The sequence below is a fragment of the Streptomyces sp. NPDC031100 genome (assembly GCF_055570785.1).
This window is the reverse complement of record NZ_JBVIGN010000018.1, coordinates 111013-167379: the sequence shown is the minus strand read 5'-3', so window position 1 is coordinate 167379 and position 56367 is coordinate 111013. Positions and strand designations below refer to the sequence as shown.

At 70.8% G+C, this 56367-nt stretch carries 52 protein-coding genes and 4 pseudogenes (2 of these 56 cut by a window edge); 30 read left to right on the top strand and 26 right to left on the bottom strand.

Translation table 11 applies throughout. The annotated features are described in order from the left end of the window. Nucleotides 1-769, top strand: the 3' portion of a protein-coding gene (gene lpdA / locus ACZ5DS_RS38145; RefSeq protein WP_468247993.1) for a dihydrolipoyl dehydrogenase. Its footprint begins 644 nt before the window's first position; only the last 769 of its 1413 coding nucleotides appear in the window; the start codon falls outside the window, past its left edge; its stop codon occupies nt 767-769. Nucleotides 770-805: 36 nt separating this feature from the next. Further along, a complete protein-coding gene (locus ACZ5DS_RS38140) occupies nt 806-1588 on the top strand; it encodes an Fpg/Nei family DNA glycosylase (protein WP_468247942.1) in 783 nt (260 codons plus the stop codon). Nucleotides 1589-1696: 108 nt separating this feature from the next. Here the strand turns inward: ACZ5DS_RS38140 and ACZ5DS_RS38135 are convergent, their stop codons facing one another. Continuing rightward, nucleotides 1697-6079: a cation-translocating P-type ATPase gene (locus ACZ5DS_RS38135; protein ID WP_468247939.1), complete on the bottom strand. Its 4383-nt coding sequence runs from the start codon at nt 6077-6079 to the stop codon at nt 1697-1699. Nucleotides 6080-6234: 155 nt separating this feature from the next. Between ACZ5DS_RS38135 and ACZ5DS_RS38130 the strand changes: the two genes are divergently transcribed. Continuing rightward, entirely contained in the window at nt 6235-6570 is a 336-nt protein-coding gene (locus tag ACZ5DS_RS38130) for a hypothetical protein (protein ID WP_468247937.1), read from the top strand. A gap of 56 nt (nt 6571-6626) precedes the next feature. On the opposite strand, the gene ACZ5DS_RS38125 is transcribed toward ACZ5DS_RS38130, so the two are convergent. Next, the gene (locus ACZ5DS_RS38125) at nt 6627-6764 is read right to left on the bottom strand and encodes a hypothetical protein (protein ID WP_468247935.1); all 138 of its coding nucleotides are present in this window, start codon (nt 6762-6764) and stop codon (nt 6627-6629) included. Nucleotides 6765-6992: 228 nt separating this feature from the next. Here ACZ5DS_RS38125 and ACZ5DS_RS38120 point away from each other — a divergent pair, with 228 nt between their 5' ends. Both ACZ5DS_RS38120 and ACZ5DS_RS38115 read left to right on the top strand, forming a co-directional pair. Beyond that, entirely contained in the window at nt 6993-7469 is a 477-nt protein-coding gene (locus ACZ5DS_RS38120; protein ID WP_468247932.1) for an Hsp20/alpha crystallin family protein, read from the top strand. A gap of 137 nt (nt 7470-7606) precedes the next feature. Continuing rightward, the gene (locus ACZ5DS_RS38115; RefSeq protein ID WP_468247931.1) at nt 7607-8710 is read left to right on the top strand and encodes a baeRF2 domain-containing protein; all 1104 of its coding nucleotides are present in this window, start codon (nt 7607-7609) and stop codon (nt 8708-8710) included. Nucleotides 8711-9168: 458 nt separating this feature from the next. Here ACZ5DS_RS38115 and ACZ5DS_RS38110 read toward each other — a convergent pair whose 3' ends face one another. From ACZ5DS_RS38110 to ACZ5DS_RS38085, 6 genes are all read right to left on the bottom strand, one after another. Further along, a complete protein-coding gene (locus tag ACZ5DS_RS38110; protein WP_468247929.1) occupies nt 9169-9834 on the bottom strand; it encodes a hypothetical protein in 666 nt (221 codons plus the stop codon). A 280-nt stretch (nt 9835-10114) separates the two neighbouring features. Continuing rightward, nucleotides 10115-10480 (bottom strand): hypothetical protein, encoded by a 366-nt coding sequence (locus tag ACZ5DS_RS38105; RefSeq protein WP_468247926.1) that lies wholly within the window; start codon nt 10478-10480, stop codon nt 10115-10117. Nucleotides 10481-10691: 211 nt separating this feature from the next. Beyond that, a complete protein-coding gene (locus tag ACZ5DS_RS38100) occupies nt 10692-11117 on the bottom strand; it encodes a transposase family protein (RefSeq protein ID WP_468247924.1) in 426 nt (141 codons plus the stop codon). A gap of 498 nt (nt 11118-11615) precedes the next feature. After that, nucleotides 11616-12902 (bottom strand): serine/threonine-protein kinase, encoded by a 1287-nt coding sequence (locus tag ACZ5DS_RS38095; protein WP_468247922.1) that lies wholly within the window; start codon nt 12900-12902, stop codon nt 11616-11618. 365 nt (nt 12903-13267) lie between these two features. Further along, the gene (locus ACZ5DS_RS38090; protein ID WP_468247919.1) at nt 13268-14002 is read right to left on the bottom strand and encodes a dienelactone hydrolase family protein; all 735 of its coding nucleotides are present in this window, start codon (nt 14000-14002) and stop codon (nt 13268-13270) included. A 540-nt stretch (nt 14003-14542) separates the two neighbouring features. Then, on the bottom strand, nt 14543-14911 hold the full coding sequence (locus tag ACZ5DS_RS38085; protein WP_468247918.1) for a VOC family protein: 369 nt from the start codon (nt 14909-14911) through the stop codon (nt 14543-14545). 269 nt (nt 14912-15180) lie between these two features. Here ACZ5DS_RS38085 and ACZ5DS_RS38080 point away from each other — a divergent pair, with 269 nt between their 5' ends. From ACZ5DS_RS38080 to ACZ5DS_RS38065, 4 genes and pseudogenes are all read left to right on the top strand, one after another. Beyond that, nucleotides 15181-15843 (top strand): hypothetical protein, encoded by a 663-nt coding sequence (locus ACZ5DS_RS38080; RefSeq protein ID WP_468247915.1) that lies wholly within the window; start codon nt 15181-15183, stop codon nt 15841-15843. Nucleotides 15844-16108: 265 nt separating this feature from the next. Then, a pseudogene (locus tag ACZ5DS_RS38075) lies at nt 16109-16198 on the top strand (TerD family protein); the annotation flags it as partial. A gap of 943 nt (nt 16199-17141) precedes the next feature. Next, entirely contained in the window at nt 17142-18491 is a 1350-nt protein-coding gene (locus ACZ5DS_RS38070; protein ID WP_468247913.1) for a VanZ family protein, read from the top strand. Between the two features lie 354 nt (nt 18492-18845). Then, on the top strand, nt 18846-20171 hold the full coding sequence (locus tag ACZ5DS_RS38065; RefSeq protein ID WP_468247991.1) for a hypothetical protein: 1326 nt from the start codon (nt 18846-18848) through the stop codon (nt 20169-20171). A gap of 100 nt (nt 20172-20271) precedes the next feature. On the opposite strand, the pseudogene ACZ5DS_RS38060 reads toward ACZ5DS_RS38065, so the two are convergent. After that, a pseudogene (locus tag ACZ5DS_RS38060) lies at nt 20272-20439 on the bottom strand (DUF4291 family protein); the annotation flags it as partial. A 241-nt stretch (nt 20440-20680) separates the two neighbouring features. Between ACZ5DS_RS38060 and ACZ5DS_RS38055 the strand changes: the two are divergent. From ACZ5DS_RS38055 to ACZ5DS_RS38045, 3 genes are all read left to right on the top strand, one after another. Then, complete coding sequence (locus ACZ5DS_RS38055; RefSeq protein WP_468247911.1) at nt 20681-21034, top strand: hypothetical protein; 354 nt, start codon at nt 20681-20683, stop codon at nt 21032-21034. Between the two features lie 44 nt (nt 21035-21078). Continuing rightward, nucleotides 21079-21303 carry a hypothetical protein gene (locus ACZ5DS_RS38050; protein ID WP_468247908.1) on the top strand — a complete coding sequence of 75 codons (225 nt, stop codon included), beginning with the start codon at nt 21079-21081 and terminating at the stop codon, nt 21301-21303. A gap of 157 nt (nt 21304-21460) precedes the next feature. Continuing rightward, nucleotides 21461-21832, top strand: coding sequence for a BlaI/MecI/CopY family transcriptional regulator (locus tag ACZ5DS_RS38045; RefSeq protein WP_468247989.1), 372 nt, complete (start codon nt 21461-21463; stop codon nt 21830-21832). Between the two features lie 82 nt (nt 21833-21914). Here the strand turns inward: ACZ5DS_RS38045 and ACZ5DS_RS38040 are convergent, their stop codons facing one another. The 3 genes from ACZ5DS_RS38040 to ACZ5DS_RS38030 all read right to left on the bottom strand — a co-directional run bounded on the left by ACZ5DS_RS38040 (nt 21915) and on the right by ACZ5DS_RS38030 (nt 24854). Further along, nucleotides 21915-23519, bottom strand: coding sequence for a multicopper oxidase family protein (locus tag ACZ5DS_RS38040; RefSeq protein WP_468247906.1), 1605 nt, complete (start codon nt 23517-23519; stop codon nt 21915-21917). 99 nt (nt 23520-23618) lie between these two features. Next, entirely contained in the window at nt 23619-24056 is a 438-nt protein-coding gene (locus ACZ5DS_RS38035; protein ID WP_468247904.1) for a DUF6153 family protein, read from the bottom strand. An 87-nt stretch (nt 24057-24143) separates the two neighbouring features. Next, complete coding sequence (locus ACZ5DS_RS38030) at nt 24144-24854, bottom strand: histidine phosphatase family protein (protein ID WP_468247902.1); 711 nt, start codon at nt 24852-24854, stop codon at nt 24144-24146. Nucleotides 24855-25178: 324 nt separating this feature from the next. Here ACZ5DS_RS38030 and ACZ5DS_RS38025 point away from each other — a divergent pair, with 324 nt between their 5' ends. The 4 genes and pseudogenes from ACZ5DS_RS38025 to ACZ5DS_RS38010 all read left to right on the top strand — a co-directional run bounded on the left by ACZ5DS_RS38025 (nt 25179) and on the right by ACZ5DS_RS38010 (nt 29814). Further along, nucleotides 25179-25844: a response regulator gene (locus tag ACZ5DS_RS38025; protein WP_468247899.1), complete on the top strand. Its 666-nt coding sequence runs from the start codon at nt 25179-25181 to the stop codon at nt 25842-25844. Next, on the top strand, nt 25841-26947 hold the full coding sequence (locus ACZ5DS_RS38020; RefSeq protein WP_468247897.1) for a sensor histidine kinase: 1107 nt from the start codon (nt 25841-25843) through the stop codon (nt 26945-26947). Before ACZ5DS_RS38025 ends, ACZ5DS_RS38020 begins: the two co-directional genes overlap by 4 nt. A 145-nt stretch (nt 26948-27092) precedes the next feature. Further along, nucleotides 27093-27386 carry a heavy-metal-associated domain-containing protein gene (locus ACZ5DS_RS38015; protein WP_468247895.1) on the top strand — a complete coding sequence of 98 codons (294 nt, stop codon included), beginning with the start codon at nt 27093-27095 and terminating at the stop codon, nt 27384-27386. A 114-nt stretch (nt 27387-27500) separates the two neighbouring features. After that, a pseudogene (locus tag ACZ5DS_RS38010) lies at nt 27501-29814 on the top strand (heavy metal translocating P-type ATPase). A 116-nt stretch (nt 29815-29930) separates the two neighbouring features. Here ACZ5DS_RS38010 and ACZ5DS_RS38005 read toward each other — a convergent pair. Further along, on the bottom strand, nt 29931-30227 hold the full coding sequence (locus ACZ5DS_RS38005) for an SbtR family transcriptional regulator (protein ID WP_468247892.1): 297 nt from the start codon (nt 30225-30227) through the stop codon (nt 29931-29933). A gap of 287 nt (nt 30228-30514) precedes the next feature. On the opposite strand from ACZ5DS_RS38005, the gene ACZ5DS_RS38000 reads away from it, so the two are divergent. Further along, a complete protein-coding gene (locus tag ACZ5DS_RS38000; protein ID WP_468247890.1) occupies nt 30515-30700 on the top strand; it encodes a hypothetical protein in 186 nt (61 codons plus the stop codon). A gap of 25 nt (nt 30701-30725) precedes the next feature. On the opposite strand, the gene ACZ5DS_RS37995 is transcribed toward ACZ5DS_RS38000, so the two are convergent. Beyond that, the gene (locus tag ACZ5DS_RS37995) at nt 30726-31637 is read right to left on the bottom strand and encodes a M56 family metallopeptidase (RefSeq protein WP_468247888.1); all 912 of its coding nucleotides are present in this window, start codon (nt 31635-31637) and stop codon (nt 30726-30728) included. Nucleotides 31638-31741: 104 nt separating this feature from the next. Here ACZ5DS_RS37995 and ACZ5DS_RS37990 point away from each other — a divergent pair, with 104 nt between their 5' ends. The 3 genes from ACZ5DS_RS37990 to ACZ5DS_RS37980 all read left to right on the top strand — a co-directional run bounded on the left by ACZ5DS_RS37990 (nt 31742) and on the right by ACZ5DS_RS37980 (nt 34752). Beyond that, nucleotides 31742-32182, top strand: coding sequence for a hypothetical protein (locus ACZ5DS_RS37990; RefSeq protein WP_468247885.1), 441 nt, complete (start codon nt 31742-31744; stop codon nt 32180-32182). A 198-nt stretch (nt 32183-32380) separates the two neighbouring features. Further along, nucleotides 32381-33520, top strand: coding sequence for a PLP-dependent cysteine synthase family protein (locus ACZ5DS_RS37985; RefSeq protein ID WP_468247884.1), 1140 nt, complete (start codon nt 32381-32383; stop codon nt 33518-33520). After that, on the top strand, nt 33517-34752 hold the full coding sequence (locus ACZ5DS_RS37980) for an MFS transporter (protein ID WP_468247882.1): 1236 nt from the start codon (nt 33517-33519) through the stop codon (nt 34750-34752). The genes ACZ5DS_RS37985 and ACZ5DS_RS37980 overlap by 4 nt, the downstream gene beginning before the upstream one ends. 18 nt (nt 34753-34770) lie before the next feature. Here ACZ5DS_RS37980 and ACZ5DS_RS37975 read toward each other — a convergent pair whose 3' ends face one another. Genes ACZ5DS_RS37975 through ACZ5DS_RS37960 form a run of 4 tightly spaced genes read right to left on the bottom strand, consistent with a single transcriptional unit; the run spans nt 34771 to nt 38990 of the window. After that, on the bottom strand, nt 34771-35724 hold the full coding sequence (locus ACZ5DS_RS37975) for an alpha/beta fold hydrolase (protein WP_468247879.1): 954 nt from the start codon (nt 35722-35724) through the stop codon (nt 34771-34773). Continuing rightward, entirely contained in the window at nt 35721-36122 is a 402-nt protein-coding gene (locus tag ACZ5DS_RS37970; RefSeq protein ID WP_468247878.1) for a hypothetical protein, read from the bottom strand. Before ACZ5DS_RS37970 ends, ACZ5DS_RS37975 begins: the two co-directional genes overlap by 4 nt. Then, entirely contained in the window at nt 36119-36664 is a 546-nt protein-coding gene (locus tag ACZ5DS_RS37965) for an SRPBCC family protein (protein ID WP_468247876.1), read from the bottom strand. The genes ACZ5DS_RS37970 and ACZ5DS_RS37965 overlap by 4 nt, the downstream gene beginning before the upstream one ends. Nucleotides 36665-36722: 58 nt before the next feature. Continuing rightward, on the bottom strand, nt 36723-38990 hold the full coding sequence (locus tag ACZ5DS_RS37960; RefSeq protein WP_468247873.1) for an MMPL family transporter: 2268 nt from the start codon (nt 38988-38990) through the stop codon (nt 36723-36725). Nucleotides 38991-39245: 255 nt separating this feature from the next. Between ACZ5DS_RS37960 and ACZ5DS_RS37955 the strand changes: the two genes are divergently transcribed. The 9 genes from ACZ5DS_RS37955 to ACZ5DS_RS37915 all read left to right on the top strand — a co-directional run bounded on the left by ACZ5DS_RS37955 (nt 39246) and on the right by ACZ5DS_RS37915 (nt 47893). Continuing rightward, entirely contained in the window at nt 39246-39950 is a 705-nt protein-coding gene (locus ACZ5DS_RS37955) for a response regulator transcription factor (protein WP_468247871.1), read from the top strand. Between the two features lie 25 nt (nt 39951-39975). Then, on the top strand, nt 39976-41388 hold the full coding sequence (locus ACZ5DS_RS37950; protein WP_468247869.1) for a sensor histidine kinase: 1413 nt from the start codon (nt 39976-39978) through the stop codon (nt 41386-41388). Between the two features lie 157 nt (nt 41389-41545). Then, nucleotides 41546-42682: an acyl-CoA dehydrogenase gene (locus ACZ5DS_RS37945; protein ID WP_468247867.1), complete on the top strand. Its 1137-nt coding sequence runs from the start codon at nt 41546-41548 to the stop codon at nt 42680-42682. A gap of 187 nt (nt 42683-42869) precedes the next feature. Further along, nucleotides 42870-43925 (top strand): SDR family oxidoreductase, encoded by a 1056-nt coding sequence (locus tag ACZ5DS_RS37940; protein WP_468247866.1) that lies wholly within the window; start codon nt 42870-42872, stop codon nt 43923-43925. Further along, on the top strand, nt 43922-45250 hold the full coding sequence (locus tag ACZ5DS_RS37935) for an aspartate aminotransferase family protein (RefSeq protein WP_468247864.1): 1329 nt from the start codon (nt 43922-43924) through the stop codon (nt 45248-45250). Before ACZ5DS_RS37940 ends, ACZ5DS_RS37935 begins: the two co-directional genes overlap by 4 nt. Nucleotides 45251-45253: 3 nt before the next feature. Further along, a complete protein-coding gene (locus ACZ5DS_RS37930; protein WP_468247861.1) occupies nt 45254-45736 on the top strand; it encodes a type II toxin-antitoxin system RatA family toxin in 483 nt (160 codons plus the stop codon). Between the two features lies 1 nt (nt 45737). Beyond that, nucleotides 45738-46259, top strand: coding sequence for a flavin reductase family protein (locus ACZ5DS_RS37925; RefSeq protein WP_468247860.1), 522 nt, complete (start codon nt 45738-45740; stop codon nt 46257-46259). Between the two features lie 23 nt (nt 46260-46282). Next, complete coding sequence (locus tag ACZ5DS_RS37920) at nt 46283-47191, top strand: formyltransferase family protein (protein WP_468247858.1); 909 nt, start codon at nt 46283-46285, stop codon at nt 47189-47191. A gap of 123 nt (nt 47192-47314) precedes the next feature. Next, nucleotides 47315-47893, top strand: a complete 579-nt coding sequence (locus ACZ5DS_RS37915) for a TetR/AcrR family transcriptional regulator (RefSeq protein WP_468247986.1) — start codon at nt 47315-47317, stop codon at nt 47891-47893. Nucleotides 47894-47904: 11 nt separating this feature from the next. On the opposite strand, the gene ACZ5DS_RS37910 is transcribed toward ACZ5DS_RS37915, so the two are convergent. Together ACZ5DS_RS37910 and ACZ5DS_RS37905 are read right to left on the bottom strand one after the other, a co-directional pair. After that, nucleotides 47905-48690, bottom strand: a complete 786-nt coding sequence (locus tag ACZ5DS_RS37910; RefSeq protein WP_468247855.1) for an alpha/beta fold hydrolase — start codon at nt 48688-48690, stop codon at nt 47905-47907. A gap of 12 nt (nt 48691-48702) precedes the next feature. Continuing rightward, on the bottom strand, nt 48703-49737 hold the full coding sequence (locus ACZ5DS_RS37905; RefSeq protein WP_468247853.1) for a sulfotransferase family protein: 1035 nt from the start codon (nt 49735-49737) through the stop codon (nt 48703-48705). 553 nt (nt 49738-50290) lie between these two features. On the opposite strand from ACZ5DS_RS37905, the gene ACZ5DS_RS37900 reads away from it, so the two are divergent. After that, nucleotides 50291-52648, top strand: coding sequence for a discoidin domain-containing protein (locus ACZ5DS_RS37900; protein WP_468247851.1), 2358 nt, complete (start codon nt 50291-50293; stop codon nt 52646-52648). Nucleotides 52649-52676: 28 nt separating this feature from the next. Here ACZ5DS_RS37900 and ACZ5DS_RS37895 read toward each other — a convergent pair whose 3' ends face one another. The 6 genes and pseudogenes from ACZ5DS_RS37895 to ACZ5DS_RS37870 all read right to left on the bottom strand — a co-directional run. After that, nucleotides 52677-53522, bottom strand: a complete 846-nt coding sequence (locus ACZ5DS_RS37895) for a nuclease (RefSeq protein WP_468247848.1) — start codon at nt 53520-53522, stop codon at nt 52677-52679. Nucleotides 53523-53693: 171 nt separating this feature from the next. Further along, nucleotides 53694-53828, bottom strand: a pseudogene (locus tag ACZ5DS_RS37890) (AraC family transcriptional regulator); the annotation flags it as partial. A 215-nt stretch (nt 53829-54043) separates the two neighbouring features. Further along, nucleotides 54044-54226, bottom strand: a complete 183-nt coding sequence (locus ACZ5DS_RS37885; protein WP_468247846.1) for a S1 domain-containing protein — start codon at nt 54224-54226, stop codon at nt 54044-54046. 190 nt (nt 54227-54416) lie between these two features. Then, nucleotides 54417-55082, bottom strand: a complete 666-nt coding sequence (locus ACZ5DS_RS37880) for a hypothetical protein (protein ID WP_468247844.1) — start codon at nt 55080-55082, stop codon at nt 54417-54419. Between the two features lie 249 nt (nt 55083-55331). Then, complete coding sequence (locus ACZ5DS_RS37875; RefSeq protein ID WP_468247841.1) at nt 55332-56261, bottom strand: M48 family metalloprotease; 930 nt, start codon at nt 56259-56261, stop codon at nt 55332-55334. Between the two features lie 6 nt (nt 56262-56267). Further along, nucleotides 56268-56367: the final stretch of a BlaI/MecI/CopY family transcriptional regulator gene (locus tag ACZ5DS_RS37870; RefSeq protein ID WP_468247839.1), read on the bottom strand. 332 nt of this gene lie beyond the right edge of the window; the window shows 100 of its 432 coding nt (coding positions 333-432); its start codon lies off the right edge, out of view; its stop codon occupies nt 56268-56270.

Below are 56367 nucleotides of genomic sequence, written 5' to 3'. Positions count from 1 at the left end.
GGAAGACGCCGAAGTCTCCGCCGAACTCGCCAAGCAGTACCGCAGGCTGGGCATCGACGCACTCACCTCCACCCGAGTCGACGCCATCGACGAGTCGGGCCCCCGGGTCCGCGTCACGGTCACGGGCAACGACGGCGCCCCGCAGGTCCTGGAGGCCGACAAGGTCCTCCAGGCGATCGGCTTCGCCCCCAACGTGACCGGCTACGGTCTGGAGAACACCGGCGTACGGGTCACCGAGCGCGGTGCGATCGACGTGGACGGTCACTGCCGTACGAACGTCCCGCACCTCTTCGCCATCGGCGACGTCACCGCCAAGCTGATGCTCGCGCACGCGGCCGAGGCGATGGGCGTGATCGCCGCCGAGACACTCGCGGACGCGGAGACGATGGAGCTCGACTACGTGATGATCCCGCGGGCCACCTTCTGCCGGCCGCAGATCGCCAGCTTCGGCTACACCGAGGCGCAGGCACGCGAACTGGGCTACGACGTCGAGGTGGCGAAGTTCCCGTTCACCGCGAACGCCAAGGCGCACGGCCTGGGCGACGCCACCGGCTTCGTGAAGTTGATCAGCGATGCGCAGTACGGCGAGCTGATCGGCGGGCACCTCATCGGCCCGGACGTCACCGAACTGCTGCCAGAGCTGACCCTGGCACAGCAATGGGACCTCACCGTCCATGAGGTCGCCCGCAACGTCCACGCGCATCCCACGCTCGGCGAGGCGGTCCAGGAGGCGATTCACGGCCTGGCCGGACACATGATCAACATGTGACGCGCCATCCGAGTCGACGGACGCCGGGAGGAACGCATGCCGGAGTTGCCGGACGTCGAGGGCTTTCGGGACGTGCTGAACTCCTGCGGCCGAGGGCGACGCGTCCGGCACGTCGAAGTGCGGGATACCGGCGTACTACGCGGGGTCACCGCGAAACGCCTGCGGCGGCAGGTCGAGGGGCGGCGGCTCGGCCGGCCGCGCCGCCACGGCAAGTTGCTGGTCGTCCCCGTCGGCGACGGCCCGGTCCTCGTCTGGCACTTCGGCATGACCGGAGAGCTGCTGTGCGCTTCCGCGGACGACCCGTTGCACGCCCATGACCGGGTCGTCCTCACACTCGACGGCACACGGCAGCTGCGCTACCGCGACCAGCGCAAGCTCCAGGGCGTACGGCTGGTCGAAGGGCCGGCCGCAGTGGACCGCATCCTGGCCGGTCTGGGCCCCGACGCCCTCGCCATGGAGCGTCAGGATTTCCTGGCGTTGCTCGCCGGGCGGCGGGGCGCCGTCAAGGGCGTACTGATGGACCAGTCCGCCATCGCCGGCCTCGGGAACCTTCTCAGCGACGAGATCCTCTGGCGGGCGCGGGTGGTCCCCGGGCGACCGGCACGGGACCTCAGCGAGGGCGAGGCACGTGACGTGTTCACAGCGATGCGACGAGTGCTCGCCTCGTCCGTACGCGCCGCCTGCGTGCCGCCACGTCGTACGTGGCTCACCGGCCGTCGCGACGACGACGAACCGGCATGCCCGCGCTGCGGCAGCCACCTGCGCTCGCGCCGCATCTCCGGCCGCCGCACCGTGTGGTGCCCACAGTGCCAGCGTTGAAGCGCTGGAGCGACAGACCGAAGGGATGGCGTTTTTCCGGTCGGCGACGCGCAGGCGCGGGCGCGGGGTCTGCCACTGGTACTCACCTTCTTCGGGCATGTCCACCAGTCAGAAATCCGGGACGTGCGGGTGGACACGCGCGATCAGTGGTGGGAGGAACGGTGAGATCACCGTTGCCCCGGCCGCGGCGGTCAGGGCGATGGTCCAGGCGATCGGGCCGAGGGGCGTGCAGCCGAAGAACTGGCTCAGGACCGGGGTCTGGACGACGGCCGCCAGTGCGGCCAGAGAACCGAGGGAGGAGATGACGATCGCTCTGCTGCGGCCGCCGACCAGGAGGGTCTGGCCGAGCTGCGCGCCGACGAGCGCGACCAGGGCGACGGTGCGGGCGCGGGTGGCACGGCCGGTGAAGCGCGCGGCGAGCCAGCCGGCCGTGGCGCCCAGTGCCGTGGCCACCGCTCGGCACACCATCTCCTCGGTCAGAGCCGTGCCGAGCGAGACTTCGGGTCCCTCGCGGAGCATGCGCTCGGCGGCCTCCGGCCGCGGGGGGCGCAGGGCGACGGCCATGGCCGGGGCGAGGTCGGTGAAGAGGTTGACCAGCAGGAGCTGGCGGGCCGTCAGGGGCGAGGTCCCGGTGGCGGCCGCGCCGAGGAGGGTGAAGGCGATCTCGCCGAGATTGCCGCCGACCAGGATCGCCAGGGCCTGCCGTACGGAGGCCCACATCGCGCGGCCCTCCACGAGCGCGGCGAGCACCGTCTCCAGCCGGTCGTCCGTGACGACGAGGTCGGCCGCCGCACGCGCGGCGGGAGTGGCCCGCGTACCGAACGCGATCCCGATGTCGGCGAGCCGGATGGCGGGCGCGTCGTTGGCGCCGTCGCCGGTCATCGCGACCGTGCGGCCCAGGCGCTGGAACGCCTGCACCACGCGGACCTTGTGCACGGGGGTGCCGCGGGCGACGACACCGACGTCGGGCAGCAGCTTGTCGAGAGCGCGGTCGTCCAGGTCGTCGAGTTCGGCTCCGGTCACCACCCGTCTGCCGTCCAGGACGCCCAGTTCGCGGGCCATCGACTCGGCGGTGCCCGGGTGGTCTCCGGTGATCATGACGATGTGCACCCCGGCGTCCGCGAGCCGGCGCACCGCGTCGCGGGCCGTGCCGCGCACCCGGTCGGCGAACGCGAGGAAGCCGAGGAAGTCGAGGCCGTCCACCGTCTCGTCGGTGAGTTTGCCGCCGGGGGCGTCCCGGAGTTCGGCGACCGCGAGGATCCGGTGGCCCTTTGCGGCCAGCTTCTCGCCCGCCGCGAGGACGGCCTCCCTGCCCTTGCGGTCCAGGCGTCGGCCACCGCGGGTGGCACAGCGCTCCACGACCTCCTCCGGCGCCCCCTTCACCGACAGGACCCGGTGCCGGCCGCAGCGGCCTCGCGTCGCGTGGAAGCCACGGCTGGGTTCGAACGGCAGGCTGGAGGTGCGCCGCCAGCCCGATGCGGCCGTGGTACGGCTGACTCGCGTCTCCTCGGCGCCCTCGGCCACCGCGCCGTCGGTGGCGTGTTCCAGTTCCCCGCCGTTGTGCGGGCGCGGTGTCGCCCGCAGCGCCGCGGCGAGGACGGCCCGCTGCTCGTCCTCGAGCCGTTCGAGGGGGCGGCTGTGCCCGTCGGCGGCGACGGCCACGAGGGAGATCCTCCCCTGGGTGAGGGTTCCCGTCTTGTCGAAGCACAGGACGTCGGCGCGGCCGGCCGCCTCGATGGTACGGGGGTGTCTGAGCAGGGCCCCGCGTGCGGAAAGCCGTCTGGCGGAGGCGAGTTGGGCGGCCGAGACCAGGAACGGCAGTCCTTCGGGCACGCTGGCCACGGCCAGTCCGACACCCGCGCCGACCGTGTCCCGGGCGGGGCGCCCGCGCAGCATGCCCGCCGCCACCACGGCCGCGGCAGAACCGAGTGCCACCGGCAGCGTCGTACGGGTGATCCGGGCCAGTCGGCGTTCGACCCCGGCGGAGGGCGCCGCGCCCCGTCCGCCCGCTGCGGCGCGGCCCGCCTCGGTGGCCGTGCCGGTCGCGACGACGACCGCGCGGCCACGGCCGGCGGCCACGGTGGTGCCCTCGTAGACCATGGACGTACGGTCCCCGAGGTCCGAGGCCAGAACGGGCGCCACGCTCTTGGCCACCGGCAGCGACTCGCCGGTCAGCGCGGATTCGTCGACTTCGAGGTGGTGCGCCTCCAGCAGGCGTCCGTCGGCCGGCACCACGTCACCGGGGTTCAGGTTCACCACGTCGCCCACGGCCAGTTCCTCGGCGGGGGCGACGGTCTCCTCGCCGTCCCGCACCACGTTGGCCATCACGGCCGACTCCCGCCGCAGCTGGGCGACGGCGCGCTCGGTCCGGTAGCGCTGGAAGCCGCCGAAGAGCCCCGACACGGCGGTGACCGCCACGATGACGACGGCGTCGAGGACCGCGCCCACCGACGCCGACATGGCCGCGCCCGCGCCGAGGACGGGCGTCAGCGGGTTCGCCATCTCGGACAGGTAGGCCCGGCCGAGCGATGTCCTCGGTGCCGGTTCGCCGGTGGTCGTGGCCCGCGCCCTCGCCTCCTCGGCCGTGAGGCCCTCGTCGCGGCCACCGGCCCTGGCGAGCACGGTGGCCGGGTCCATGGCATGCCACGGGCGCCGCGGCGTGGGCAGGGGCGAAGGGCGCCGCAGCAGCCGTGCCGCCGCCCAGACACCTACCGCGATGCCCAGTGCGGCCGCCGCGTTGAACGCCGTCACGCCCCGGGCGGCCGGGCGCCGCGCCCGTCCCGCCAGCACCGCCGTCGCGCCGACCGCGGCCGCCGCCTGGGCGAGCCGTACGCCCCGGCGCGCGGTCTCCCGGGCGGTGCGGCAGGCCTCCACGATCACCACGGCCGAGGCGGGGTCGCCGTCCAGGTACAGGTCCGCGCCCCAGGGCGGTGTCCCCTGCGGGTCGGCGAGGCCCACACCGACGTCGGCGGCCAGGAGTGCGGGCCGGTCGTGCGAGAGCAGCAGCACGCCGTCGCCGTCGCGCTGCAGGGCCCGTACGGACGCGAGCAGCCGGTCGTCTCCCGCACTGACCGCGTCGGCCTCCCGCACGGACGCGTCGGAGGTGTGCGCACCCGCGGCCACGATCTTCAGCCCGGCCGCATGGGCTGCCGGGACGAAGGCGCTCGCGGCGTCGTGCATCTCGGGCAGCACGGAGATCACGGCGAGCAGCCGCTGTCCGTGCGCCAGGCCCAGCACGAGCCGCGCGCCCTCCTGCCGCAGCCGCTCCCGGGCCCGCTTGCCCGTACGTCCCTGCAGCGTCAGGTGCTCGACCGGCCCCAGCACCCACTCCCCGTCCCGCTGCACGCTCTCCGGGGCGGAGCCGTCGAAGAGCCGGTGGGCCGTCGCGGCGAATTCACCCGCGGGCGCGTCCTCGTCGAGGGCGACCAGATCGGCCGGCCGATGGGCGCCGGTGGCCAGCGCGTCCGTGTCCAGCAGCACGGTGCCGATCCGGTCCAGCCTCCGCAGCGCCCCAGGGTCGGCCACCACGATGCCTTGGCGGGCCAGACCCCGGCCGAAGGCGCAGGCGAAGCCCTCGCGCGCCAGCGGCGGCGCCTTCGGGATCGCCGCCAGCGCCGCACCGAGGGCCCGCCCGGGGCGCCTGGTGACCAGCAGCGATCCGACGAACGACGCCGCCGCCACGCCGAGTGCCTGATCGGCGTAGCGCTCGATCGGCCCCGGCTTGAGCGGCGCCTCGCGGGGAGGCGGCTCGGGCGCCGTGCGATGGGCCCCTGCATCGGCGCTGCCTGCGAGGCGCGGCTCGGCCGCGGCCCAGGCGGCGGCCTCCGCGTCGGCCTCCCGCACCCGCAGCGCATGCCGCAGCGCGTCCACGCCGACCCCGGAGAGACCGCCGGAGCCCGCCTGACCCAGCGCGGTGAGCGAGGCCAGGAGCAGTCCGGCGTTGTCGGTGCCGACGGCCTGCTCCACGTGACGCCGCAGCCGGGGGTGGGCCTCGACGAGCGGGGCGAGCGCGGCGATACCCGCGGGGATGGGGGTGCGGCGCGTCAGACCGGCCAACGCCGCCAGGGGTGCGGCGGCCACATGCAGGGCCATGGCCGCGCCGGAACGGCGGACCGTCCCGCCCGACACAGGATGCTCGGGCAGCGGATGGGCGACGCCGTGGGCCTCCTCCACCGCCTCGACCGCCTCGATCAGGGCGTCCGCGATCGTTTCGGTCTCGAACGGGCCCTCGGTGCCGACGACGGCGTGACCGAGGACGGTGTTCACCACCGCCCACTCCACCGACGGCAGGGCGGCGAGGCACCGCTCGACGTCCTCGGCCAGCTTCTTCGCCGCGGACTCCGGCAGGTCACCGGGGCGCAGACCCCGTACGGCGACGTGCGCGCGCCGTCCGAAGAACCGGACGCGCGCCCGGGCCTCGTCCTGCAGCGCCCCGGCCGCGCAGGACACCGCAGCCCGCAGCAGTCCGCGTCCCGGCAGTGCCACGCGCATCACCAGCTCCCTGCGGTCCGGCACTCACCCCGCGTGCACGGAAAGGCCGCCGTCCCCTGTTTTCCATGGCAACGCTTTCCCCGCGCACACGCCACCGGAAGCGCGCGAGAATTGAAGAGGCACACCACACCGACTCCGATGGAAGGAGGAGGGGGATGGCCAAGACAGCGGAGAAGACGCAACAGGAAACCCATGCGGGCGACGGCGCAGGTCTGCACCTGCACATGCGCACGCTGCATCCTCCGGTGCCGATTCCGTACCTCACCAAGGAAGAGCTGACGAGCACGGCCCGGGCGGCGACGGCAAGACTGCCCGGTACGCCTGCCGCCAAGGATCTCGCGTTCTACGGAGGCCTTGCGGCACTGGCCGTCGCGGATGTTCTGGAATGGCCCATCGCCCTGGCCGTCGGCGGAGCCACCTGGCTGCTGCGCAGCGGACGGAAGGAGAAGGAAGGGAAGGAGGAGAAGCAGGCCACAGGTGCCCGGACATAGGCGTCCAGACGTAGGTTCGGCGCGCGGTGGCGTGAGCGCTACCGGGCGCCGCAGTGTTACGCGGCGGCCGGTGCGAAGGCCGTGCGCAGAGAGCGTGCGTAAGTGGTCCACAGCTGCCACACGAGGCGCAGGATGATCGCCTCGACGAGCGCAACAGCGATCTTCATTGCCACGGCTGCCAGTATCTCGGCCATGTCGGCTGACTTTCTGTACGCGGATACGGGTGTCTGAAACCAGACAATGCAGCCTTTTCCTGCGCCTTGGGTGCCTCCGAGGAGTACTTTCGCCATCTCCCAGGTGAACAGATGGTGACGGCGTGGCGGTGGGGGCGCCCCGCGCTGATGACGACTCGACCCTTTTCGGTGTGGACGCGCACTATGGAAATAGACCCGAATGCCACACTTTCGCGGAGGTGAATCGCGATGACGCTGCCTGTACGACACCGGCCCGGCAGCCTGCTGGAGCGGTCGTTCCCCGCCTTCGGATGGGGTGAACCGGTCGCCGCGGAGTTCGACGAGCTGTTCGAACGCATGAAGGGACTGCTGGAAGGCGCCGCCACCACTCCTGCCGCGTTGGCCTGGTCTCCGGCGGCAGACATGCGGGAGACCGACAGCTCCTACGTGATCGAGGCGGAACTGCCCGGAGTCAAGCGCGACGACATCGACATCGAGATGAGCGAGCGGGAGCTGCGCATCACCGGCGACTACAAGGAGCGGGAGCGCGAGGGCATAGTGCGCCGCAGCACCCGCCGCACCGGTCACTTCGAGTACCAGGCCGTCCTGCCCACCGACGTCAAGTCGGACGAGGTGAGCGCGACCCTGCACGACGGCGTTCTGACCATCACCGTGCCCAAGACCCAGGCCACCAAGCCGCGGCACATCGAAATCACCGGGTCCTGAGCGGCCCGGTCCGTGCGTCGCGATGCCGTCGCACCGAGGCCAGGGGAGCCTTCCGATCGGCTCTCCTGGCCGCCGTGCAACGGCCGATCGGCCGGCGCCGGGAAGACGGGCTTCGAGAGTGCCCTCAGGAGCGGAGCATGAGACTTTCTTTCCTCGAACCCCTGTACAAGCAGCCGGGCCCGTTCGCCTCGGTCTATCTGGACACATCCCGCGACAGCGTCATCGAGGATCCCGACGCGGCCATAGAACTGCGCTGGCGGCACCTGCGGGACGCCCTGACGTCCGAGGGAGCCGATCAGGACTCCCTCGCCGCGGCAGCGGAGGCCGTGGGCAGCGACACCGACATCCCCGGCACCCACGGGCAGGCGGTGTTCACCGCGCACGGCCGACTGGCCCTGCTGGACGAGCTGCCCCTCCCGCCGGCACGGGACACCGCGCACTTCGGAACGCTGCCGGACACCCTGCCGCTGATCGTCCAGCACTCCCCCGAGATCCCTTACGTGGCGGCGTACGTCCACTACAGCGGCCGGCACTCCACGGAGGCCCCGGGCACGGTGCGGATCGAGGCCGAGATCGGCACATGGCCCCTGACCAGGGTCACGCCAGGGCACCGCCTCGACGAGGAGATCCCGGTGACCGACTGGCTGAACGCCGCCGAGGTGATGGGCCAGGAGCTGGAGGGCCATGCACGGCGCATCAACGCCGAGGCAGTGGTGGTGGCGGGAGACGTGTGGGCCCGCGGCATTCTCGTCCGCCGGCTTCCCACTCCCCTGCGCGGACGGGTCATCACGATCGAGGGCGCCGGCGAGTCCCGACCCCGACGGGCGCTGCTGGAACACCGCCTCGAAAGCCTCTTCGGCGGACGCATGGCCGAGCACGACCGGTCCCTGCTGGCGACCTTCCTCGCCCAGCGCGCACACGACGGAGCGTCGGCCGAAGGCCTCGCCCCCGCCGTGTCCGCCCTGCAACGCGGTCGGGTCAAAGCCCTCTTCCTCAACAACCACCCCGAGTCGCCGCTCCGCCTGTGGGCCGGCCCGGAACCGGGCCAACTCGCCCTCACCAAGCAGGAACTGCGCTCCTACGGCATCCAGGACGTCCGCGAGGAACGCGCCGACGCAGTCCTCACTCGCGCCCTGGTCGGCACCCGGGCCGAACTCGTCCTCGTGCCCGAGCAGCAGGTGAGGCTGCACGAGGGCGTGGGCGTACTGCTCCGCTACACGGAACCGGAACCGCGCGGGTGACCACGGCGCATCCGGGAGCCCGGTGAGCACGGGCGTTGGCGGCGCGAGGAGGCCGTACGGCCCGCGTGGAGCCCTCGTGGCGCGCGGCCGGACCGGGCTCGACGCGGTGGCCGACGAGGCAAGCGGCGGGCAAGATCCACGCCTTCGTCGAAGAGCGGGCGACCAATCGAGGAGCGGAAGCCGAACAGCGTCGCCGGCGCGGCCTGAATCGGCCGATACGGTGGCCGGCGGCCAGTGCCCATACATGGGACTCGGCACCTGCCCGTGCGCGAAACCCGATCGCCCGGCCCAAGCCATCTCCTCACACACGGCGAAACCCTCGACCCGCCGTCCGACGGCATACAGCGCGTACCGATACGCGGGCAGGGCATCGACAAGCAACTCACTTCTGTTGGGCTCGCCTGCATCGATACGCCGAGCCGTGGCAGCCGCCTCGGCGTGACGCGCCAGCCGCACCTTCAACTTCGGCAGCCTCCGAATCGGCTGCGGCTGTGGCCGGTCCCGCGAGTCCACAGGGACAGATCGCTGCTCGTCGCTACGGCAAGAGTCTGCCCGGAGGGCGAGAAACCAGCGGCACGGAACGTGGAGTAGTTGGAATGGAAGATGTGCCACCAACGCTCCCCGTGAGGACCGGAGTGGGGCAACCTGCCGTCGCGGGAGAGCAGTACACGCTCGTGGGGCCAGAGGGGGGTAACGACCTCCAGCGTCCAACTGTCTTCCGTGGTGGTGTGCAGTCCCCCTCCGAAGAGCCCGGCGATGCGCACCCTGCTTCCGGCGACCGGTCCCAACCCGGGACACGACAGATCGGGATCTGCGTCGGGGGTGCTGTCCTCGGGGTCAGGGTCACGATCCCGCGCGATCTTCTCGCCCGTAATGGCGTCGAAAAGACCGTGACCGTCCTGCGAGACGACCATCACCAAGTCCTGGCCGGTGCCGGGGTGCGAGGCGAAGCCGATCCCGAGCAGCCCGCCGACCGGGGCGTACGCGATGCGCTGCCAGGGGTCGGGCGCCGGTACTACGGGGGCCGCGAGGAGCCTTTGCCGCATCGCCTGCTGGTACGGGGAAAGCTCCGACTCAGGGCTTGGCCGCTCCACCGGAGGTTCGTTCTTCGTCCACTTCGTCATGCAGCCATGATCCAGACTGCGGCGGGTTCACCCAACAGAGTTGATACAGACCAGGGGCAGCACCATGTCACTGGAGTCTGTGAACGCGGCCTGATGACCCATGTCAAACCGCGCACGGCGATCCGCGCTCGCAGGTCGAGAAGCGCGTCGGCCCGCCACATCACGGCCCACGCCTTCCACGCCGGCTTCCCCGTGTGGTCCATGTGGCCCATGCATTCGCTGTGGGCGCGCGACCTCCCCCCAGAAGCCGACGAGGACCACGAACGCACCCCTCCGCTGCTCAGCCGGTGTGCCGGTCCGCGGAGAGCAGCCACTGCCAGCGTCGGCGTTCCGTGACGAGGGTGGCGGCCACGAGGAGAGACACGAGGACTGCCGCATAGATGGGCCATACCGACCATGCGGCGATCGCGGCAGCAGCGAGCTGGAGCAGCACGAGCAGGATCGTGACCGTACCCGAGACAGGGATGATCACCTGCGCCTTGTCTCCCGGAGTGGAGAAGACGGTCGGGAGGCCGATCAGTAGCATCACCGCCAAGACGGCGAGCAGCCATGAGTACGTGGACAAGGCCCAAGGGGTGGCCACCCAGGCGACGAGTTCCGCAGCGAAGCGCAGGACGGATGCGATGCGGTCGTCCGGTCTCTCCATGTTTGCCCCCCAAACTGTGTCGACCACCAGCAGGAGATATTACGACGAGTCACCCGACACCGAGGCCCAGCAAGCGAATCGGCTGAGCATACGACGTGCAGGGTCTCGGCCCTGGAGTAACTCGTTCAGGATCTCGGCATCAGGATGGGTAAATCCGCCTGGGTCCACATGCTGCCGATCATGGGCGGCTGTCTGCGCAGTAGATCGTCCGTCAGCGGTTGATCTCGAGGTTGGTCGGGACGAGCAGGGCGCGCAGGTGGGCCAGGACGTGGTCGTGGCGGGCGGCGGTGATGTCGTGGGTGCTGCCGGGCCGGGCGACGGATATCCAGATCAGACGGCTCCTTTCGTCGGTCAGAGCGGGGAAGTGCAGGCCGTGACGGCGGTGCTTGCCGGAATAGTTCCGACGGTTGGCCCTTCCCGTGCGGCGCTGGGTGGGAATGAAGGTGCCGTCGATCAGGACGACCTCCCCGCCCCGCACGGCAACCTTCTTCAAGGCGCGGTCCAGGCGCGGGGCCTGCGCGGCGAGCAGAGCAATCAGTTCGTCGCGCCAGCGGCGGACGGTGGACTCGGAGATGTTGTTGCCGCCGGCCAGGTCGGCCGGGCGCTGATCGTGGCGCAGCACGGCCAGGACGATCACCGCGATCTTCCCCGGGTGGCAGGATCCGCCACCGGGACCGGATCGCCTTGAGGTGGGGGCGCAGCAGGTCGGCGAGGTGGTTGACGGTGCGCGTGGACAGCAACATGCGGCACTGGTACACAAGCGGGCAGGTGTCCTCGGCGTGCTCTTCGGTTCTCTGCACACAGTGCCCAACGGCCGCCGGGAACACCCCGGTTACGCCCCCGTCCCGCCGCCGTCGGCGGCGCCCCCGTCACAGGCGGGTAGTGAACGAACCGTCCGTCGGGCAGTTTCCGCAGCCACTCGCGGTCGACCATCCTGATCAGCATTCCGCGCAGCGGCTCCGGCTTGGCCCGCACGCTGACGTCCACCCCCACCATCTCGCCGACCTGGCGGGCCATGACCGGCCGGGTGGCCTGCCGCACGGCCGCGAGGATCCGCTGGTAGTCCGCCGGGAGCGCGGTCTCCTCCACACCCGCCGCGCGGTGCGGGATCGTGCCAGGTGCCCCCGAACCGTTTTCACAGTGCTGTCCGTTGTTTCGGCGATTCAGGGAACCGGAAGACGCTGTAGATCAGCATCGCGCACCCGAAGGCGTAGGTATACACACCGGGACCGAGAATATCGGGGTCGGCCGTGACGGTCATCAGTACGACCAGCCCGGTGCTGAGGGTGGTGGTGAGAGCGTGCAGATACCGGGGCCAGCGCGGCACGGGAATGGCGCGGGTGCGGCGCGACATGAACAACGCTGTCGCGCAGGTGCCGGCGCTGAGCGCAGCGGCCATGGCGTATGGCCAGGAGCCATCGGACAGGCCGGTCAGGGCGGCGTGTCCGTTGACGGCGGGCAAGACCATGGCGAGTGCCAGGGCCGCGATGGCAATCCAGAAGGGGAGGGTGGTGCGGTGGTGTGCTGGGGGGAATGCGGTCGCGGTCGGTGCGGCGGAAGCAGCAGCCGGTGTGGCCGTCACGGTGACGGGCGCCGGAGGGGGAGCGGGCTGTGGCGGGCCGGTTGGGGTCATCGGGGCGGGCGCGGTGACGGTGATGGGTAGCGCGTGGGCGACCGGGGCGGGTAGCCAGGGGGCGGTCTGGGGGGCGACCTCGGTGGGCGGGTGGCTATCGGCCGGTACCAGGGCGAGTTCTTCGAGGAGTGCGGCGACCGCCGGGCGCCGGGCGGGGTCCTTGGCCAGGCAGCGGGCGATGATCTCCAGTCCCGGCGACGGCAGTTGGGAGAGCTCCGGCTCCTCATGGGCGATACGGAAGTTGAGCGACTGCGCCGAGCCGGTGCCGAACGGGCCGGTGCCGGTGGCCGTGTATGTCAGCACGGCGCCCAGGGCGAACACGTCGGTGGCCGGTGTGACAGGCTTCCCGGTGAGCTGTTCGGGAGCCACGAAACCGGGCGTGCCCACGATCATCCCGGTGCGGGTGAGGGCGGTGACCTCGTCCGCTACGGAGATCCCGAAGTCGACCACCCGGGGTCCGTCCGGGGCGATCAGGACGTTGGAGGGCTTGAGGTCCCGGTGGATCAGACCTGCCGCGTGGATGGCCTCCAGCGCCTCGGCCAGGCCGGCGCCCAGCGCCTGCACCGACTGCACCGGCCAGGGGCCGTATGACGCGACGGCCTCGTCCAGCGGCAGGCCGGGCACATAGGCGGTGGCCAGCCACGGGGACGAGCTGTCGGGGTCGGCGTCGACCAGGGCGGCCGTGAAGAAGCCGGTGACCTCCCGCGCCGCCGCCACCTCCCGGGCGAACCTGCGGCGGAAACCGGGATCCTCGGCCAGTTCCGGCCGCACCACTTCCAACGCACCCAACTGCGCAGCCCGGCACCCGACTTGGCCACGTGCGCCGCCGCGTTCTGCGGACGGTGACAGGACTACCGCCTCCGGCCAAGGCTGGCTCGGCCGCGCCAAACCTCCCCTGTCTCCCTCCGCTTGGTCGCCCCTTCCTGACTACGGAGAGCCGCGGTTCACGGAAGTTGAGCCAGAACCCGAGTTTGGGCAGCACTCGAAGCTCTGCAGACATCGAGCAGTTCATGGCTTCGGGCAGCGCGGGCCCCTGCCGGGGGTCTGGCAGGGGCCCGCGGTGTAGAGAGCCGAGGAGGGCCGGGACCTGTCCCTGATGGGCAGCATCCTGGCCGACACGGCTTACCGTCTGCTGGTGGCCTGACGGCCCGGCGTCACTTCAGGTGTCGGGTGAAGAACTGGGCCGCGGCGTCCCCCGCGAACTGCGGGACGCCGGTGTGCCCGCCCATGTTGGCGTGCAGGGTCTTCTCCTTGGAACCGAAGGCGTCGAACAGGTCCAGGGCCGCCTGCCGGTCGTTGCCTTCGTCGTCCCACTGCAGCAGGACATGCAGCGGAATGGTGACCTGGCGGGCCTCCTCGAACATGGCCCGGGGGACGAAACTCCCGGCGAACAGAACGGCGGCCGAGATGCGCGGCTCGACCACCGCCAGCCGGGTCCCGATGGAGATCACTCCCCCCGAGTACCCGACCGGGCCGCCGATCTCGGGCAGCGCGAGGAGGGCGTCCAGGGCTGCCTGCCATTCCGGGACCGACTGGTCGACCAGCGGGAGGACGAGGGCGTCGATGATCTCGTCGCTGACCGGCTCGCCGGCCTCTATCGCCCGGCGCAGATCGGCGCGAGCCTGCTCGGCGGCGGGCCAACGGGGCCGGTCGCCGCTTCCGGGGAGCTCGATGGTGGCCGTGGCGAAGCCGTCCGCAGCAGCGTGCCGGGCCCGGGCCACCAGCCGGGGGTACGTCTTGCGCAGCCCGAGAGGAGGGGGGCCGATCAGGATCAGCGGCGCCGGTGCGGACGCGGATGCGGGCGTCCACAGGATGCCGGGGATCTCACCGAGGGTGAATGCGCGCTCGAGGACAGCGTCGTCGAGACGCTGTTCAGAAGTGAATTGCATGGTCGTGCCTTTCAGGAGTGCCATTGAACGGCGCTCCCGGACGACCTACCGCCCGACCGTGACCCCGGAGGGGAGCACCCATGTCGATACTGCGTTCACGGATACCACCTCCTCGTTCTCTCGCACGGCCTCCGGAAACGTAGCAGTGGCCGCCGCGGTTGCGCCAACGGGTTTTCGCGGAGGCTCCGTGGCCGGACACCACGGCGTCGGAGTCACGCCTGCCACTGGTCGGGAAGCGCATGTCCGCCACCGCTTCGAGCACCGAAGAACCGCCAGTCAACCGCTGACGGAGGGTGCATATCCTGGCCCACCTGCGCGCTGCCGGTCTCGGCGCCCTGGCCGACCTGGGCTTCCTCGGCGTGGACGACGACGGGGACGACCCCCGTGGTCGTCACCGGCTTCAAGTCCACCCGTGCCCGCAAGCTCGCACCCGCCGAAAGGGAGGCCAACCGCATCCTGGCCGCCGGACGCACCCCTATCGAACGCGGCTAATCTCTACCGCAGGCAGCCCACGACCAGCACAAGCACCCCGGAACAGCGTCACTGAGCCGGGATCGGCTGGGTGAGGTTCAACGGGTTGCCGTCGGGGTCCTGGATGTGGGCGACGCGCTGTCCCCACGGCATGTCGTTGGGGCCGCTGCGGACCGAACCGCCCAGCGCCTCCACCCGGCCGAGCGTCTCGTCGACGTCGTCGACACCGATGCTGAGCAGGATCCGCGGTGCCGTCCCGGTCCCCGGGTTCGTCTTGGCCACCAGCCCGAGGTCGGTGTCGCCGATGCGCAAACCGAGGTAGAAGGCCGGGCCTTCCGCCGGTACCCGGAAAATCTCCTCAGCGCCGAACAATCGGGTATAGAAGCCGAGCAGAACGTCCTGGTCGGCAGTGATGATCACTGGCTGGATGGTGGACATGGCACTCCTGTCGAGAACGGTCGTGTCGCCGGGTAGACCGTTCGAGGACGGTGAACTCATCGGCAAAACCGCCTTGCCAGACGATCCACACCCCAGACTGCCGCCCGCGACCAGTACGAGCCCCACCCGTTGCTTGGGGTGGGGCAGACATGCTCGCTGGGATTCCCCACCCACCTGTCGCCGTCACGCACGCACACCTCCCTCATGCGGTCCCTGACCGGTGCGGCACAATCGCGGTCAACTGGGCAGGCAACGGTGGGGGTGGGAACGTGGGGCTTTTTGGCTCACGAAGCCGACGCAAGGGCATACCGAACGAGCCGGCACTGCTGGCTGCGGCTGCTGAGAATCCGGGTGGCAGCGTCGCCGAGATCGACCCGACGTATATCGACGACCCGAACGGCTATGTACCTCCCGAGGCAATCCGCGGCGCGTGGTTGGTGGATAGCAGCGGGAAACTGACAGGGGAGTACCAGGAGAATCCCCGTCACGGGGTGCCACAGGACGACTTCAGCAAGCTCACTGACCCTGATCACTGGCTTGGCTGGCTCGGCGATGATCCCGCGACCGCCATCCGGCAGGGCATCGAAGGGTCCTTGCGCGCCCAGGTGTCAGACGCAGTGGTCGAGTGGGTCAAGATCCTTGAAACGCCCCGGTTTCTCACGGGTGGGCGTCGACATTCTGAGGACGAACAGGTCATGTTGGTCACCCGCGCGGCACTCGCCGCGCCGTTTGCGTTGTCCGTGCGCACCACGCAGCACGGGCGTTCCCTCCTCCTAGGGGTGTTCTCGTGGGCGGCGGTGAACCTCTCACCGCCCGGAGTCCGCAAGGATCGGCACTGGTTTGACCTGGGCGTCGGGCTGGACTGGGCCGGTGAACGGCTTCAAGAGCGGATCTACGAGATTGACCGTGAGGACGGCACCGCCGAGCGGTAGAGCGGCAATGCCACTCCGTACCGGCGGTCAGATGCGGATACGTGACGCCGTAGGCACCCTTGACGGGGAGGAGGCGTGCAAACACTCAACTGGCGGGCGGATCGGCCCCTCCGTTCACTACGCAACCAAGTGGGGCACGCGAGCAGCCCTGGGGAGCTTCAGTCAGCTTCAGGAATCCTCATCACCAGCGGGAGTACCGGCAGGGGGCCGGTGCCCAGCTGGCCTTTGTGCGCGACACAACGGCGGCGACGTCGAGCTGACCGAAGGAGTGAGGCGCCGATCCAACGGGGACTGGGACTTCGTCCTCGGCGGTAAGGGCTGCACGGGCGGTCTGGAAGAACTCTTCAAGGACTAGGGCATCGAGGTGGAGTAGGCCGTCCGCGCTTGAGTCCGGATGCTGTAGTGGCCCGGATGGGTCCGTGAACGCGGCTTGATGACCCACGTCAAGCCTCGCTCACAAACCATTCGTGGACCTCGCTCGGCTCGCGAGTGGAACGGCGGACTCCTACTGGCCGCGCTCTCTCGCCTCCTCACCCCAGACCCAGCGGTTCAGATCAGCAGCCATCCTCGTAATACTGTAGGATGATCACGATGCTTGAGGCCCTGACCAGGCCACCAGAGCATGCGCCGCGCGCGAGCGCGATGGCGTCCTAGGGGGAGTATTTTTATCCCGGATTTCCGGGCTTATTTGTGTGCAGTCACGTTCGTGACCCGTACCTGAATCATCTCCTGATCCGAGGGCTCCATCGGTTTGCCCTGCGAGCGCCGCTTGTCCCAAGTGAATCAGGGGAGGATTCTTTGATGCGCTCCATGCGTAATGGCCGCCGAGCCGCCACCGTCTTTGCTGCGCTCGCGTTCGTCCTGGCACCGACTGCCTGATACGCGGCCGACGACGTGCCCAACGGCGCGGCGACAACCGCCGAACCCGGTAACAGCGCCAACCAGACTGACGGTGTCGACACCTCGACGGACGAGCCGTCGGGGCTCTCTTCCGCGTCACACACCTACTGCTCGCACGACGGATACACCGCGACGGGCGACCCTCGGCAGCGCTGCACCAAGCTCGACAACGGTTACCTCTTCCACTGGAAGAACACCCTCGACACTGAAACGCGCGCCTACACCAGGTGCGAAAAGACTGGCGGCGGCAGCGTTTCGGTCCGGCTCGGCTACAGCTACAACGGCTCCGAGCACTGGAGGAGTTACTTCTCCATGAATTCGGGTGCCGGGAAGTCGAAGTCGTGGGGTTTTGGTGAACGGAACAGAGACTGCAGGGTCACCAACAGAGAGGATATGAGGTGTTTGGCGCTGTCTTCGGTGACGACATGTGGTTCCTGGCCGGGCTCACAGTCGTTGCCACGATCGTGGGGCTGTCCGCGTGGGCAATGGCGCGCCGATGTCAAGTGCCCCATTCCTCCTGGTGGTTGCCCCTGGCCTTCTGCCTGACCGGCGTGCTCGGCGTCACGCTCGCGCTGCGAGGAGGCGAGGCAGGGCGTGCCGAATGTGTGATCAATCATGAGGTCACCGAGCCGCTGTACACCACACAAGGGTTGTGGAACCTGGCGATGTTCGTCCCGCTCGGCCTGTTCGGCGTGCTGGCACTGCGCCGGCCGCTTCCCGTGCTTGTCGGCGTATTGGCCCTGCCCTGTCTCATCGAACTCGCCCAGGCCCTGGCACCGTTCGTGAGCGGAATCTGCGACAGCGCCGACGTGGAGATGAACGCCGGTGGGGGTCTGTTGGGCGTGGCCTTGGGACTCGTGCTGGTGCGGGGGCGCGTCGCATGGAAGGCGTGGGCCAGGCCCACCTTGATCGTGGCCTCAGTGCTCGGTGTGACGGGGCTGGCGGTCTGCCAGACCGCGATCACCCTTGACCACGTGGACGGCTCCGGCGTCCGGGATGCGCACGATGCCGAGCGGAAGGCCGCCGAGCGGGCCATTCATCAGGCATTCGGGGACTATTATCACGTCGGTGCCGTACGCGTCAGCCCCGGCCTCAACGGATACAACGGCTGGATGTCCATCCAGATGTCCGGTGGATTCCCCGCGGAACTGATGTGGCCCGGTGGACGCCAACTGAACGTGAGCTTCGAAAACTCCACCCACCCGACCAAGGCCGGCTTTCCCGTTCCCGGCGTCGGAAAGCCCCGTGACGCTCGGAGTGCGTACCTCGTCGCCCGCGCCTACATGAAGGCCCACTACCCCTGGGCCGCGGCAGCCTCCTGGCACGAGACCCAACCTGTGGGCAGCAAGGCCGAGTTCGGATGGCTCTCCTCATGGCGGTTCAAGGAGCACGGGGTGGTGATGCCCCGCAGCCTCGACGTGCAGATCAATCGAGCCGGCCGTGTCTCGCAGATGCTGGTGGACCTCGGGCCCACGCACGTGGACCTTCCCGCCCAGCTGATTTCGGCGAAGCGGGCCGAGGAGATCGCAAGGAAGAAGCAGAAGAAGCTTGGTGCCGATGTCGGGGCGCTGAAGATCCGGGCCGACGTGTTGAAGGTCGAACGCGCCAAGGGCTGGCGGGGTCCCTGGCGCGCGGTGTGGTCCGTGAAGATCACTGACACAGAGTGCACGCCCGACGAGGACGGCTCTGAATGCGAGCCGTTCAGTGCGGTCGTCGATGCGGGCACCGGGCAGATCTACGACGAGTGAAGGGCGGCCCTCTGCCGGCCGAACCATCAGAAGGCTCGGCGTGGCGGGGCGTGCACGTGCTGGTTCGGTCGTCCTGAGTCACGGAGAAGAGGTCGTCAGCGGGAGATGATGACCCCCATGTCGAGCCGTGTTCACAGACCTTTTCAGCGGGCGGGCTGCCCCCGGAAGCCGGTCGTCGCTCTCTGGATATACGGCAGAGCATGATCGCCAACGTTGACCTTGTACGCGCGACATGCACACAATCTGCGGGCCCGCGACACTCGCCGGCGAACAGGGGGATGCGCCATGTGTGGAGAGTGCGGTCACCGCGAGACCCTGGATGCAATCGCGCGCAATCCTGCGGCGCCGGCCGAGGTGTTGACCAGACTGCTGTCCAAGGAAGCCATCGCGGCCTGGGACTCCATCGCCTGTCGCCCTCTGCCCGACGAGGTGGTCGACGCCATCGTCGCGCATCCCGACCGCAGGCTGCGGGAAGTCCTCGCTGGCAACGCCGCGGTGACGGCCGAACAGCGCGCCCGGCTCGTGGACGATCCCGATCCACGTGTCCGCCGTGCTCTGGCCATCGGACCCGACTGGTTCCGCATCCCCGTGCAGCCACTGCCCCTGTCCACCCAGCAGCGCCTGCTCGCCGATCCGGAACTCCCGGTCCGCCGAATCGCAGCCTTCTGCCGGCACACAGTTCCAAGCCTGGTCGCCGGGCTCGCCGACCACCCGGACGCGGACCTCCGGCAGGCAGCCTGCGGCCAGTGGGCCCTGCTTTCCGAGGTCACCCGAAGCCGTCTGCTCCGCGACGCCGATGACGAAGTACGTCAGGCGGCCATGATGGCGGCCTGCCGCGACGACGCGGGCTACACGGACCTCCTTCTCGACGCGGAAATCGGCCGCTTCCACAGGCAGGATGTGATCCGGTACGGCGCCATGAGCACGGCGACCGCCGAGCGTCTCGCAGCCGGCACCGAAGAGCGGGACCGGCGGGACCTGGCGGCCAACCTCAGCGTTCCCATCGACATCGTCCGGACATTGGCGAACGACGACGCGCACAGCGTGCGGCTGGAGGTATCGGTACGACCCGAGTTGACGGAGACCGAACGTACCGCCATTGACGTCACCATCACCCCGTCCGACCGGCTCTGTCCCGTCGAATGGGTCCGGCTCTGTGCCGATCCCGACGTCTTGCGCCAATGCGCCGAGTCGGCCAACACCCTGCTACGGCGCAGCGCCGCCTACAGCCGGCACCTGCCTGCCGACGCCATCGACCTGCTCTCCAGGGACGACGACTACCCCGTGCGGCTCCTGCTCTGTGAGAACCAGCCGACCGCCGACGGCGAAGTGGTGCTGCAGACGTATATGGACTGCAAGGTCATCACCAAGGCTTTTCTCCTGAACCACCCGAACTTCCCGCGCACGGGCAACGGACAACGCTTCGCCGACGACCCGGACCCGGACAAGAGGTGGCTGGTGGGGCTCGACTCCGAAGCGCCCGTCGACGTAGTGGTCCGGTTGCTGGCCGACCCCGACGAGCGTGTTCGTGGCATGGCAGCCGCGCACCCCGCGCTGCCAGTAGACCTCATCCTCCAAAGCTGCCGGAATCCGGAAACCGCCGCCCACGCCCTCAGTAACCCGAGCCTTCCCCCGGAGACCATGCACCAGTACCTGGACGATGCGGGCATCTCTCGCTGATGCGAACGGGTCACAGGCGCGCAGAGTGTGACAACCCCGTCTCGGCACGCCGCCAGAAACGCCACCAGGACACGGATGAGGTCTGTGAACACGGCTTGTTGATCCATGTCATCCGGTCCCGCTGCCGCACCGCCGGGAAACGGCCCTCCCGGGCCGCCGGCAGACCGATCTCCGGTGCGTACGCCTGGTAGACGGTGACCGTGGAGTCCGTGTGCAGGGCTCGGATCTGGTGCCTTGACGATGCGGGCTGTGCCCTATACGTCGTCACCGACGTCAGCCGGGAAGGCAGACTCCCTCTTCCATTCCATCCGCAAATGTTCCCTCGCACCCGAACATTTGGGTAAGTGCCCGAATAGGAAGCCATATTTTGGTTGTCGCAGAGCCAGGTGTAACGCGACAGCGCTCCCAAGACGCAGAACCAGACGACAGCGGGGTGACACCCTGGGCCGAATTTCAGCGCCCGGGGCAACAACCGCGCGACACGACAACGCGTCAGATCGGAGTTTCTTGTGAGCAACACCGACCCGTATTCCGGATACCAGACGTATGACCAGCCCGCGAGCCCAGACCGCTCCACACGCCACCGGGCCGCCGGGCGGCGCACGGCGCTGACGGTCTGCACGATCGCCGACACCGCGGCAGGTCTGCTGGTCCTGTGGATCTTGTTGTTCCTGCTCGATGCGAATCAGGCGAATGTCTTTGTGAAGTTCGTGCAGGGAACGGCGGACTGGCTGGCCGGGTGGTCGCAGGACATTTTCACGATGGACACAGAGGGTCTACGGGTCATCCTTAATTATGGCCTCCCGGCCGTTATGTATTTGCTGATTGGTCACGGGATCTCCGCAAGGCTCAACCGGGCCTGACGGCATTTCCAGCCCGGAGAAGCACAACAGCGGAAGGATCGACTGTGCAAAGCAGCCTCACCGGAAACGTCCAACTGCCGATCTACGAGGACCTGGTGCGCGAACGCGGTGACGCCGTCGCGGAGGCTCAGCTGGCAGCACAACACATGGAGCACCAAGCAGCGGAACTCCTCGGCAGACAGGATGCGGCCCAGCCGGCCGTTCACCCGGATGCTCACGCCAGAGCAACTGCGGGCGTCCAGCCGGAATGGCACGGCCCACTGCCGTGAAGGAATCCGCGCTAAGCAATCGCGCCCGCAGCTGACCGGGGTCGCGGCATGCCGCTGGTCGGCTGGTTGCCGGAGACCCGAGGCCGCGCGCTCAACTGATCGACCCCTTACGATGACTCGCATTGACGCGGTGCAGAGGGAGACGGAGACGCTGGGCATGCGACGGCTGGGTGATCTGGAGGCGGAGATCATGGACCGCCTGTGGAGGTGGAGGCGCCCCGCGACCGTGCGCGAGATAGTCGACGACATCAACGGCACTCGGCCTGTCGCCTACACCACCGTGATGACCGTGGCCAACATCCTGCACAGCAAGGGCTGGCTGCTGCGTGAGCAGAAAGAGGGCCGCGCCTGGCTCTACGAGCCGGTCCGCACCCGGGAAGAGTACGCTGCCGCCCTCATGGAGGACGCCCTCAGCGCCAGCGAGGACCACCCCGTGGCGCTGAGCCACTTCGTGGACCAGATGTCGTCCGCCGAGATCGCCGCGCTCCGCAAGGCCCTTCGCAAGGTCGGGAAGCGCGCCGACACCTGAACGAAGGCCCGTGGACGGGCCGTTGACCCCTCCGTCCGCACGGCGACGACGGTGCGGACGGAGGACGCCGTCGAGACGTTCGTCAGGCCTGGTAGGCCATCAGTGCCATCATCCCGGCCTCGCCGTGGTAGGCGTTGTGGCAGTGCAGCATCCACTGGCCCGGGTTGTCGGCGTCGAGGTAGACGGAGACCGTCTTCTTCGGCAGCACGATGGTGGTGTCCTTGCGCGGGCCGTCGGTGCCGAGCTGGTAGGTGTGGCCGTGCAGGTGCATGGGGTGCCACATGGTCGTCTTGTTGACGAAGTCCAGGCGGACCCGCTCGCCCTGCCTGACCAGGATGGGGTTCGCGGTCGGGTTGTTCATGTCGAACCGCTTGCCGTTGATGCCCCAGTCGTAGTGGCCCATCCCGCCGGTCAGCTCGATGCGGTGCACCCGGTCGGCCTTCTTCGTCTCCAGCCGGACGTCGTCGGCCGCCTTGAGCTGAGAGGCGGACATGATCATGCCGTTCAGCTCGGAGGGGCGGACCGTGGCCTTCGGCGTCGTACCGGATGCCGTGCGGAGCACTGCTATGGCGCCGGCGTTCTTGCCCTCGGCGAGGGCGACCAGCGGGAAGACGCCGTCGTCCAGCGTGGCCGTGACGTCGTACCGTTCGCCCATGCCGATCAGCAGGGCGTCGGCGCTGGTCGGCCGGACCGGGAAGCCGTCGGTGTGGGTGATCGTCATCTGGTGGCCGCCCAGCGCGACGCGGTACGCGGTGTCGCCGGCGGCGTTGATGATGCGGAGCCGGATGCGCTTGCCGGGCTTGCTGGTGTAGACGGCGGGGTCGGTCGGGACACGGCCGTTGACCAGGTGATACGGGTACTTGACGTCGCCGGCGTCGCCGCCGAGCAGCTCGCTCTCGGCGCCCATGAGCATGAACTTCATCGGCATGCCACCGGAGCCGGACGGCGAGGCGCTCGCCGAGTGCACACTCCCGCTGTCCCTGCTCATGGTGCTCATGTCCATCCCGCCCATGTCCATGCCCCCCATGTCCATCCCGCCCATGCCCTGCCTGACTTCGGCGAAGACCTCGTCGGGGGTGCCGGTGACGCCGTCGACCCAGTCGTCGAGGACGACCACCCACTCGTCGTCGTACCGGAGGGGCTCCTTGGGGTCCTCCACGATCAGCGGGGCGTACAGGCCACGGTCCAACTGGACGCCGACGTGCGGGTGGAAGAAGTAGGTGCCGGGCCTGTCGGTGATGAACCGGTAGGTGAAGTTGCTTCCGGGGCGTACGGCGGCCTGGGTGGCCGGAGGCACACCATCCATGTCGGCGCGCGGGGCGATGCCGTGCCAGTGGATCGACGTGGTCGTCCTGCCCGGGAGCTGGTTGGACAGCTCGGCGGCGAGCGTGTCTCCGACGGACAGGCGCAGCTCGTTGCCCGGGGTACGCCCGCTGAAGGCCCAGCTGCGGGCCATGACCCCGCCGCCCAGGTCGAGCATGGCGCGAGCGGCGGTCAGGGTCACCTTCTGCGTCCTGCCGGTGCCCTTGCGCTTCTTGTCGGCGGCGGCAACCGCCGCACCGTCGGGGCCGACCAGGGAGGGGGTGCCGCTGGAGCTGCCGGTGCCACTGGTGCAGGCGGCAAGGGCGCCCGCTCCGGCGGCGGCGAGACCAGCCAGCAGGACGGAGCGGCGGTGGATGCTGTTCATGTCGGGAAGGTCCTCTTCTCGGTGTGCCGTTGGTCAGGCCGTGCGCGGGCAGCACCGCGCCCCTGCATGCGGGGAACGCGGCGGCTCGCGGGATACGGCCTAGATCAACAGCCGGGAGAGGACGGACAGGTCTGGTGGCGCCCGGCCTGACCTGCCGGACTGCGCGTGCCCGGCGGTCGGAACGCTGACAGCCTCCGATCGGCCGATGGTGACGGCGGCCGGCGGCGACAGGACTTTCGAGGTGCTCACGTCCCCGGCCGAGCAGTGCTGCATGGCGGAGCCCGAGCAAGCGCCGGTGCCGTCGTCCATGGGCATGCGGACGGCGTGGAGCACCGCGCCGTGTCCGGTCTCCGAAGCAGTCGTCGGCGCCATGATCACCGTCGTGTGATCCATGCCGGCCATCGGGGCGGGCATGAGGGCCGACGTCTCGTGGTGAGCGAGTACGGCGAGGGCCGCGAACAGCGCGACGACCAGGGTCCACGCGCAGCGCAGCGCGCTGCCGCGGAGGCCGGTCAGCCGGCCCGTGGCTCTGGTCATCGCTCTCCGTACCCTGCATCGCTCGACAGGAAGCGCGGCCCACTATACCCGCAGGGGGTATCTGATCCACTCGCGGTCCGGGTCGGGTCAGGCCGTGGTGACTTTCGAGTGGGAGCTGCTGTCCCGGAGCATCGCCGTCTGTTCCCTGCCCGGGTGCGTCCTGTGATGGCTGCCGCTGCGCCTGGGCCTGATCGGCGCGGTGCCGGAGGAAGTCTTATGCCGGCCGGCGCTCGGTGCGGGAAATGTGGTGGCCGGCTGGATGCTCCAGACGTCGCTGCGCCGCGTGAGGCAGACGATGTGCAGGGGCGGTGTCTCGAGTTGCCAGAAGGCGCGTGCGGGTGCGGACAGGGCGTGGACGAGGAGGGCCCGGTAGACGGCTGGTTCGATGACGGCCAGGGCGTGGCCGGTGTCGGGGGGCAGGCCGGTGAGCCAGTTCGCCGTCCGGTGGCAGAGTTGGCGTACGGTTTCGCCGCCGTGCGGCGCGGCATCCGGGTCGGTGAGCCAGGCGCTGTATCCGTGGGGGTCTGCGGCGACGATGTCGGCCACGGTGCGGCCCCGCCATGCGCCGTAGTCGAGGTCGCGCAGTGCGGGCTCCGCTCTGGTCCTCAGCCCGAGGGATACGGCCGTGCGTGCGCAGCTGCTCGTGGGCGAGCGCAGGGCCGACGTATGGGGGGCGAGTGCCGCCAGGGCGGTCCGTGCCTCGTCGAGGTCGCGCTCACTCGGCCGGGCGTGCCCGAAGACCGCGCCTGCGAGGGTGTCTGCGGGGTGCGCGCACACAAGTGTCAGGCTGATCGTCATCCGGCTGCCCTCCTCGAATGGCCCGGCGTGACACCGCCGGGGTGTGAGACCGCCGGGTCGATGCCGCTCGGCGGTCGTGGCGACCTCCTCGCGGCGGCGAGCGGTCCGCCACGGCCGCCGACACCACCTCCGTGCGGCTCGTTGCGCCTCACGTTCTCCAGGGTTCGCGAACCCCGTTGCCGTAACCATCCGGCAGGAGGCCGGAACGTCCCCGCCGACTGGCCGGCGCCGGCCCCGCCACCTGGACGGTCATCGGTCTCGGGGAGCGGGGTGCTGATCGGCGTGGTACGACGGACAGTGATCCGACGGTGAGTGGGAGCAGGCGTGATCCGGGTACTGGTGGTCGACGACGAGGCCCTGATCCGTACGGGCTTCAGGTGCATCCTGGACGCCGCGGACGACATCGAGGTCGTGGCGGCGGTTCCCGGCGGGGAGGCGGTCCAGGAGGCGCAGGAGAGGCACCCTGACGTCGTACTGCTGGACATCCGCATGCCGGACGTGGACGGACTGTCGGTCCTGGCCGAGCTGCGCGGGCTGCCGCAGCCTCCGGTGGTGGCCATGCTCACGACGTTCGACATGGACGAGTACGTGACCACGGCCCTGCGCTGCGGTGCGGCAGGCTTCCTGCTCAAGGACACCGACCCGGAGGAACTGCCGTTCCTCGTGCGCGCCCTGGCGGACGGGGGCACCGTCCTGTCGTCGAAGGTCACGCGAACCGTCGTGGACGGATACCTCGAGGCCGGCTGCCAGGCACCCGCCACCCGCGTCCTGGAGCGGCTGACCGACCGCGAACGCGCAGTGCTCGTCCTGATCGCCGAGGGACTGTCCAACACGGACATCGCCACCCGGATGCACCTGGGCATCGGCACGGTCAAGGACCATGTGAGCGCCATCCTCACCAAGCTGGAGGTCGGCAGCCGCGTCCAGGCGGCCCTGGTCGCCGAACGCGCCGGACTCCTCAGACCGCCCCGGGAACTGGAGCGAGGATGATGCCCCGCCGCCTGGCCGGCGCACTGCGTGACGCCGGCTTCGTGGGCGCGGCACTGCTGGACGTGTGGGTGCATGTCACCTGGGACGATCCGCTGCGCATGACGCTGGCCCTGGCCGCCGCCTGCCTGCTTCTGCTGCGCCGGCGCCGGCCCCTGCCGACCTTCCTGCTCACCTTGCCCGCCGTCCTGCTCTCGGACGCGACCATCGCCGCCCTGGCGGGGCTGTACACCCTGGCCACACGCACCCGGCGCCGGACACTGCTGGCCGCGTGTGTCATGGCGTACACGCTCTGCGACATGACCTCCTGGTCGCCGCCCCCGCATCTGGACCTGTGGAGCGCCCCGGCGTTGATCACTCTGGGTTATACGACGGCCACGGCTACGGCTCCTGTCTTCCTCGGCCAGCTGGTTCAGGCTCGGTCCGACCTGTCGCTGCGACTGGCCGAGATCTCGCAGGCTCGCGACCACGAGCGACGGCTGAGCGCACAGGCCGTCCTGGCCGAGGAGCGTGCGGAGCTGGCGCGTGAGATGCACGATGTGGTCGCCCACCAGGTGAGCCTGATCGCAGTGCGGGCGGGTGCGCTGCAGGTCGCCACGCGGGACGCCGCAGCGAAGGACGCCGCAGCCACGATCCGGCGGCTGAGCGTGCAGACCCTCGACGAACTGCGGCACATGGTCAACGTGTTGCGCGACTCCCGAAGCCACCCGAGGGAACTGACTCCGCAGCCGTCCCTGGCCGACCTGCGGCGACTGATCGACGCCAGCGGCATCGACACCGACCTGACGACGGATCTGCCCGGCGACCTTCCGCCGGCCCTGCAGCGCGCCGTCTACCGCACCGTCCAGGAAGCGCTGACCAACGTGCGCAAGCACGCCCCCGGGGCCACCGCCACCGTGCGCGCCCGCCACAAGGGCGACGCGGTGTGTGTCACGGTCGCCAACACCGCGCCGACTCGGCCCGCCCTGCCCCTGCCCAGTGCGCACTACGGCCTGGTTGCCCTGCGACAGCGCGCCGCCCTCCTCGGCGGCACCGTCGCCTTCGGGCCCACCGCCGACGGCGGCTGGGAGCTTCGCCTGGAACTGCCGGTCGAGGCGGCGGCGTGACCCGGCACGGCGTGCCCGGAGCACGTGAGCGGGATGACACCTAGGGAATACCCCTGGGGGGTATAGTGTGGGTGCTGTCGGACGGGCGGCACAACCTCGTCGGCCCCAGCACCGACCCCTGCACCCAGACCCTGAGGAAGAAACCATGACCGAACAGACGATCTCCAGCTCCTGCTGCGGCGGCGGTTCCTGCGGCTCGGGCACCGCGACCGATGTTCAGGGCATCGGCGTCACCACCGTGTACAAGGTGTCGGGCATGACCTGCGGCCACTGCGAGGGTGCCGTGTCCCAGGAGATATCCGCCCTGGACGGCGTCACCTCCGTCACGGCGGTTGCCCAGACCGGTGAAGTCACCGTCACCTCCGCCGCCCCGCTCGACGAGGAGGTCGTCCGCGCCGCCGTCGACGAGGCCGGATACGAGCTCGTCGGCCGGGCCTGACGGCTCCCCGGGGCCCGTCTGCCCCGGCACCCTGCGCCGCACCTCCCCGCGCCGGGACGTACCGCTCCGCTGATACGGACGCCGTACGTCCCGGCCTCTCCCAGGAGATACGCCATGACCAGCACGGCACCCGCGACCGCACTCGGCACTGCGGCCCCCGTCGCCACCTCCGAGGTCGAGCTTTCCATCGGCGGCATGACCTGTGCCTCCTGCGCGGCCCGCATCGAGAAGAAGCTCAACCGCATGGACGGCGTCACCGCCACGGTCAATTTCGCCACCGAGAAGGCGAAGGTCGCCTACGGCGCGGGCGTCGAGGTCGCCGACCTCATAGCGACCGTGGTGAAGACCGGCTACACCGCCGAGGAACCCCCACCGCCCACTCCCCCGGCCGACGACACCGCCGAGGCCGCCGCTCCGGCAGCGGACGGCGAGCTGCTCTCGCTCCGCCAACGGCTCGCGGTCTCCATCGCGCTGTCCGTGCCCGTCATCCTGACGGCCATGGTCCCGGCCCTGCAGTTCGACAACTGGCAGTGGCTGTCGCTGACGCTGGCCGCCCCTGTCGTCGTGTGGGGCGCTCTCCCCTTCCACAGAGCCGCGTTCACCCATGCCCGGCACGGCGCCGCGACCATGGACACGCTGGTGTCCATCGGGACGCTCGCCGCGTTCGGCTGATCGCTGTGGGCGCTGTTCTTCGGGCACGCGGGCATGCCGGGCATGCGGCACGGCTTCGACCTCACCGTCTCCCGCGCGGACGGCTCCTCCTCGATCTACCTGGAGGCCGCGGCCGGTGTGACCGCGTTCATCCTCGCCGGGCGCTACCTGGAGGCGAAGTCCAAGCGCAAGGCGGGCGCGGCCCTGCGGGCGCTGCTGGAGCTGGGCGCCAAGGATGTCTCGGTGTTGCGCGGAGGCAAGGAAGTCCGGGTCCCCGTCGGCCGGTTGGGGGTCGGTGACCGGTTCGTCGTACGGCCCGGCGAGAAGGTCGCCACGGACGGCACCGTCGTCGAGGGCTCAGCGGCGGTGGACGCCTCGATGCTGGCCGGTGAGTCCGTCCCGGTGGACGTGACGGTCGGCGACGCGGTCACCGGCGCCACCGTGAACGCCGGGGGCCGTCTGGTCGTGGAGGCCACCCGGGTGGGCGCCGACACCCAGCTCGCCCGGATGGCGAGGCTCGTCGAGGACGCGCAGAACGGCAAGGCGCAGGTGCAGCGGCTCGCCGACCGGATCTCCGCCGTCTTCGTTCCCGCGGTCATCCTCATTGCCCTGGGCACCCTGTCGACCTGGCTGTTCGTCACCGGGGACGCCACCGCCGCGTTCACCGCCGCCGTCGCCGTACTGATCATCGCCTGCCCGTGCGCCCTGGGACTGGCCACACCGACCGCCCTCATGGTCGGCACCGGCCGCGGCGCCCAGCTCGGCATCCTCATCAAGGGGCCGGAGGCCTGGAGTCCACCCGCCGGGCCGACACCGTGGTGCTCGACAAGACCGGCACCGTGACCACCGGCCGGATGACCCTCCAGGACGTGTACGTCGCAGACGGCGTGGACGAGAGAACTGCTGAAGCTCGCGGGTTCGTTGGAGCACGCTTCCGAACACCCCATCGCGCAGGCGATCGCCGCGGGAGCGGTGGAGCGGGTGGGAAGTCTGCCCGTCCCGGAGGACTTCGAGAACGTCGCCGGACTCGGCGTCCAGGGCGTCGTCGACGGCCACGCGGTGCTCGCCGGCCGAGCGAAGCTCCTGCGGATGGGGGTCCCCCCGCTTGAGCGAAGCCGAGAGTGGGGGAGGGTGATCGAGCTTCCCGGTGAGCTGGCCGAGGCCAAGGCCGCGGCGGAGGCCGAGGGCCGTACGGCGGTCGCGGTCGCCTGGGAACGGCGCAGCACGGGGTGTGCTCACCGTGGCCGACGCGGTCAAGGAGACCAGCGCCGAGGCGGTCGCCGAGCTCCGCAGGCTGGGCCTGCAGCCGGTGCTGCTGACCGGCGACAACCAGCTGGTCGCGGAGTCCGTCGCCCGCGCCGTCGGCATCGACGAGGTGATCGCCGAGGTCCTTCCCCAGGACAAGGTCGACGTCGTCAAGCGGCTGCGGAGCGAAGGCCGTACGGTCGCGATGGTCGGCGACGGCATCAACGACGCGGCCGCCCTCGCCACCGCCGACCTGGGCCTGGCCATGGGAACCGGCACGGACGCGGCGATCGAGGCGGGCGACCTGACCCTCGTCCGGGGCGATCTGCGCGTGGCCGCCGACGCGATCCGGCTGTCCCGCAGGACCCTGGCCACGATCAAGGGCAACCTGTTCTGGGTGTTCGGCTACAACGTCGCCGCCCTGCCCCTCGCCGCGTTCGGCATGCTGAACCCGATGATCGCGGGAGCCGCGATGGCGTTCTCGTCGGTGTTCGTGGTGACCAACAGCCTGCGGCTGCGGTCCTTCAAGTAGGAGCGCAGGCAGGACCGTTGACGAGGGGCGCCCGGCCGGGAGGTCGGGCGCCCCTCGTCTCGTTTCCCTTGTCTCCGCTCGCTCGGCTGCTGCCCGGAATCCGCGCCGGCCCTCGATCAGGGCCCGGGGCGCAGCCCGGCCTGGGTGACCGCCACCAGGCGCCGGACCGCGGCCTCGGACGGCAGACCGCCGGCCGCGGTGAGTGCGTGCAGGCAGTAACTGGTCAGCTCCTCGGGCGCGATGTCGTCGCGGAGTTCGCCGGCTTTCGCGGCCTCGGCCAGCAGGTCCCGGAACAGGTCGACGAGTTGCTGCTGCGCGTGAGCGATGTGCTCGGGGCGGTGGACGAGCGCCGCGAGTTCCTCGGTCCCGTGGCGCCCCCGGTGGTGGCAGATGAGCGCGTACCGCTCGAGCACCGCCGCGAGCCGTTCGCCGGCGTCACCGGGCCCGTCGCGGAGTTCGGCGAGCTGTTCCCGAAAGACGCCCCGCCCCGCGGCCCGGAAAGGAGGACACCCTGGAACGACTCCGGAACGGCATCGCCGGACGGATCGAGAAGATCGGCCGCCGCGACCGACTGACGGTGACGTGGCAACGGTCCGCAGCGCCCACAGCTCCGGTCGGCGAGGCTCCCGGCACGGCCGACGTGCCTGAGCAAGCAGCCGGGAAGCGTAGGGGACTTGGCAAGGCCATAGGTCTCGGCGCGGTGGCCATCGTGGTCGTCGCCCTGCACCTGGGCCTGGGCGGTGCCGCTCTGTCGGGCTCCGCGTGGACCGAGTGGGGCGCGGGCGCCATCGTGGCAGTCGTCGTCCTCAAGCTCCTCTTCATGACGGGCCACGTGGTGCTGGGCCGCCTCGGCATCCGAGCCGTCGGTCACCGTCGGCGGAGCTGAGGCGCGCCGGCCGGTCCGGTAGGTCTCAGGGCCCGCACGCCACCAGGATCGGCAGCAGCGGAGCCGCCACGGTCGCGACCACGATTCCCAGCCAGGCCGCACGGCGCGGCCTGGGTTGCGGGGTCAGCACGCGCCGCAGCCGGACGAGGACATCCGATCCGCCCGCACCCAGTGCCGCCTCCGGTACTCGCCCGACTGCGACCTCGTACATCGCGGTCGCCAGGGCATCCCTGGAGTGGTGCCGCAGGGCGCGGTCGTCCGCGATCATCTCCAGAAGCAGGTTCGTCTGCTCCTTGGCATGGCGGGCGAGCGGCAGACCGTGGAAAGCGCGCGAGAACGCGTGGACCAGGGTCTTCAGCAGGTGATGTCTGCCCGCGATATGAGCACGCTCGTGCTCGAGTACGGCCCGCATCTGTTCCTTCGTGAGGACGTCCACCGCGCCGCGCGTGACGACCACGCGGGCGCAGCGTCCCCCCAGGCAGTACACGGCCGGCACACCGTGGTCGACGATGACGGCGCCGTACTCGGGTGCCGGCTCACCGACGAGCGTGAGGATGTCCAGGTGGCGGCCACGGGCGCGGCGGGCCCGCCAGGCACATCCGAGCAGCCAGCCGACCGGGACCAGTACGACTACGAGAGGGGCTGCGATCGCCAGTGCGTCCCCGATGGTGGGCGGCGCGTCGGCCGCCGGCGAGGCATCGGCGCCCGGCGCACATGCGGTGAGCCGGCCGAACAGGCCGTCGTGCACATGCTGCCCGGTCGCCACGAGGTGATACATCGACAGGGCAGTGGCGACGACGAACGTGACCATGAGGCCCAGCCACGCCAGCACCGCAACGCCCGGCGCGCGATGCGCCCAACGGGCCCGAGCCAGCAGAGGAGGCACCGCAGCTCCCACCAGGACCGCGTATCCGGCCAGCCCCACAGCTGTGATCATGCGTTGCTCCGCCTCTTCACCGCTCGAAGCGCCGAGCGTAGCGCTTCACCTGATCAGGTGGCTTGCAGCGACTTTACGCCCATGCCTGCTTACCGTTCGTGTTTATGACGGCTCGCATCGCACGGCATCGCCGCCGCTTCGCCTACCCGGCCGGAGCGGTCCTCGCCATGCTGCTGGCCGTTCTGGCGCATGTCATGGCCTGCTCCCACCATCACGCCATGGACGAGGCGGAGAACTGGGAGACCGTTCTCACCGCGTCCATGCCGTCCCATGAACAGACGCCCCAGTGGTCGGCACCTGGACCGGCGGAATCCGAGGAGCACGGGCACGATCATCCGGGCTGCGCAGACGCGGACATCCTGACGCTGCAGCCGACGCGCGACACGGTCGCGTCGCGCGAGGAGCTCCAGCAGCCCGCGCAGATCCATCGCGCCGACGCACCGGCTCCTGCCCTCGCTGCCGCGGAAGGCGGGGCACCCGGCCGCCGCTGCGGCGCGCCTCCTCCCGAACGGTCCAGGGCCCGGCTGGGCGTGTGGCGGACCTGATCCTGACCCGCGCCGTCCCCGGTTGCGGCGAGTGGTCCTCGTCCGCCCCAGCCCGGTGAGCCCCGCGCTCACCCGCCCCTGCAGCCGCGCGCGTCCCGCGCTCGGCCACTCCGGTGACGGCAGACGGCCAGCCCCCACCCCAGCGTCATCACGGTCGGTGTCGCGCCTTCGCGCCGTCGGCCTCGGGAGAAGCACGCCATGAACGACCCCACGCGTATCACCGTCCCCGCCTCCCCCGCTCAGCTCCTCGCCGAGGCCAAACGCCCGGCGAACACCCCGGCCGGCCTGGTCGGCGACACCCCCGTCCTGTGGATCGGCGAGCCCTTCACCGCCGTCGGCCGTGGCTTCTGGGCCAAGCTGGAAGGCCACAATCCCGGCGGGATCAAGGACCGAAGCGCCCTGTACATGGTCCGGGCCGCACGTGAACGCGGGCACCTGCTGCCCGGCGCCCGCATCGTCGAGTCCACCTCCGGCACCCTCGGCCTCGGCCTGGCCCTGGCCGGGGCCGCCTACGGCCACCCGGTCACCGTCGTTGGCGACCCCGGCATGGAACCCCTGATGACCGGGTTGCTCACCGCCTACGGAGCCGACGTCGACCTCGTCACCACTGCGCACGCCGCCGGCGGCTGGCAGGAGGCGCGCCGTGCCCGGGTCGCGGAGCTCCTCGCGGCCGACCCCGACGCCTGGTGCCCCGACCAGTACAACAACCCCGACAACATCGCCGCCTACGCCCCGCTCGCCCACGAACTCGTCGCCCAGCTCGGCCGGATCGACACCCTGGTGGCCGCCGTCGGCACCGGCGGCCACTCGGCAGGTGTCGCCTGCGTGTTGCGCGGCTTCTTCCCGCGTCTTCGGGTCGTGGGCGTGGACACCACCGGCTCGACGATCTTCGGCCAGCCCGCCCGCCCCCGCCTGATGCGCGGTCTGGGCAGCAGCATCTACCCGCGCAACGTCGCCTACGACCTCTTCGACGAGGTCCACTGGGTCGCCGCCCCCGAAGCCGTCTGGGCCGCCCGGCACCTGGCCCGCCACCACTACGCCACCGGCGGCTGGAGCGTCGGCGCCGTCGCCCTCGTCGCCCGCTGGCTGGCCCGCACCCTGCCCGCCGAGGACCGGATCGTCGCCGTCTTCCCCGACGGCCCCCAACGCTACGTCGGCACCCTCTACGACGACGCCTACTGCCGGCAGCACCACCTGCTCGGCCGCCTGCCCGCCGACGACCCGGACGAGATCGGCCACCCCTTCGAGCGAGTCGTCACCCGGTGGACCCGCTGCACCCGGGTGGTCGACCCCCTGTCCGTCACCAGCGAGCGAGCCCTGGCGGGGGCCGCCCGATGAGGAACCTCTGGCGGCAGACCCGCTCCTTCCCGCCCGCCGTACGGCTGCTGATGGCCAACCAGTTCGCCATCAATCTCGCCTTCTACATGCTCATGCCCTATCTGGCCGCGCACCTGTCCGGCCGGCTCGGCCTCGCCGCCTGGGCGGTGGGACTCGTGCTCGGCGTACGGAACTTCTCCCAACAGGGCATGTTCCTCCTCGGCGGCACGATCGCCGACCGTTTCGGCTACAAGGCACCGATCATGGCCGGCCTCCTCCTGCGCACGGTCGGTTTCGGCCTGCTCGGCCGGGTCGACAACCTGCCCGCCCTGGTCGCCGCGTCCGCCGCGACCGGCTTCGCCGGAGCCTTGTTCAACCCGGCCGTCCGCGCCTACATCGCCGTCGAGGCGGGTGAGCGGCGCGTCGACGCCTTCGCCACCTTCAACGTCTACTTCCAGACCGGCATACTGCTCGGCCCGCTGGTCGGACTGGCCCTGCTCGCCGCCGACTTCCGGCTGGTGTGCACCGTCGCGGCCGGTGTCTTCGCCGCCCTGACCCTGCTGCAGTGGCGGGCCCTGCCGGAACGCCGGGCGCAGGCCGGCGGCGAGGGCGGGAAGGGCGTGCTGGCGCAGTGGCGCACGGTCGTGACCAACCGTCCGTTCCTCTCCTTCTCCGTCGCCATGATCGGCTCGTACGTCCTGACCTTCCAGGTCTACCTGGCTCTGCCCCTGGCCGCGTCCAGTGCCCTCGGTTCCGGGGGAACGGCGGTCACCAGCGGCCTGTTCGTCGTGTCGGCCGCCGTCGCCGTGGCGGGGCAGCTGCGCCTGACCGGCTGGGTGAAGCACCGGTACACCACCAGCCAGGCACTGGTGCGCGGCCTGACCGCCATGGGTCTGGCCTTCCTGCCGCTCGCCCTCACCCCGCCCGGCTCCGAACTGCCCCTGATCGCCGCGCTGGTGGCGGCCGTCGTCCTGCTGGCCGCGGGCAGCGCGGTGGTCTACCCCTTCGAGATGGACACCGTCGTCGCCCTCTCCGGCAACCGCCTGGTCGCCACGCACTACGGCCTCTACAACACCGTCTCCGGCCTCGGCATCACCCTCGGGAACCTGGCCACCGGTGCCCTCTGGGACTACTCCGCACGCCACGACGCCCGCTGGCTGGCATGGGCCGTCCTGACCCTCACCGGCCTCGCCTGCGCCACCTCCATCGCGACCCTGGCCGGCAGCGGCAGGCTGACCGTACGGAGGGCCTGAGCAGACGAACGACGAGCGTCAGTCGTCCAGCGTGTCGAGAAACCGGGCCAGCTCCGTGTTGAAGGCGTCGGGGCGCTCCAGCATGGGCATGTGGCCCGTTCGCTCGATCACCACGCTCTCCAGCGGCGCGGTGGCGCGAGTGAACCCGGCGAGCCGTACGACGGGGGAGATCGGGTCGTCGTCCGCGTTCACCACCAGGATCGGGCACCGCACCCGCTCCACACCGTCGAAGGGATCGGCCGTCGCCACGGCCCGCGCGGTCGGCAGGACTCCGCGGGCGCCCGCCCCGTCGATCAGCAAGGCAGCGGTGTCGGGCCGGATCCGGGCGGGGTCCCGCAGATAGGGCCAGAGAACGGCCCGCCGCGCCCACGACGCGGCGGCGATGCGCCGTCGCAGCCCGGCGGGCGTCGGGAGGCCGGCGGTCAGCACCTCGAAGAGGGTCGAGGACACCGTGCGCGGGGACGTTCGGGCCGCCGCGGGGATCCCGCGCAGGCTCAGCACGGTGCTGAACAGGTCGACGGCACCGGACACCGGGACGATGGCGCGCACCAGCTCCGGGTGCCGTACGGCGAAGCGGACTGCGACGGACCCGCCGAGCGAGTGCCCCAGGAACACCACACGGCTCAGCTCCAGTTCGTGGCACAGCGCGGCGGTGACGTAGGCGAACCCGTCGAGGGAGTAGCCGTACCGCGGCGCCGCGGAGCGGCCGAAGCCGGGGAGGTCCAGGGCCACGACACGCCCCCGGCGGGCGAGCGCGGGAATGTTCTCCAGCCAGTGCTGCCACCGCCCGCCCATCCCGTGGACGAGGACGAACGTCTCCTCTCCGGTGCCGTGGTCCACGTAGTGGAGGCGGCGGCCGGACAGGGAGAAGTCCCTCTCCCGCGCCGCCCAGTCGACGACACGCCAGTCGGGGGTGGCGGGCCTGCCGTAGTCGTTCGCGTAGGCCGCGATGCGCGGGGAGGGGCTGCTCATCGGCCGGAGGCCGCGCGCAGGCGGCGGTGCGCGACGGCCGCAAGGGAGACCCAGGCGAACGTCGTCGTCGTGAACGAGGCGGCTACGGCAGCGCGGTAGACCGGGTGCCCCTCTGCCTCGGGCACCAGTGCGGGCGGTACGAAAGACAGGGTGTTGGTCCAACCGCCGATCACGAGGGGCAGTGCCACCCAACGGGGCATGTCGGGAACGGCGGTTCCGGCCATGGCGACGAGCGAGCCCATGATGATGAGGTCCAGATGGAACTGGCGGATGCGATGGGGGGCCCTGACGCCGGCGCGGCGCAGGCGGTCTGCGTCCGTCACCGCGAGGGCGTAGGGGAAGCCCGTACAGGCTCCGAGCGCGATCTGCGACAGCCCCGAGAGCACGACGGGGTTCACCGGCGCGTCCCCTCGATGCCGAGATCTCCTTGCTGATTCTCCTCTCGCCGAGGGCCGCCGCCCTTCTCCTCGCCGGCGCCCGCGCCCTCCGCCGCCTCCGCCAGTGCCTTGAGCCGGGTGAGGGTGCGCTGGATGTTCCGGCGGTTGAGGGCCGCCCGGTCGAGGACACCGGTGGCCGCGAGCGAGACCGCACGCAGCAGCAGTCCTCGGTGATCACGGGTGCTCTCGGTCACCCGGCAGCCGCGGTCGGTGGGCACGATGTCGTAACGCCAGTCGGACACCGGGCTGCCGAACAGGGTGACGCGGAAGGCGAGGCACCGGTCGGGCGTCGCCTGGGTGATCGTGGCGGTCGTACGCCAGACCAGGGGGCCGCGACGGTTCGTGCCGCGGAACCGCTCGCCCACGCGCGCGGTGAACCGGCCCGGCGCGACCCGGCACTCGGCGACGAAGCCACGCCACTGGGACAGGTCGGTGAGCAGTCGGTAGACGGTGCCCGGTCGGGCGTGGACGTGGACGCTTCCGATCGCGGTCGGCTGCTGCATCGGTTGCCTCTCCTTGTCGGCGGGCGGCCCGCCCCTGACGCGGGCCGCCCGGGGCGGTTCAGGCTTCCTTCGGACCAAGGCGTTCGTGCAGCCGTCGCAGGGGCCCTGGGGCCCACCAGTTGGCGCGGCCGGCCAGCTGCATCACGGACGGGACGAGAAGCCCGCGTACCACGGTGGCATCCATGATCACGGCCAGCGCCAGTCCGACGCCGAGCAGTTTGAGGATGGTGAGCCCCGAGGTCGCGAACGCCGCCATGACCGTGGCGAACAGCAGGGCGGCGGCGCTGACCAGCCGTCCGGTGCGCTCCAGTCCGAGCGCGACGGCGCGGGCGTTGTCTCCCGTCTCCAGGTACACCTCCCGGATGCGGGAGAGCAGGAAGACCTCGTAGTCCATGGACAGGCCGAAGGCGACGCAGAACATCAGGACCGGCATGCTGATGTCGAGCAGGCCCGTCTCGGTGAAGTCCCCGACGAGCCACTGGAGATGGCCGTCCTGGAAGACGTACACCATCGCCCCGAAGGTCGCGCTGAGGCTCAGCAGGTTGAAGACGACGGCCTTGACCGGGATGAGCAGGCTGCCGGTGAACAGGAACAGCAGGACCAGGGTGGTGCCGGCGATGATGAGCCCGGTCCACGGCAGCCCGTCGGCCAACGCGTCGCGCGTGTCCACCAGCAGAGCGGCCTGGCCGCCGACGAGGACATGCCCCGGCGCCGCACGGAGCCGCTCGACGAGCCGTGCCCCCGCGTCGGAGTACGGTTCGGCCGAGGGGACCACCGACATCCAGGTGGCGCCCGGGGCACGGAAGCGGGCGGACGCCGGGCCGGCCCCGGCGACCTGCTTCCCGCCCGCGTACGACCCGGTCGCGGCGTCCACACGGGAGACACCGGGGAGCGTGGAGATCCGGGCCGCGTAGGAGCCGACGCGATCTGCGGGCGTGGTCGGCAGAACCACGGACAGGGCCGAGTTCTCCCGGCTGTCGAAGTCGTCCCGGACGGCCTGGGCCGCGACATGGGCGGGCGCGGAGGCGGGCAGTTCACGGTCGTCGGTGATGCCGAACGAGGCCCGGGTGAACGGCAGTCCGAGGGTGACGAGCAGCGCCACGACGGCGAGCGCGAACAGCGCGGGGCGGCGCATCACGGCCGTGGCGAGCCGGTGCCAGAAGCCCGGATCCTCGCCGGACTGCCCTGCGGGACGGCGGTCGCGGCCGCGCCGGAGCAGCCGGTGCACGTTCCAGGCGTCGACCCGGCGTCCGAGCAGGGCCAGCAGGGCGGGCAGCACGAGGACGGCGCCGAGCGCGGCCAGCGCGACGACGGCCATGCCCGCGTAGGCGAAGGAGCGCAGGAAGTACAGCGGGAAGACCAGCAGCCCGGCGAGGGACAGCGCCACGGTGACCGCCGAGAACAGGACGGTACGGCCGGCGGTGCGCACGGTCTCGGCGATGGCCTCGGGGACGTCCTTGCCGCTCGCCAGTTCCTCGCGGTACCGGGTGACGATGAACAGGCTGTAGTCGATGGCCAGGCCCAGCCCCAGGGCGGTGGTGATGTTGGTGGCGAACACCGACACCGAGACCACCGTGGACAGCAGGCGCAGGACGAGGAAGGTGCCGAGCACGGACAGCAGGCCCACGGCGAGGGGCAGCGTGGCGGCGACCGCGCTGCCGAAGACCACGAGGAGGATCAGCAGGGTCGCCGGGGCGGTGATGGCCTCCGCCTTGGTCAGGTCCTGTTCGCTGCGCTTCTCGATCTCCACGGAGACCTGGGCGGAGCCGGTGACCGAGACGTCGAGGACGCCCTGCTCGCCCCTGACCTGCGGGACGAGTCGTTTGGCGGTGGCGCGGAAGTCGTCCTCGCTGCCACCCAGCCGGACCAGCACGAGGGCGGAACGCCCGTCCTTGGAGCGCAGCGGCGCCGCGCCGGGCAGGGTCCAGTAGGACCCCGCGGACAGGACTCCCGGGGCCTTGGCCACGCGTTCGGTCAGGGCGCGTCCCGCTGCGGCCGCGGCCGGATCGTCCACGGAGCCGGGTGCGCGGGCCAGCAGCACCAGGTTCGGCACGCCGGTCCCGAAGCGGTCGGAAAGGAATCGTTCCGCCTTGGTGGACTCGGACTTGGGGTCGGTGAACCCTCCGCTGGACAGACGCTGGGCGACGCCACCGCCGAAGACCGCCGCGATGGCCACCACCACGAGCGTGAGCAGCAGGACCGGCAGCCGCCTGCGGGCGACGGACCGGCCAAGAGCGGCCAGGCGGGAGGGCGGGCCGCCGTCGGGTGCGGCGGGGGCACCGGCGGCCTCGTGGCCGGGCGTGGTTCTGGTCGATGTGTCGCTCACAGCAGCTCCCTGCGACGGACAGGCCCCGTGGCTTCGAGCGCGACGGGCTGCGGGGGTGCGGCCCGGTCGCCGCGGGGCAGGAGTTCCGACGGTAGGAGGGGGACAAGCAGCGCAGTCACAGGCGCAGTTCAGGCGAACTGCAATTCTCCTTGCACCCGAGTACGACTAAGCTCCTTAGCAGTTGACTCACGGGGGCCGGACCACGGCTGTGCCGTAGGACCACGGCTCTGTCGCACCGCAGGACACGGGGGACGCATGAACATGCTGGTGGTCGAGGACGACGCGCGCGTGGCCGACGCGCTGAAGAGCGCACTGGGCATGCGAGGACATCACGTCGTCGTCGTGCACACCGGTGCGGAGGCGCTGGAGCGCCTGGAGGAGTGCGAGTTCATCCTGCTCGACCTGGGACTGCCCGACCTGGACGGCGTCGAGGTGTGCAAGCGCATCCGGGCACAGTCGGCCGTACCCGTCATCGCCCTCACCGCCCGCGCCGAGGAGATCGACCGGGTGATGGGCCTGCACGCGGGTGCGGACGACTACGTCGTCAAGCCGTACAGCGTGCACGAACTCAACGCGCGTATAGAGGCCGTGGCCCGCCGCTCCTGCCGCTGCGGGCTGGACGGCCACGGGCACGATCCCGCGTGCCACGGCGGTGCGCAGGACGTACTGACCGCCGGCGGGCTCCGGTTCGACCTGCGCAGCCGCACCGCCAGGCTGGACGGACGGACCCTGCAGCTCACCCGCAAGGAGTTCGACCTGCTGGTGATGCTGGCCGAGGACCCCGACACCGTGCACACCCGCGAGGCGATCATCTCGCGCGTGTGGGACGAGAACTGGTACGGCTCGACCCGCACCCTCGACGTGCACATCGGAAGTCTGCGCACCAAGCTCGGCGGCTACGAGTGGATCGAGACCCTGCGCGGGGTCGGCTTCCGCCTCGGCGCGCCGGCCAGGCAGTGACCACACACCCCGGGAGGTGCCGGCCGTGCGCCGCCATCTGCTGATCACGTACCTCTCGCTGACGGCGGTGCTGCTGCTGGCGCTGGAGGTCCCGCTCGCCCTGAGCCTCGTGATGAACGAGTTCCATCACCTGGCCATCGCCCAGGTCAACGACACGGAGAAGCTGGCCGCGGCAGCGGCCCGGACGGCCACTCCCGCGTCGGACGCCTCGTGGGCCGCCCGCGCCGCGTCCTACGGCGCACACCGGAACAGGGCGGTCCTGCTCCTCGACGACCAGGGGGAGATCGCCGTCTCCACACGCCCCGGCACCAGGATCGAGCGTGCCGACTGGCAACGGACCATACGGCGCGCTCTGGACGGCAATCCGAACCTACCGCTCGACTACCCGTTCAACCTCTCCGCCGAGCCGCTGCTCGTCGCCGCACCGGTCTTCGAGCACGGCCGGGTGATCGGCGCGGTCGCCACCATCTCGCCCACGACGTCCCTTCGGGCGCGGGCACTGGGGCAGAACGCCGCACTCCTGGGGGTCGCCGCGATGGGACTGCTGGCGGCCGCGGCGGCCGCCGTACCGCTGTCGCGGTGGAGTCTGGGCCCGGTCCGCCAGCTGCACCAGGCAGTCGGCGCGATCGCACAGGGACGCTACGACACACGGGCGGCCACCGAGAGCGGTCCGGCGGAGATCCGCGAGCTCGCCGCCGCCGTGAACACCATGACCGACCGGCTCGTCGCGCTCCTGGAGGCCCAGCGCAGCTTCGTCGCGGACGCCTCGCACCAACTGCGCAACCCGCTCTCGGCGTTGCGGCTGCGGATGGACGTGCTGGAGTCCGCGGTCACCGAGGCCGCACGCCCGCACCTTGCGCAGGCACTGGCGGAGGCCGACCGGCTCGGACGGATCCTCGACGAACTGCTCGCGCTGGCCCGCGCCTGTGAGGCCGATAGCGGAACCACGTTCGTGGAGGTGCGCTCGGTGGCCGAAGCGCGTGCCCGCGCCTGGAGCCCGCAGGCGGCAGCAGCCGACGTGACCATCGTGGTCAAGGGCGACCAGGTGGTGGCCTGTTGCCAGCCCGGTGTACTGGACCAGGTGCTGGACGTGCTGCTGGACAACGCCCTGGGCTTCTCCCCCGCCGGAGGTCGGATCACCGTGCACACCTGGGCGGACGACACCCGTGCGCGGGTGACCGTCACGGACGAGGGGCCGGGCATGAGTGCCCAGGACAGGGAACGCACGACGGACCGGTTCTGGCGTGGTGAGCAGATCGGGAACCGGTCGGGCTCCGGGCTGGGTCTGGCCATCGCCACCACGCTGCTCGAAGCCGGAGGCGGCCGCCTGTCGTTGGCCTCCGCCGAGCCCCAAGGCCTGGTCGCCGAGGTGGACCTGGCACGGGACATCCCCGGCGTGGCCACCCTGACGCGCAGCGACGCCGGCAGGCGCTCGTGACACGCTCTCCCGCCGCACGGCAGAAGTGGTGCAGGCCTGCGAACGGCCAAGTGCAGACATGTCTGCACACGAGCTGAAGCTCCCCTGAAACGGGGCTGCACGTGGTGCTCATAGCGTCGTTGTCCGTCAGACCGAACATGTGCACCAAGGGGGAAGCATGCGGTTCATGCGCACCGAGCGCACCGCGCTGGAAGACCTGCTGCCGGGGCTCGACGGCACGTTGTCCGACCACGACTGGGAGGTTCTGGAGCGTCCCGGGAGCCCGGCCTTCGAGGCGTTCAAGAAGGCGGGCGGCCCCGCCCTGTTGGTACCGTCCGAACACTCGGGTACGGGAGCGGACGCGGTCCACGCCGTCCGCGTCCAGCGCGCCGTGGGCTCCCGGTCGCCGTCGCTGGCGGTGGCCACCACGATGCACCACTTCTCCGTGGCCGGCCTGGTGGAGACCCACCGGGTCAACCAGGGTCTGGAGTGGATGCTGTTGGAGGGTGTCGCCCGGGACGGCCTGCTGCTGGCCTCCGGATTCGCCGAGGGACAGCCGGGCCGGCACATCCTGTCGCCGACCATGCGCGCCGAGCAGGCGGAAGACGGGCGGATCCTCGTCTCCGGCAGCAAGAAGCCGTGCAGCCTCGCCCGTTCGATGGACCTGCTGACGGCTTCCGTGACCGTGCCGCGCGCCGACGGCGAGGGCACGCAGATGGCCGTGGCCCTCGTTCCCGCCGGCTCGGACGGCATGCGGGTGGAGCCCTTCTGGACGACGCCGGTGCTCGCCGGAGCGGAGAGCGAGGCGGTGATCCTCGACCGGGTCGCGGTCCCGGAGGACCTGCTGGTGCGGATCACCCCCGAGGCCGCCGGTGGTCTCGACGCGCTGCAGACCGCGGGTTTCCTCTGGTTCGAGCTGCTGATGACCGCTTCGTACCTCGGCGCCGCGAGTGCCCTCGCCGAGCGTGTGCTGCTCGCGGACCGGGTCTCGGTGACCGAACAGGCGGCGCTCGTCACGGAGTTGGAGGCCGTGATGGGTGCCGTGGAGGGCATCGCCTTCCGTATGGGGCACGGTTTCTCGGGGCAGGAGGCACTGGCCGCGGCGCTGGTGTGCCGGTACTCCGCACAGGACGCCATCGCCCGCGCGGTGCAGCGCTGTGTGGAGTCGCTCGGCGGCATGGCCTTCATCGGCGACCCGCAGGTGGCCTACCTCGCCTCCTGCACCCAGGCGCTGGCCTTCCACCCGCCGTCCCGTTCCCGCATGGCCGCGGCTCTGCGCGACTACTTCACGGGCGCCGCACTGACGATCGCGTGACCGTACCCGGCCGGCCCACCCCACCCTCCGCCTGACCGGCCGTTACCGCGCGCCGTCCCGGCTCCCGGGCCCTCGGGCTCCCGTCCGCCTCGGACCCGTCCGAAGGCCGCCGCCGGGGCAGGTCCGCGGCTCCCCGATCCTTCGGCTCGCGGCGCACCCGCCCGAGCCCCGCACCAGGAGATCATCCTTGAACCAGCGCAAGACCGTCCTGCTCACCGGTGCGTCCGGCGTGCTCGGCAGCGCCCTGCTGCCGCTGCTCGGCCGCCACCGCGTGATCGCCCTCGTCCACAGCTCCGACGTCCCCGCGGAGCAGGTCCGCGGGGACCTGGCAGCTGCCCGGCTGGGCGTGGACGACGCCACGTACCACTGGCTCGCGGACATCGTCGACACCGTCGTGCACTGCGGCGCCACCACCGACTTCGGGGCCGGCGCGCAGGCCACCGCCGAGCTGAACACGCGGGGCACGGAACGGGTCATCGAGTTCGCCGCCCGGGCCGGCGCCGAACTCCTCTACGTCAGCACGGCGTTCGTCGCCCGTACGGAACTGACCCGGCAGGTCGCCGGCCGGGCGCAGGGCGAGGCGACCGCGGTCCCGGACCACTACCTCGACTCCAAGCGCGCGGCCGAGGAACTGGTCCGCTCCTGCGGGCTGCCGTACACCATCGCCCGGCCGTCGGTGATCATCGGCGACCGGGAAACCGGCTTCATCCCCCGCTTCCAGGGGCTGCACTCCATCGTCACCGCGCTCCTGAAGGGCTCGGTCCCGCTGCTCCCGCTCGACCCGGCCGCCCGTGCCGACGTCATCCCGCGCGACGTCGCGGCCGAGGCACTGGCCGCTCTCCTGGACCGGCCGTTCGGCGGTGCGGAGCACTGGCTCACCACGGGCGCGGCGGCCCCCACGGCGAGCGAGGTGGTGGGCGCCTGCCAGGCCCGCGCCGACGCCTTCGGCATACCCATGCCCGTGCCACGGCTCGTCGACCCGGACATGGTGGACCGGCTGGTCCGCCCGGTGTTCATCGACCCGCTGCCGCCGGCGGCCCGCCGCAAGTTCGACGACATGCTGGCGATGACGGCGCTGTTCGACACGGCCGAGCCGCTGCCCTGCACCCTCGGCACCCTGGCAGGCGGTCCGGGGGCGCTCAGCGCGAAGCAGGTCCGGTCCGCCGTCGACGCCTCGATCGACCACCTGGTGCACGTCCGGAACCTGGCCCGCTCCCGCACTCCCGAGGGAGCGGCCGCATGAGCGACGAGTTCGCGACGGTCGACCCCGCCGCCGTCGCGCGGAGCTACCGGCGCCACATCAGCCGTGGCCGGGCCCGGCTCGCCGAGGTCACCGGCGGCCTGGTGGAAGTCGCCTCCAGGGGCCTCCACGTGTGGGACGCGTCGGGGCGTCGCTACATCGACTGCGGCGGCTATGGGGTGTTCATCCTCGGGCACCAGCACCCGAAGGTCGTCCAGGCCGTCGCCACACAGCTGCGCAGGCACGCCCTGGCCACCCGGATCCTGCTGGAACCGGTCGCCGCGAGGGCGGCCGAGGCGCTCGCGGGCGTGGCCCCCGCCGGACTGGAGTACGTGCATTTCGTCAACTCCGGCGCGGAGGCGACGGAGGCCGCGATCAAACTCGCCCGCGCGCACGGCAAGCGGCACCTGATCTCCACGGCGGGCGGCTACCACGGCAAGACCATGGGAGCGCTCAGCCTCACCGCCCGGGAGCTGTACCAGGCGCCGTTCCGGCCTCTGGTCCCCGACGTGCGGCACGTGCCCTACGGGGACGCCGACGCCGTGGGGCGGGCGCTGGCGGACACCCCGGAGGCGTGCGTGGTGCTCGAACCCGTGCAGGGCGAGAACGGCGTCGTCATCCCGCCGGCCGGCTATCTGACGGCGGTGCAGCGAGCGTGCCGGGAGCACGGGGCGCTGTTCGTCCTCGACGAGGTGCAGACCGGCCTCGGCCGGCTCGGGACCTGGTGGGGAGCGGACCGGGAGGGCGTCACGCCGGACGTCCTGCTGGTGGGCAAGAACCTGTCCGGCGGTGTGATCCCGGTGGCGGCGATGGTCGCCACCCCGGAGGCGTACGCGCCGTTCAGCCGCGACCCGTTCATCCACACCTCCACCTTCGCCGGCTCGCCCGTCGCCTGTGCGGCGGCCGCCGCCGCGGTCGAGACCATCGCCGCCGAGGGCCTGGTCGAACGGGCCGCCCGCATCGGAACGCGGTTGCGGGACGACCTGGCGGCGATGCTGCACGAGGTCTGCCCGCATCTCGTGCGGGATGTCCGGGGGGCGGGGCTGCTCATCGCCGTCGAACTCGTCGACGAGGGCGTCGCCGGAGACCTGGTGATGGAGCTCATGGACTGCGGAGTCCTCGTCAATCACTCGCTCAACGCCCACCGCGTCCTGCGTCTGACGCCCCCCGCGGTCATCGGCCGCAACGACCTGGCCGCCCTGCTCGACGCCGTGCACCGCGCCGCACGAGCGGTCGCCGCCCGCCACCCCGAACCGCCCGCCCCGGACCAGTCACAACCGCCCGCCCCGGACCAGCACCAGCCCGAACTCGCCGAGAGGACCGCCTGACCCATGCGCCACGTAGAGATCGAGGCCCTGCTGCCCGGGTCCGACCCGCTCGCCGTCTTCGACCGCCTCAAGGACTTCGAGCGCTACCCCGAGCACACCGACGCCGTCCGCGAGGTGACGGTACGTACGGAACCCGACGGCACCCTGGTGTCGGAGTGGTCGGTGAACTTCCGCAACGGCGAACTGCGCTGGGCCGAACGCGACTTGGTGGACGCCGAGAACCTCACCCTCGGCTTCGAGCAGATCGACGGCGACTTCGAACGCTTCGACGGCGCCTGGACGGTCAGGTCGGCCGGTGCGGACACCACCGTGCGGTTCTCGGCCGAATTCGACCTCGGCATGCCGTCCCTGGAGCGGATCATCGACCCGATCGCCGAGCGGACCCTGCGCGAGAACATCAGCGCGATCCTCGTCGGACTCCTCGGCGACGCGCTGGTGTTCGTCACCGGTGTCGACTCCGCCGACCTGCACACCGTACGGGGCTGACATGACGCCATCCACCGCCCCCGCCACGCACCCCAGGCCCGGCCTCGCCTGCCCCGACGGATCCGCGCTGCGCGCCGCGTTCGCCCAACTGCCCGCGGGAGTCACGGTCATCACCACGACCACGGCGGCGGGTCCCGCGGGCGTCACCGCGAGCGCCGTCTGCTCCCTGTCCCTGAACCCACCGCTGGTCCTGCTGGGCATCGGCGCCCGCTCGCAGACCTTGGAACGCATCCTGGACAGCGGCCGGTTCCTGGTCAACGTACTGCCGGTGGGGGCCTCCGCGACCGCCTCGGCCTTCGCCGTACCCGGGACGTCGCCGGAGGCCCGCTTCGCCTCGGTGCCCCACCACCCGTACGAGGGCCTGCCGGCGCTCGACGACGCACTCGCCTGGGTCGTGTGCTCGGTGGAGCGCACCTACCCGGGCGGCGACCACGTCATCGTCATCGGGCACGCCGACCGCTGCCGTCACGACGAGGGCCAGCCGCTCGTCCGGCACGCCGGCCGCTACCGGCAGCTCGCCTGAGCCGCCCCGGAGGTGATCACGCAATGCCCCGCATAGCCCTGTTCAGCACCGAGTGCGCCCAACTCGGTGACGCGCTCGAGACCATCATCGAGCGCCACCACGACGACATCGCCGTCGTCGTCACCAGCGACGTGTACGCCACCGGCCGAGGCGGACTGCTCAAGCAGACCTACCGGAACGTACGCCGGTCCGGGCTCGGCTTCATGACGTACCTCACCTGCTCGTTCATGCTCTACCCGGCCGTAGTCCGCGCGGACCGCCTGCTCGCCCCGCTGCGGGGCGGCAGGCGCACCCGTCGCTCGGTGGAGGAGCTGTGCCGGACCCACGGCATCGAGTACGTACGGACCGGCAACGTCAACTCACCTGCTGTCGCCGCGAAACTGGAGGAGGCAGACCTCGACTTCATCGTCATCTACTGGTTCGACCAGATCCTGCGGGAGCGGGTGATCGCCGCGCCGAAGCGAGCCGTGATCAACGTGCACGCGGCCTTCCTGCCGCACTGCCGCGGTCTGTTCCCCACCCTCTTCAGCGCCCTGGAGCCGGACACGCCCTTCGGTATCTCGGCCCACCTGATCGAGAGCCGGGAGATCGACGCCGGCCCGGTCCTCGCGCAACGCGTCACGGTGCCGCCCGCGGGCCGCAGCGTCCTGTTCAACGACTCCTGGGTCAACCGGGCGGGCGTCGGCATGCTGGACGAGATCCTCACCGACTTCGACGCCTACCTCGACGCAGCGGTGCCGCAACCGGAGGGCGGCTCGTACTACTCGTATCCGGAGCGCCATCACCTGGCACAGGCACGGCGGAACGCACTCAGGCTGGTCACCCTGCGGGACTTCCTGACGGTCGTCCGCGGCACGGGCGCCACGGACTCCGACGGCCACCGACCCGAAACGAGCGGCGTACGGGCAGCGGGCGCCGCCCGCCCCGAGTGACCGCATTCCCCGGCTCCCCGCCGGTGCCGTCGTCCCCCCTCGATGGCACCGGCGGGGTGGTGCGATCTCGTAGTACTCTGGATGAAGTGGTTCGAACGTAGTACTACCGTCGGAGTGATGCCAGTGGTGAGACGGAACGACCAGCGGCGCGCCGCCCTCGTCGATGCCGCGATCGAGGTGCTGGCCAGGGAAGGTGCACGAGGCCTGACGTTCCGGGCCGTGGACACCGAGGCCGCCGTACCCGCCGGCACCGCGTCCAACTACTTCGCCAGCCGCGACGACCTGCTCACCCAGGCCGGCGCCCGCGTCTACGAGCGGCTCCAGCCCGACGAGGCGACGATCGCCCGCCAGCAGACGGCCGGCCGCGACCGGGAAACCTACGCGGAGCTGATGCGTGAACTCGTCGGCCGCGTCGCCTCCTTCCGCACCGGCTACCTGGCCCTGCTCGAACTACGCCTCGAGGCCACCCGCCGCCCCGAACTACGCAAGATCCTCACCGAGCGGGTCCGGGCCGACATCGACGCCAACATCACCTACCACGAGGCCTCCGGCCTCCCTGGCGACGCCATGGCCGTAAAGCTGCTCATCCTGGCCCTGAACTGGCTGATCGTCGAGCAGCTCACCTTGCCGGACGTCTTCACGGAGGCAGAGCGCGAACAACTGGTGACGGCCGCGGTGGAGCGCATCGTGGCGGCGGAGTAGGCAGTCCCACTCTATGGGGTGAGGAACCGACCCAGTACCGCGCTGAGTTCGGCGGGTGCGTCCATGGCGATGAGGTGGGCGGCGGTGGCGAACTCGACCAGCGTGGCGCCGGGGATCTCGACGGCGTAGCGGCGGGCGATGTCCTGGAAGTCGGTGACGTCGAGGTTGCCGACGCCCACCAGCGTGGGGACGGAGACGGCGGCGAGGTCGCCGGTCGCGGGGCCCTGGGAGTGCCGGCCCACGATGGCCTGGTTCTCCAGCGAGGTCCGCAGGGGGCCGCGGAGTTGGTCGGCCAGTCCGTCGGCCACGTCGTCCCAGCCGCGAGCGGGTCCGCGCAGCCACATGTCCAGGTTGATACGTACGGCGGCGTCCAGATCGCCCGCCTCCAGGGCGGCCGTCTCGGCCTCGTCGTACGCGATCATCTGCGCGGACCAGTGGTATCTCGGCCATGGCGCGGAGAAGATCGCCAGGGACTGCACCCGTTCCGGGTGGGTGAGCGTGAAGTCCAGGGCCACGCGGCCACCCCAGGACGCGCCCACGAGCCGGACCCGTTCGTGGCCGAGGTGGTCCAGGAGATGGCGCAGGTCGTCGGTCTCGCGGAACGGGCCGGTCGGGGGCGCGGACTTGCCGAATCCGCGCAGGTCGTACCGGATCACGGTGTGCCGCTCTGCGAGAGTGGGTACGACCGCGTCCCACATGCGGTGATCGGCGACACCGGCGTGCACGAGCACGACGGGGGAGCCGTCGCCCGCTATGTCGTAGGAAAGATGTCCGAGGTCATCGTTGAGCATGAGCATGTGCGGATGATCTCAGGACGACATTCGTCCCTCCAAGACGCGGGTGCCCGGGGCGCAGCTCTCCCTCAGTTCGGTGAGTTCGGCTGTTGGCAGTCTGCGGGCGGAGCCGCGTCGGCTGTGGTCGAGTCGTGCGGAGGCGGTGCGCAGCCACTGAGGGAGGGGGTCGACGCCGATGAACTCGGCCAGGCGGGTCAGCTCTTGGGCGGGTTGGTCGAGGAGGTCCTCGTAGGCAAGTGTGGTGCGCTGGTCGGCGGGCAGGCGGCTGAGGAACTCCGTGCCTTCGGTGACGAGTTCGGACCACAGGGTGCCGAACGTCCGCAGCGGGATGTCCCGGTCGCGTACCAGGGCGGGATCGAAGCGGTCGTCGAGAAGCGGCGCCAGGTCCGCAGGCAGCGAGCGCACGTGCTCGTCGGTCAGGTCGGCGAAGCTGTCGACGCCGGCTCGTGCCTTGATCTCGCGCAGCAGGGAGATCGTGCGGTATCCGGGATGACGGCTCATGGACAGGGCGCAGTCCGGTCCGTCTCTGAACATGTGCACGAACCTCGCGTGCGGGAAGGTGGCCAGTAGCCCTGGTGCCCAGCCTGTCGAGTAACCGGAGCGCTCCACGACGGCGGTCCGTCCGAACCGCGTGCAGAGGAGGCCGAACAGCGCTCGGTGGTGCTCGGCGGCGGTGCGCTCGGGCCACCGGACGACCGCTGCGCTCAGCTCGTCGAGGAGCCCGTCCGGGTCGTCGGTGAGGTGAGGCAGCACCATGAGGGAGAGCGCAGGAATACCGGTGGTCTCCGCCGCATACCTGCCGGGGCGGCGTGTGTAGAGGAATTCCGGCAGCGGCAGTCCGCTGCGGATCATCCGCTCGAAGTGCGGGGCGGGCCGGAAGAGACACTGCCAGAACTCTTCACCGGTCACCCTCCCTTCGGGGAAGGCGGCGTCGCCCACGGAGGCCATGAACTCGTTGAGGCTCAGTACGTCCGGGTGGGCGTTGAGGATGCGTGACAACGCCGTCGAGCCGCTACGCCCCGTACCGATGACGAAGGTCAAGGAACGCACAGTCACCCTCCCCAGCTGCCCGACACTCAGGACCGAGCCGCACTATCCCATGGGCGCAAGGGCCCAACCACTCCGTCTTCCGGGCGAAAGCCTGGGGGCCGTTGCGAGGCTTCCGTGTGGTGTCGGTGCAGAGGTCTCCCCCGATCGGCTGCGCTCGGGGCGAATTCGGCCTCGGGGGCGTGCACGGTGATTGCATGAACACAGCACAGGTGAACCCCGCCCGTCACTCCGGAGTCGTTTCCCGGATTCCGCGAACAGCCATGACGACTGCGGCGGTCTCATCGATCTCCGTTGCCGCCGACGGATAGGTTGCGGCCCGTTTCTCACCGTTCGGGGAGACGTCATGACAGGTGCGCCGGACAGGCTACGAGCGGCCAAGGTGCGAGCCACCAGCCTCCTTCTGCTGGCCTCCACGGCAGCTGCCGTCGCGCTGTTGCAGCCGAACCCCGCCGTCGCGGACCGCGCGACAGTCGCACGAGGCACGGACTCACCCTCCGGCGGGCCCATACCGACGCCCACAGGGATGCATGGCGAGGTCGTCCCCGCAGAGGCAATGGAACCCGCCGCTCCCACTCTGCCGCGTGACGGGTGGACCGCCACCGCCAACGACGAGGAGACCGGCGCCGGCGACTACCGCGCCCAGAACGCGCTGGACGGCGACCCCAGCACCATGTGGCACACCCACTGGTCCGGTCATGCCCCACCGCTGCCGCACAGCATCACCATCGACATGCACCGCACCGCCGTCGTCTCGGGCGTGGTCTACCAGCCGCGCCAGGATGACAGCCCGAACGGCCGGATCGGCGAGTACGCCATCTCCCTGAGTGCCGACGGCAAGGACTGGGGGAAGCCCGTGGCCACGGGCACCCTGGCCGACGACGCGACCACCAAGACGCTGCGTTTCGCCGCCGACCGCGCCCGCTACGTGCGGCTGACCGCCACATCCGAGGCCGGCGAGCGGGGACCGTGGACCTCGGCAGCGGAGATCAACCTGCTAGGGGACCCGGGCACACCCGCCTCCGGCGTCGACCTGCCGCGCGACGGGTGGACCGCCACCGCGAGCAGCGAAGAGACCCAAAAGGGTGATGCCCGCGCCCAGAACGCGCTGGACGGCGACCCCGGCACCATGTGGCACACCAAGTGGTCCGGTGATGTCCCGCCGCTGCCGCACAGCATCACCATCGACATGCACCGCACGGCCGTCGTCTCAGGCCTCACCTATGAGCCACGGATGGACAGCGCCAACGGCCGGATCGGTCAGTACTCGATCACCACCAGCCTGGACGGCACGACCTTCGGCAAGCCGGTGGCATCCGGGACCTGGAAGGACGACGACACCGCAAAGTGCGTGACGTTCGACCAACCCGTCACCGCCCGCTATGTCCGTCTGACCGCCACCTCCGAGGCCGGCGGGCGCGGACCGTGGACCTCGGCCTCCGAACTGCGGCTGACCGGTGTGGCCGACCCCGCTGAACACGGTCGGTGGAGCCCGATGATCGGCTTCCCGCTGGTGCCGGTGGCCACCGCCGTACTGCCCAACAACAAGCTGCTGGCCTGGTCCGCCTACGCCCCCGACCGTTTCGGCGGAAGCAAGGGTTATACCCAGACCGCGATCATGGACCTGACCACCGGCAAGATCACCCAGCGCCGCGTCGACAACACCAAGCACGACATGTTCTGTCCCGGCACCGCGATCCTCGCCGACGGCCGCGTGCTCGTGACCGGCGGCAGCAACGCCGAGCGCGCCAGCATCTACGACCCCGCCACCGACGAGTGGACCTCCACCGGCGACATGAACATCGCACGCGGCTATCAGTCCATGACCCTGCTCCCCAACGGTGACGCGTTCGTCATCGGCGGCTCCTGGGAGCGCGACAACGCCCCGAACAAGGACGGCGAGGTCTGGTCGGCCGCCACCGGCACCTGGCGCAGACTGCCCGGCGTACCGGTCACCCCCATCTTGACCGCCGACCCGGCAGGCCCCTACCGGGCGGACAACCACGCATGGCTGTACACCACGTCGAAGGGACGCGTCCTGCAGCTGGGCCCCAGCAAGCAGATCAACTGGATATCCACGGACGGCGACGGCAGCATCACCCCGGCCGGCACCCGGGCCGACAGCGCCGACGCGATGAACGGCGACGCCGTTGCCTACGACGTGGGCAAGCTCCTCACCCTGGGCGGTGCCCCGGCGTACGAGAACTCGACGGCCACCAACCGCGCCTACACCGTCGACGTGAACGGCCCTGATGGCAAGCCTGTCAGTGTCCGCACCGGCGACATGGCCTACGCCCGCGCCTTCGCCAACGGCGTCGTCCTGCCGGACGGAAAGGTCGCGGTCTTCGGCGGACAGTCGTATGCGAAGCCTTTCAGCGACGGCCACTCCGCACTGGCCTCCGAGATCTGGGACCCCGCAACCGGCCACTTCACAGCCCTGGCGTCCATGGCCGTCCCCCGTAACTACCACAGCGTCGCCAATCTGCTCCCCGACGGGCGCATCTTCACCGGAGGCGGCGGCCTGTGCGGCGACTGCCAGACCAACCACGCCGACGGAGCGATCTTCACCCCGCCCTATCTCCTCAACCCCGACGGCACCGAGAAGCCCCGACCCCAGTTCACCAGCCGCATTCCCGCCAAGGTCGCCTACGGGCAGCAGCTGGAGGTGGCGGCCGACATGGCCATCGACAAGTTCGTCCTGATCCGAATCGGCGCTGCCACCCATGCCATCGACAACGACCAGCGGCGCATACCTCTGCCGTCCCGCAAGACCAGGGACGACACCTACAAAGTCGACATCCCGGCCGACCCCGGCGTGGCGCTTCCCGGCCCGTACATGCTCTTCGCGCTCACCAAGCAGGACGTTCCGAGCAAAGCGGCAATCCTCACCGTCAATTCCGCCGGCACTCGCTGATCTCGCTCACCGACGACGAGGGCAGGTGCTACCCCTCGTCGAAGAGCAGATCCTCGACCGGGTGGGTCATGCGGACGGTGTCGCCGTTGGTCACACTGACGACGTGGTGCAGGCCCACGAAGCGCTCACCGGTGGACAGGACCGTCAGCTTGTCCTCCTTGCCGGCGAGATACGCGGGGAAGCAGGAGACCGACAGGCCCAGGTGGAGGTGGTCGACCAGCCGGCGGAACAGCTTGGGCAGGATCACGACGTCGTCGGTGATGGTGGAGAGTCCGGTGACCTTGAATCCGGTGGTGGTCACGTCGTGGGGCCACAGCCCCTGGCCGGCCGTCCGGGCGCTCTGTGCGACGCTGGTGAGTTCCGTCCGCAGGTCGCGGAACAGGCTGGTGTAGAAGGTCGGATACACCAGGCCCAGCGAGGCCAGATGGTGGTTGGCGGTCTGCCGCAGCAGCGGCACGTCGACGGTGACGGCCGTACCGCTGGCCGCGGGAGGGGTGCCTCGGCCGACGAGGGCGACGACGCGACTGAACATGTCGGTGCCCCCGGTGAGGATGTAGCCGGGCGTGCTCTCGGGCGTCGAGGCCGTGACGGTCTCGTCCGGCTTGCGCTGTACGTCGTTGAAGCCGAGCCACGTGAGGAGTTCCGCCGCGGCGGCGTGACCGAACTGCGGTGGCTGGTGCTCGCCGTGGTAGTGGGTCTCCAGCGCGTCGATGCCCTCGAACCGGATCTTGGCCTGACCGGCGGAGAGCTGCACGGGGTGCGTACCCTTGACGAGTTTCCAGTCGTCCGCGTTGTCCGCGGCGAAGTGGACGGTGTCCCCGTCCGGCTGAGTGTTGATCAGATGGAACGTGCCTTGGATCAGCACCATGGGCATGACGACTCCCGCAGGGGACGGAGGAGCAGCGGACAGGAAGCACGGCCGTACGTACACACGAGCACACTTCGAACCTACGGACAATTTCCTCGTACTGGACAAGGTAGTGGCCGAGTGTGCTCTTTGCCCCCAAGACGCGCGAAGGGCGTCCGGGCCTCGCCCATACGGCGGGACAGATGCGGGGGCGGCGCAAGCGACGTCGTCGGCCGTGAGCCAGGGCGCGGCCGCCACGGCCGTGGGCGTCACCCCGGCGAAGGTCATGACCTCCCGATGGAGGTGGGACTGGTCGACGTAGCCGATCGCCGCCGTTCGTCGCCCACGCGGTGCTGGGCGCCCTCACCGACTCTCCGATCGACGGGATACCCGTCGACCCGGCATGCATGGCAGCCGTCGACGTCGCTCCTCGGACGCTCGATCAATCGACTCGTGGGCCTACGCGGAGGTATCAGCTGACGATGCGTCAACTAAACTGCTCCGCGCCCCCGATGGTCTGGGAGCGCGGAGCTGCCGAGCGGGGCGGATCACCGAATGGCGATCACGTTGGTGGCCTTCGCACCGACGACCTCAAAGCCAACCCGCTGACCTTCGCGGGTGGTCTGCGCCTCCATGCCGGAGAACGGGCGCCGTTCGCCGTCCTCGTCGGCGATGATGCCCACGCCGTCCGCCTTGTTGTAGACGGCAATTGTTCCGAGAGGCATCGCCATTCCTCCGTGGGTTGGATGTGAAGTTACTGATCTCCCCCGGTGAGCAGAGCATCACCCAACGTACCTGATGGAGGAAGAGGCGCATCGGCGCGTCGGACAGGATTTGACCGGATGTCAGCGTATGCTCACCGGCTCGCATTTCGGGCTCGCACGGTCGCAGCGCGCCCGGCGTGAGCCGTGACTCGACCTGTCAGCGCGGGGTGCTGTCCCACTTCCACCGGGTGCGTCGCTCTCGTCCCGGCAGCTCACCCCGGCCGGTCGCCCACAGCAGGGTTTCCCAGGGTTCGGTGTCGGTCGCAACCTCGGGGAACAGTCGCTCCAGCACTCGGGCGCAGATCTCCGCGGGAGCCTTCCAGTCGAGCCCAAGGCCCAGGGCGAGGTCCTCGGCATGTACGAACAGCTCCACCATGCCCATGGCCGCGGAACCCTCAGGATCCGTTGTCCCGAACACATGGAACGCGCGGGCCTGCGGCGACGCCGTCCGCACCATCGCCACGTGCAGTGCTCCGCAGGCCTCGAGGACCTGCACCACGCCCTCCGGGCCGGCCTTGCGGTCGGCGAAGATCACGTTCGCGGGCTTGCCCGGCGCCTCCGCTCGCCATACGAAGGGCACGTCAGCGGCGGCCGGAGGCGCCTGCGGACCCAGCTGGGCAGCGTAGGCGAAGAGGTCGTCGGCCAGGTGCTCGGCGGTCTCCCAGCAGCTCCACTCCAGCGTCCCGGCGGGCCGGCTCCAGTCAGCGGCCAGCGCGGCAGGCCGACGCAGCAGCGCGACGACAAGCCGGACGCCCGCAGCGAGATCGTCGGCTGTCAGAGGACCCCCGGCACGGGGCTCATCCGCGTGATCATGTTCGGACATGCGGTGAGCCTAGGGGCCCGCATCCCGTGCAGCCACTGGATTTGACGACATCCCAGATCATTCCCCTCCAACCCGTCGGTGCATGCCCGGATCCACCCACGCCGCTGAAGCCGCCGGAGCGGGGAGCGCACCCGCTGGCTCTCCGACGCCTGCTGACGGACCGTCCGCCGGACCACCCGGTGGTTCTTGCCCAGACGGCGCGTGCGGGTGAAGCCGCGGCTCTCGAACGTCATCGGTGACCTCCCCGGGTCACAGCGGGGTTGCCGCGTGCAGGATCTGGAACAGGGTGACGGCCGAGTTCGCCGAGGACATCGCCGACAGCAGGGCGCCCGCGGCGGCGCCCCAGGCGGCGAGGCCGGCCGAGGTGAAGGCGGACGGCCAGGTGCGGGCCACGGGGGCGGGGGCGAGCAGGGCAGCCACCCGGCGGGGGACGGGGCCGCTCGCCGCGAGCGCGGCGAGGGTGGGTGCGGGGGTGCCGCGGGACAGCAGCGCCGCCTTGCCGATTGCGCGGGCGACCGTGCGCCGGTCGCCGACCGCGCGGGCCGCTTCCTCGTCCGCCCAGCGTTCGGCCGTGTAGACGACGGCCGTGCGCAGCGGACGCAGGAAGGGGTTGGCCCGGGCGGCCAGGTGGGCGGCGAGCAGGTGGCGGTGGTGGCGGGCGGCCAGGTGGGCGCGCTCGTGGGCGAACAGGGCGCGTCGTTCGGCGGGGGCGAGCCCGGCCAGCAGCGCGGTGGTGACGACGACCCGGCCCCGGCCGCCGGGCAGGGCGTAGGCGTAGGGCGTGGTGTCGGGCAGGACGGCCACCGTCGGGCCGGGCAGTGCGGACAGTGCCCGGCGCGCCCGGCGGGTGACCCGGCGGTGGCGCCACAGGGTGCGGGCGCAGGCCAGCGCCACCACGCCGAGGGCGGGGATGGCGGTGCGGCCCGCGATCTCGTCGTACGGGACGGCGGCCCGCACCTCGGGGTCGGACCAGCCGTCGGGGAGCGGGTTGCCGGGCAGTTGGGCGGTGCCCACGACCATCAGCAGGGCCAGGCAGAGCGTGCTGCACACGGCCATGACGACGGCGACCGCGGTGAGCAGCCGGGTGGCGGTGCGCGGGTGCAGGTGCACCGCGGCGAGCCGGGCGACCGGCCAGGCGGACAGCGGCAGCACCAGCGGCAGGAAGACGAAGACCCCCATGGGCGGTCAGTCTTCCGTACCGCCGTCGCCGGTGGGCGCCGTCTTCCCGGAGTTCACCGAGCCCGGCTCGGCGGCGTCCAGCAGCACCCGCAGCACCTGTTCGTCA

What these genes read in the sequence shown, in the direction of transcription:
- ACZ5DS_RS37880 (WP_468247844.1), bottom strand. Translation starts at nt 55,082, where the DNA reads ATGTCCGAACATGATCACGCGGATGAGCCCCGTGCCGGGGGTCCTCTG.
- ACZ5DS_RS38085 (WP_468247918.1), bottom strand. Translation starts at nt 14,911, where the DNA reads ATGTCCACCATCCAGCCAGTGATCATCACTGCCGACCAGGACGTTCTG.
- ACZ5DS_RS38130 (WP_468247937.1), top strand. Translation starts at nt 6,235, where the DNA reads ATGGCCAAGACAGCGGAGAAGACGCAACAGGAAACCCATGCGGGCGAC.
- ACZ5DS_RS38045 (WP_468247989.1), top strand. Translation starts at nt 21,461, where the DNA reads ATGCGACGGCTGGGTGATCTGGAGGCGGAGATCATGGACCGCCTGTGG.
- ACZ5DS_RS38140 (WP_468247942.1), top strand. Translation starts at nt 806, where the DNA reads ATGCCGGAGTTGCCGGACGTCGAGGGCTTTCGGGACGTGCTGAACTCC.
- ACZ5DS_RS37990 (WP_468247885.1), top strand. Translation starts at nt 31,742, where the DNA reads ATGACGGCTCGCATCGCACGGCATCGCCGCCGCTTCGCCTACCCGGCC.
- ACZ5DS_RS38105 (WP_468247926.1), bottom strand. Translation starts at nt 10,480, where the DNA reads ATGGAGAGACCGGACGACCGCATCGCATCCGTCCTGCGCTTCGCTGCG.
- ACZ5DS_RS37975 (WP_468247879.1), bottom strand. Translation starts at nt 35,724, where the DNA reads ATGAGCAGCCCCTCCCCGCGCATCGCGGCCTACGCGAACGACTACGGC.
- ACZ5DS_RS37910 (WP_468247855.1), bottom strand. Translation starts at nt 48,690, where the DNA reads ATGCTCATGCTCAACGATGACCTCGGACATCTTTCCTACGACATAGCG.
- ACZ5DS_RS37935 (WP_468247864.1), top strand. Translation starts at nt 43,922, where the DNA reads ATGAGCGACGAGTTCGCGACGGTCGACCCCGCCGCCGTCGCGCGGAGC.
- ACZ5DS_RS38090 (WP_468247919.1), bottom strand. Translation starts at nt 14,002, where the DNA reads ATGCAATTCACTTCTGAACAGCGTCTCGACGACGCTGTCCTCGAGCGC.
- ACZ5DS_RS37900 (WP_468247851.1), top strand. Translation starts at nt 50,291, where the DNA reads ATGGAACCCGCCGCTCCCACTCTGCCGCGTGACGGGTGGACCGCCACC.
- ACZ5DS_RS38040 (WP_468247906.1), bottom strand. Translation starts at nt 23,519, where the DNA reads ATGAACAGCATCCACCGCCGCTCCGTCCTGCTGGCTGGTCTCGCCGCC.
- ACZ5DS_RS37925 (WP_468247860.1), top strand. Translation starts at nt 45,738, where the DNA reads ATGACGCCATCCACCGCCCCCGCCACGCACCCCAGGCCCGGCCTCGCC.
- ACZ5DS_RS38120 (WP_468247932.1), top strand. Translation starts at nt 6,993, where the DNA reads ATGACGCTGCCTGTACGACACCGGCCCGGCAGCCTGCTGGAGCGGTCG.
- ACZ5DS_RS37995 (WP_468247888.1), bottom strand. Translation starts at nt 31,637, where the DNA reads ATGATCACAGCTGTGGGGCTGGCCGGATACGCGGTCCTGGTGGGAGCT.
- ACZ5DS_RS37875 (WP_468247841.1), bottom strand. Translation starts at nt 56,261, where the DNA reads ATGGGGGTCTTCGTCTTCCTGCCGCTGGTGCTGCCGCTGTCCGCCTGG.
- ACZ5DS_RS38020 (WP_468247897.1), top strand. Translation starts at nt 25,841, where the DNA reads ATGATGCCCCGCCGCCTGGCCGGCGCACTGCGTGACGCCGGCTTCGTG.
- ACZ5DS_RS38125 (WP_468247935.1), bottom strand. Translation starts at nt 6,764, where the DNA reads ATGGCCGAGATACTGGCAGCCGTGGCAATGAAGATCGCTGTTGCGCTC.
- ACZ5DS_RS38015 (WP_468247895.1), top strand. Translation starts at nt 27,093, where the DNA reads ATGACCGAACAGACGATCTCCAGCTCCTGCTGCGGCGGCGGTTCCTGC.
- ACZ5DS_RS37985 (WP_468247884.1), top strand. Translation starts at nt 32,381, where the DNA reads ATGAACGACCCCACGCGTATCACCGTCCCCGCCTCCCCCGCTCAGCTC.
- ACZ5DS_RS38035 (WP_468247904.1), bottom strand. Translation starts at nt 24,056, where the DNA reads ATGACCAGAGCCACGGGCCGGCTGACCGGCCTCCGCGGCAGCGCGCTG.
- ACZ5DS_RS37980 (WP_468247882.1), top strand. Translation starts at nt 33,517, where the DNA reads ATGAGGAACCTCTGGCGGCAGACCCGCTCCTTCCCGCCCGCCGTACGG.
- ACZ5DS_RS38135 (WP_468247939.1), bottom strand. Translation starts at nt 6,079, where the DNA reads ATGCGCGTGGCACTGCCGGGACGCGGACTGCTGCGGGCTGCGGTGTCC.
- ACZ5DS_RS37965 (WP_468247876.1), bottom strand. Translation starts at nt 36,664, where the DNA reads ATGCAGCAGCCGACCGCGATCGGAAGCGTCCACGTCCACGCCCGACCG.
- ACZ5DS_RS37930 (WP_468247861.1), top strand. Translation starts at nt 45,254, where the DNA reads ATGCGCCACGTAGAGATCGAGGCCCTGCTGCCCGGGTCCGACCCGCTC.
- ACZ5DS_RS38030 (WP_468247902.1), bottom strand. Translation starts at nt 24,854, where the DNA reads ATGACGATCAGCCTGACACTTGTGTGCGCGCACCCCGCAGACACCCTC.
- ACZ5DS_RS37885 (WP_468247846.1), bottom strand. Translation starts at nt 54,226, where the DNA reads ATGGCGATGCCTCTCGGAACAATTGCCGTCTACAACAAGGCGGACGGC.
- ACZ5DS_RS37945 (WP_468247867.1), top strand. Translation starts at nt 41,546, where the DNA reads ATGCGGTTCATGCGCACCGAGCGCACCGCGCTGGAAGACCTGCTGCCG.
- ACZ5DS_RS37955 (WP_468247871.1), top strand. Translation starts at nt 39,246, where the DNA reads ATGAACATGCTGGTGGTCGAGGACGACGCGCGCGTGGCCGACGCGCTG.
- ACZ5DS_RS38110 (WP_468247929.1), bottom strand. Translation starts at nt 9,834, where the DNA reads ATGACGAAGTGGACGAAGAACGAACCTCCGGTGGAGCGGCCAAGCCCT.
- ACZ5DS_RS37920 (WP_468247858.1), top strand. Translation starts at nt 46,283, where the DNA reads ATGCCCCGCATAGCCCTGTTCAGCACCGAGTGCGCCCAACTCGGTGAC.
- ACZ5DS_RS37895 (WP_468247848.1), bottom strand. Translation starts at nt 53,522, where the DNA reads ATGCCCATGGTGCTGATCCAAGGCACGTTCCATCTGATCAACACTCAG.
- ACZ5DS_RS38115 (WP_468247931.1), top strand. Translation starts at nt 7,607, where the DNA reads ATGAGACTTTCTTTCCTCGAACCCCTGTACAAGCAGCCGGGCCCGTTC.